Origin of the sequence: Corynebacterium phocae (assembly GCF_008693075.1) — a bacterium.
GTDB lineage: Bacteria > Actinomycetota > Actinomycetes > Mycobacteriales > Mycobacteriaceae > Corynebacterium > Corynebacterium phocae.
In genome coordinates this window covers 230497-288167 of the sequence record NZ_VXKJ01000037.1, presented here as the reverse complement: position 1 = coordinate 288167, position 57671 = coordinate 230497, and the positions used below count along the sequence as shown (strand labels likewise).

Below are 57671 nucleotides of genomic sequence, written 5' to 3'. Positions count from 1 at the left end.
AGCTGCAGGGGCACGGTGAGTGTGAGGTCGCGGCTCACCCGCTTGATATCACCGACCGGGTCAGCGAGCTTCAGGTCACTGAAGTCCACGCCTTCCTCGATAGCGTCCATGACTAGGGAGGTCATACCCAACTTGAGCAAGTTGGAGGTTTGTGAAAGATTGGCGTCACCAACAATGACGTGGAGGCGTCCAAAGCGGGAGGATTCCGCGTGCGGCTCATCCCGGGTATTAATAATGCCCCGGTTGAGGGTGGTTTCCAGAGAAATCTCCTGCTCAATGTAGTCCGCCCGCTGGGAGATCTGGAAACCCGGCTCATCGCCATCAGGTCCCAGTCCCACCCTGCCGGCACCGGTTACTACCTGGCGGGTCACAAAGAAGGGAATAAGGGACTGTGCAAGCAGGTCAAAGTCCGTGTCCCGGGAGTAAAGGTAATTTTCGTGGCTGCCGTAGGACGCACCTTTGCCGTCCACGTTGTTTTTATAAAAGCTCAGGGGCGGGCAGGGCTCATGCCCGGAAAGCACGCTGGTTTCCTGTTCATAAAGCTGCGCCACGGCGTCCATTGCCTGCCGGGAGATGACGGTCCCCGCGGCGTCGTAGACCATGGCCTCCCATGCGGTGGCGCACTCCGGAGAGGAATATTCCGGGTGGGCGTGGTCCACGTAAAAGCGTGCGCCGTTAGGAGTTACTACATTGGCTACCCCCATGGCGTTGGGGTCTACCACCGGGACGGTGGAATAGCGTTTGAGATCGAAACCGCGGGAGTCCCGCAAGGGGTGTTCCTCAGCGAAATCCCAGCGCGCGCGGGCGGAGGTATGCATGGCGGCGTACCCCACCACGGCGTGAGTGGAGGTGACTATCGGTGATAGGGATTTGTCCTGGGGGCACACGATCCCGTACTCGGTTTCGGTGCCAATAAAACGGGGTTTTATGCGTGCCACGAGCTGCTCCTAAAACCTAACTGGTTGACTGCCGCCACCTTGCGGTTTCCGCCGGAGCCACCCTGGATTTTTGCCCACTCCTCCGGGTTAGTGGAGGTAGGGATGTGCTCGCTTTCGGCCTGTTCGGCCGCTATGGCCTGGCTCAGGTGAGTGGATTTCAGGCTGGCGCTAGAACCGCTGCTGATGGATTCTTTGATGGCTAATTTCTTGGCGCGGGAGATGATGTTGGCAATCATGGCCCCGGAGACAAAGTCGCGGTAATGCAGGACCCGGGTGCTGCCGTCTTCGAAAACCAGCTCCACGAATGGGCGGTCCGCGTAGAGTTCCTCCACGGCGCCGTCAATGAGGCTGTCCAAGGGGCCGGCGTGGGGGACGGATACGTCGAAATGCCGGGCGAAGATGTCCCGGGCGTCGCGTTTATTGGGGCGGTTGACGCGGATCTTGATGTCCAAGCGGCCGGGACGCATGATGGCCGGGTCGATGAGTTCTTCACGGTTAGTGGCACCAATGACAATGACGTTGTGCATGTCCTCCACGCCGTCTAGCTCGGTGAGAAGCTGCGGGACCACGGTGGTTTCCATATCGGAACTCACGCCTGAACCCCTGGTGCGGAAGATGGATTCCATCTCATCGAAGAACACCACCACGGGGCGGTTTCCCGGCTGGCTGGCCAGGTTTCGCGCGCGTTCAAAGATAAGGCGGATCCGCCTTTCGGTCTCCCCCACAAACTTATTCAGCAGCTCCGGGCCCTTGACATTAATGAAGTAACTGGGCTCATCCGCGCCCAAGGACTGGGACAAGGAGTTAGCCACGGCTTTAGCGATGAGAGTCTTGCCGCAGCCGGGAGGCCCGTATAGCAGGACGCCCTTGGGAGGTTCTAGGTCAAATTTCCGGTAGAGCTCCGGATGGGTAAACGGCAGTTCCACCGCGTCGCGGATCTGGGAGATCTGGGCGTCCAAACCGCCGATGTCCGCAAAGTCAACGTCCGGGACTTCCTCCAGCGAAAGCTGGGCGACTTCCGTTTTGTCGATTATTTCAAAAGCGAGACCGGCCTTGACATCCACCAGGAGGGTATCTCCCGCGCTAACGCTGCCCCGCAAAGGCTGCGCGAGCAGTACCACGTGCTCCTCCCCCGAGGCGGTGGTGACTATGACGCGGTCGCAGGAAACCAGTTCCACTGCAGAGGCTAGCGCGCCCGTGTTTTCCCGGCCACAGCCTTCCACTACCACCAGGCCATCACCCAGCCGGAGTAGCTGGCCCGGCTGCAAGGAGTCCGGCTCAACCTGCGGAGAGATCTTCAAGCGCATGCGGCGTCCATTGGCAAAGACCTCAGCGTCCCGGCTCACGCCGTCACCGCTGCGGGTAGGCGCGTAGGACAGGAACACACCGTAGGTAGAGGCGGGCTCAGCAAGTTCGTTGAGCTCACTAGCTAGTTCTCCGAGCTTGGCCCGTGACTGCTGCAAAAGCCCAGCGAGCTTGGTGTTGCGGGCTGATAGCTGCTCTACTTGCCGTTTGAGTTGGGGAACTTCGCTCATGCCTACACTCTAGCTTAGAAGTTAGGACACGCTTAATCTGGCGGAGGTTACTTCTCCGCAGCCGGACTCTCCCCGCCGACCACCGGCATTCAAGCCCTACTTGCGGGCGCGGCGCTGCGGGCGCGGCGGGGTGACACCGTCCGCGAGCCGCCTGGTCCAGATGAGAAAAGCCGTATGCGCGTTCATACGGTGCTCAGGGCGGGTAGCAAGGCCCTCCACTTTCCACTCGCGCACCAGGGACTCCCACGCCTTAGGCTCGGTGAAGGACTTGGTTTCACGAATACCTTCCATCACCTTCATCAGCTGCGGGACGGTGGCCACGTAGGTCATAAAGACGCCACCAGGAATCAAGATATCGCGGACCTGGTCCAGGTACTCCCAGGGGTCCAACATGTCCAAGATGACGCGGTCTACAGGCCCGCCCAGATCCTCCGTGGTGACCTCGCCCAAGTCTCCCAGGCGGGGGCTCCACCACGCGGGCTGCTCGCCGAAGTATTCCTTGACGTTGTTGACCGCGTACTCCAGGTGATCCTCACGGATTTCATAGGAAAATACCTGGCCTTCCGGCCCCACCGCGCGCAGCAAGGACATAGAAAGGGCACCAGATCCGGCACCGGCCTCAAAGACCCTAGCTCCCATAAAGATATCGCCTTCCACCAGGATTTGGGCGGCGTCTTTGGGGTAGATGACCTGCGCCCCACGCGGCATGGATAGAACGTGGTCTACCAGCAGGTGGCGGAAAAGCAGGAAAGAAGACCCCATGGTGGAGTCAATAACTGATCCCTCGTCTTTGCCCACGATGTCATCGTGATTGATGATCCCCTTGTGCGAGTGAAACTGACCGCCTTCTTCCAGGACCAGGGTGTAGTGACGGCGTTTGGCATCGGTGAGCTGAACTCGGTCACCATAGTGGAAAGGGCCGGAATAGGCCATGGGAGGGTTCCCTTCTTCTATAAAACTTGCGGGGTCTTTCCCCCTTTCCCCGCCCCGCAGTGACTATGCACCGGCAGCGGGAAGGCAGAAAAAAGGGGTTTCTAGCTAGTCCAGTATTGCGCAATAGCCTGGGTTAACCAAAGTTGGTCCCGCGCGCCCACCATCTCCCGGGCAGAATGCATGGACAACATGGGCACCCCGACATCCACGGTGTCTATGCCCAGCCGGGTGGCCGTGATGGGGCCAATGGTTGACCCGCACGGGACATCGTTATTAGCTACAAAGCGCTGCACGGGCACATTGGCCTTAGCACAGGCTTTTTCCCAAAGTGCCACGGTGGTGGCGTCAGAGGCGTAGCGCAAGTTGTTGTTGACCTTGGTGACCGGCCCCTGACCCATGACAGGGTGGTGGGAAGGGTCGTGCTTGCCGGCGTAGTTGGGGTGGACCGAATGGGCGGCATCGGCAGAAACACAGCTTGACCGCGCGTACATCTGGTGCCGTTGCTCCTCATTGGCGCCCAAAGCACGGCCCGTGCGTGCCAGCACGTCCGCCAGAATGGGCCCGCCAGCACCAAAGCGCGAGCTTGACCCCACCTCTTCATGGTCGAATGCCGCCATGACCAGCACATCCTCATGCTGCACCTGGCTAGCCTGCTTCATAGCCTGCAAGGAGGCGTGGACGGAAGTGAGGTTGTCCATGCGGCCCGCAGCGACGAAAGGTTCACCGGTGCCAAAAACCTCACCTCGTGCGGCATCCGCAGTAATCAAGTTGAACGCTGAGATATCCCCAGGTTCCACGCCCAGCTGCTGGCCAATCACCGAAAGCACACTGGCTTCGGGCTGGCCCACGGTGAGCACCGGCTGCATGTGGGCCTGGCGTTCCGGCTTAAACTCATCCTTCCGGTATAAGTGAATGGCCAGCGAAGGCAACCGGAGGATAGGGCCGGTAGAGACCAAATGCTGCCGCCCGTCAGTGGTGATGACTTGACCCGCCACCGTGAGCTCGCGGTCAAACCAGGTATGCAGCAGCGCACCACCGTAGACCTCCACCGCCACCTGCTGCCAACCATGGGACTGAAAATCCGGGTTGGGCTTGAGTGCCAGACCCGGGGAGTCCGTGTGGGAGCCCACAATCCGGAAACCGGACCCAGCAGAAGCCCCCTCGGGCACATACCAGGCAACCACCGCGCCCCCACGGATAAGGTAATGGCCACCAGGGGTAGCTGACCACTCTTGATCCTCATACTGGCGGGAAAACCCCAGCTCATCCAGCTGCCGGCCCACCTCACGGGCAGCGTGATAGCTAGAGGGTGAGGCGGCGATAAAGTCGATTAAGTCCTTGGCATTGGCTATGGCATCAGAATTGAAATCAGTCATATATCCAGCTTGCCATGTTTTCCAACGCTTGGCGAAGATACCGGTGATTTGCTTGGCGCGATAGGCTTAAAGCCACCATGACTTCTGCTCAGATTCCTACCACCCGTCCCCTGGCACTGTCCCCCTCCCGGGCCAGTGACTATCAGCAATGCCCGCTACGCTACCGGTTGCGGGCCATAGACCGCATCCCGGAACCCAAGAGCGTGGCCCAAGTGAAAGGTACCCTAGTCCACGCGGTACTGGAGGAAACTCATAAACTAGCCCGCGAGCAACGCACCTTTGCCACCGCCGTGTCCTTCATCAAGCCAGAGTGGGACAAGATGCTGGCAGCCGATGATGAGCTACACCAGCTAGTCCCGCCGCCAGACACCCCAGAATTCCTCAACGACGCCTGGCGCTTAGTGCGCGGGTACTTTGAGATGGAAAATCCGCAAGGCTTTGACGCCCATGAGTGTGAGATGGCCCTTGAGGCCGTGCTGCCCAATGGGGTTCCCGTCCGGGGTTTCATAGACCGCGTAGACATAGCCCCCACCGGTGAGGTACGGGTAGTTGACTACAAGACGGGCAAGAAACCACCGCCCCGGTTTTCCGCAGAGGCGCAGTTCCAGATGCGTTTTTACGCGCTGGTCTACTGGCGGTTGTTTGGGGTTATCCCCGCCCAACTGCGCCTGATGTATCTGAAGGTTCTTGACTCAATGTTTCTTCACACCACCCGGGAGGAGCTGGAATACTTTGAGAGGGACCTGGGACAGCTATGGCAAAAGATAGAAAGCGACGGCAAGGCCGGTGACTTCCGCCCCAAGAAGAACAACCTATGTAACTGGTGTTCCTTCCAACACCTATGCCCGGCTTTTGGTGGCACCCCACCCGACTACCCCGGGTGGCCGGGATCTGTAGCTGACTCTGCAGCTCTAAGCTAAATCAGCTGGACATCAAAGCACCCGCGCCCGGCCCGGGCGGGAGTGCCCTCCCACCAGCCGCCGCCCACCACACGCCCCTTCCGCCACCGGTGAAAAGGGCGCGCGTGGCGGAATGGGCCCTAGAACAACCCGGAAATAACCCCGTCTTTGTCCACGTCAATGTTGTTGGCTGAAGGGACCTTGGGCAAGCCCGGCATGGTCATCACGTCACCAGTGAGCACCACGACAAAGCCGGCACCGGTGCGGGTCTGCAATTCACGGACATGCAGCACATGCCCCTCTGGCGCCCCCAGCTGGGCAGGGTCATCGCTGAACGAATACTGGGTCTTGGAGATGACCACCGGGAAGTTATCCCAGCCGTTGTCCTTAATGTACTTAAGATCCTTGAGTGCCTTGGAGCTATACTCCACCCGCTCGGCGCGGTAAATCTCTGTGGCAATAGTCTCAATGGAAGCCTCCACGCCCTGGGCTGGGTCGTAGAGCTGCTTGGAGGTGCCTTCGCTCAAGTTCTCTAGCAGCGCCTTGGCCAGGTCCGTGGCGCCTGCCCCACCCTTGGCCCAGACGTCGGAGAATTCCAGCGCCACGCCAAAGTCCTTGGCCCAATCGCGCATGAACTCCCGTTCTGCGTCTGTGTCCGACCAGAAATTGTTGAGCGCTACCACCGGCTGTACGCCAAACTTACGCAGGTTTTCCACGTGGCGCTCCAGGTTGACAACGCCCTTTCTCAGCGCCTTCAGGTTCTCCGTAGTTAGGTCCTCCCGCGCCTGGCCACCGTTGTACTTCTGGGAACGGATAGTGGCCACCACTACCGCGCCGGCCACGTCCAGGTCACCAAAGCGGGCCTTGATATCCATAAACTTCTCCCCGCCTAGGTCCGCGCCAAAGCCGGCCTCCGTGAGCACAATGTCACCGAATAGCTGCGCGGTCTTGGTGGCCAGCAAGGTGTTACAGCCGTGGGCGATGTTGGCAAAGGGACCACCGTGAACAAACGCGGGCGTACCGCCCAAGGTCTGCACCAGGTTGGGGTGTAGGGCGTCACGCATGAGCGCGGTCAGCGCGCCCTCCGCGTTAAGCTCCCGGGCAGTCACTGGCTTTTGGTCATAGGTATAGCCCACCGTGATATCACCCAAACGCTTGCGCAGATCCTCCAGGTCAGTTGCCAGGCCCAGGATGGCCATGATCTCCGAAGCCGCCGTAATGGTAAAGCCAGTTTGCGCCGGCACGCCGTGGGCGGGCCCGCCCAGTCCAGTAACCACGGTGCGCAACGCGCGGTCATTGACGTCCAGGCAGCGGTGCCAGGTCACACGACGCGGATCAATGCCCAGCTGGTTGCCCTGGTGGATGTGGTTATCAATCATGGCGGCCAGGGTGTTATTGGCGGCGGTGATGGCATGGAAGTCACCAGTAAAGTGCAGGTTGATGTCCTCCATGGGCACAATCTGGGAGTAGCCGCCACCGGCCGCGCCCCCCTTAATGCCCATAACCGGGCCCAGTGAGGGCTCGCGCAAAGCCACAATGGCGTTGTGGCCCAAATTAGCCAGCGCATCCGTCAACCCAATGAGCGTGGTGGATTTGCCCTCCCCGGCCGGCGTGGGTGAAACGCCGGTGACCAGGACCACCTTGCCCTTGGCTTGGGAAAGGTCACCTATCTTGGTGATGTCTACTTTGGCCTTATTGGTGCCATAAGGCATGAGGGCTGCTTCGGGGATACCGGCTTTGGCGGCAATGTCCGCAATCGGCTCAAGAGTGTGAGCTTGGGCAATTTCTACATCTGAAGGCTGTTTAGTCATACCCCTAGCCTAGCGCGGGACCGGACGAACTCGCCAGGGTTTTTCTGCGGCCGCGCCTATCCGGCCGGGGGCGGTCACCCCCTGGCCAGGACCGACTAGACAGCTTTAGTCCCCGGGATTAGATCAACACAGCCCCTAGGACGTAGCCCAGCATCACCGAGGTGGCAATTGACACTACGCCCGGAACCAGGAATGGGTGGTTAAACACGGCCTTGCCAATCCGGGTAGACCCGGTGTCATCCATCTCCACAGCTGCCAGCAGCGTGGGGTAAGTAGGAAGCACAAATAGCGCGGACACTGCCGGGAAAGCCGCAACGGCGGTAAGTGGTGATACCCCCAGTGCCAAAGCTGCCGGCATGAGTGCCTTGGCGGTGGCCGCCTGGGAGTAAAGCAAAGCAGCTGCGAAGAAAAGGACAACGGCTAGCAACCACGGTGAGGTTTCCAGCACGCTGCCGGCTATGGCATCAATACTGTCCAGGTAGTGATTAATCAAAGTGGTGCCCAACCAGGCAACGCCCAGCACGCACATGGACGCCGACATGCCGGACTTAAAGACCTGGGTGTTGAGCAGATCAGCCGCCGGTATTTTGGTCAGAAGCACAATCAACGTTGCGGCGGAAAGCATGATCGTCATAATGGCCTCATTGCGCGGCAACATAGGTTCAGCAACTAAGCCCACCTGATCGGAAATCAGCGTTGCCCAGGCCATCACCACGACGATGGCTACGCCGAAGATCCCCACAGAGGCCTTTGCCCCCGGCTGCGGGGAGTAGCCCTGCGTGTTAGGTTCCTTGACCAGGCCGCGGCGATGGCGGTCTTGATACACGGGGTCGTCGCTAAGCTCCACCCCAGACCGGTTGGCCACCCAGGCAGCAGGGAATATAGACAGGAACGTGGCCGGAATCAACACCGCCAAAAGCTGCAAGTAGCCCACGCCCAAGGGTTCCAGGGCGGAGGCCATAAAGACCACCGCAGCGGATATTGGGGAGGCCACAATAGCCATCTGAGAGGCTACAACAGCTACCGAGAGCGGGCGCGAGGGCCGCACCTTGCCCTCTTTGGCAACCTCAACGATGACCGGCAGTGTGGAAAAGGCGGTGTGCCCCGTACCCGCCAGGACTGTCATCAGCCAAGTAACCACGGGCGCGTAGAAGGTTACGCGCCGGGGATTTTTCCGCAGAAACTTCTCCGCCAGGTACACCAGGTAGTCCATTCCCCCGGCCCGCTGCATAGCGGCGATGGCGGCGATGACGGTCATGATGATGGCAATGACATCAAAGGGAATGTCCTCGCGGTTGACTGGGACACCGGTGGCACCAAGCGCTAGAACGCCCAGGCCACCAGCTAGCCCGATGCCAATGGCCCCTAGCCTGGCTCCCAGGTAGATGGCTAGTAAAACGATGGCTATATGGAGAAAAACCATAGGAAACTCACTTTCTCACCAACAACGTGGACGGACTTCTCTCACCGTCCTTCGCCTCCAATTTTCCCACTTTCCCAGCCAAACAAATAATTCGGACACGGGTTTTGCACCCGTTTGTGTGGTATTACACCTTCTTTCCCCCGGGGGATCCCCTTAAGTTCGGTTCCACCCCGCCTGGCCCACCCCGGAACTTGGGGCCGCAGGGGCGGCAAGGCAAGCGAAAAGGGCCTGGCCACTGCAGTGGCTCAGGCCCTTAACGAGGAAACGATTCCCGGCGGCAGCCCCAAAGGCAGCGACACCAGAGGCGGCGGCCCCGGAGGCAGCCTCACCGGGAGGCGGAGGCTATTCGTCGATGAACAGCTGGCCGCGGAACTCCGGGTGCATGAGGTTTTCCACGCTCAACACCTTGTTGAGCGTCTCCTCATCAAGCAAGCCCTTCTCCAGCACCAGCTCGCGGACGCCCTTGCCCGTCTCCAGGGACTCTTTGGCAATCAGGTCACCGTTGTGGTGGCCGATGAACGGGTTGAGGTAGGTCACAATTCCGATGGAGTTGTCCACGTAAGCGCGGCACACATCAGCATTAGCGGTAATGCCCACTACGCACTTTTCACGCAGCGTGTCCACGGCGTTGCCCATGATGCGGATGGACTGGAAAAGTGCCTCACCGATGACCGGCTCCATCACATTGAGTTGCAGCTGCCCGGCCTCAGAAGCCATGGTGACCACGTGGTCATTGCCAAAGATCTTAAAGCAGGTCTGGTTGACTACCTCCGGGATAACCGGGTTGACCTTACCCGGCATGATGGAGGAACCAGCCTGGCGGGCTGGCAGGTTGATTTCATTAAGGCCGGCGCGGGGGCCAGAAGACAGCAGACGCAGGTCATTGGAAATCTTGGACAGCTTCATGGCCGCACGCTTGATGACCGAGTGCAGCAGCACGTATGCGCCGCAGTCAGAGGTGGCCTCAATCAAGTCGCTGGCGGAGCGGATGTCTAGCCCGGTGACCTCAGCCAGGGCTGCGGTGACCTGATGGCGGTACCCAGCCGGGGTGTTGACGCCGGTACCAATGGCGGTGGCGCCCAGGTTGATCTCTAACAAGCGCTGTTGCGCGTCCCGCAGAATGGCTTGCTCTTCTTGGAGGTTGTGGGCAAAGGCTTTGAACTCATCTCCGAGCGTCATGGGGACGGCGTCTTGCAACTGCGTGCGGCCCATCTTCAAGATGTCCTGGAATTCGTTGCCTTTGGTGTTAAAGGCGGACTGCAGCTCATCAATGCGCTCGATGAGGGAGTCGATTGAGGAATACAGGCCCAGGCGGAAGCCAGTGGGGTAGGCGTCATTGGTGGACTGGGACATATTGACGTCATCGTTGGGGTTGATGACGTCATACGTGCCCTTCTCCTCCCCCAGGTACTCAAGCGCCAGGTTGGCTACGACCTCGTTGGTGTTCATGTTTAGGGATGTTCCGGCGCCACCTTGGAAGACATCCAGCGGGAACTGGTCCATGCAACGGCCTTCCTCGAGGATTTGGTCGCAGGCCCAGATGATGGCTTCCGCCTTCTTCTTTGGCAAGACGTGCAGGCGGCGGTTGGCCATTGCACAGGCTTTCTTCACCTGCACCATGCCGCGGATGAAGTCAGGGATGGTGTTGATGGTGACATAGGAGATCTTAAAGTTATCCATGGCGCGTACCGTGTGTACGCCGTAGTAGGCGTCCGCAGGAACGTCCAGGTCCCCCAACAGGTCAGTTTCCGTGCGGGTCTTGCCCGAGGCTACGGGTTTGCCTTCCCCGCCGGCCACGTTGGCGCGTGCGGAGTTGCCGCGCTTTTCGATGGCCTCGGTGATGGAGGCCGCGTCAATGTCCTGGGGCTTGCCGTTTTCGTCCTTCTTCGCGGCGGAGCCGCCCTTCGTGGTCTTGCTGGAACCAGTGGTGGACTTCTTGGAGGTCTTTGCCATGGTGTGTGACTCCTTATCTACAATGCGTTGAGAAATATTCTTCACGCCCAGCCTCGGGCAGGCGTCACCACCATGGTAACGGCTTGTACTACACCCATGCAGATTTCTTTGGAAATACCCCTGAAACGGGGATTTTCTATAGGTTCTTAGTTAAAAACCGGAGATGCTAGATGCGGGCTATGCGCAACTCAGAAGCCAGGATGGCTTCCGCACCCAAAGCAAAAAGTTCGTCCATCACCTGATTGGCTTGTTTGCGCGGAACCATCGCCCGTACCGCCACCCAGCCCTTACGAGCCAGCGGGGAGACGGTGGGACCGGACATGCCGGGGGCAATTGCGGAGGCTTCGTCTAATTGCTCCTGCGCTACGTTGAAGTCCAACATGAGGTAGTGGCGCGCGTTAAGGATTCCCCGGATGCGCCCTAGGATGACTTCCTCCCGAGGGGAAGGCTTTACGTTTGCCCGCTTAATCACCACCGCTTCAGAGCCAATGATGGGCTCGCCGAAGGGCTCAAGGCCCTGGTGACGCAGCGTTGCGCCGGTGGAAACCACGTCAGCGATGGCGTCAGCTACGCCCAGGCGGATGGAGATCTCTACCGCCCCGTCAAGCCTTATGACCTTGGCCGCAATCCCCCTTCGCGCTAAATCATCGCGGACCAGGTTGGGATAGGACGTGGCGATGGTTTTTCCGGCGAGCTTTTCCACTGACCATTCCTGCCCCGCCACCGAGGCGTAGCGGAAGGTGGAACCGCCAAACCCGAGGGTCAAAACCTCGTCTACCTCGGCCCGGGAATCGGCTGCCAAGTCCCTTCCGGTGATCCCCATATCCAACACGCCCGAGGAAACGTAGATGGCTATGTCTTTGGGCCGAAGGAAGAAAAACTCAATCCCATTGGCCTTGTCAATAGTGTTGAGGGACTTGCTGGCACCGCGTCCCTTATAACCGGCCTCAGATAAAATCTCTACCGCCGCTTCGGAGAGCGACCCCTTGTTGGGAACCGCGATTTTTATCAAGCTTGCTTCATTTTCCATGCTGCTGTTGTACTCGATTCCTTGGGTTTAAAGGTACTTGTAGAGGTCTTCGGGTTTGAGCCCGCGCTTTACCATCATGGCTTGTAGCCAGTAGATAAGCTGCGACATCTCTTCCGCGAGTTCAGCATCTGACTGATACTCAGCGGCAATCCAGACCTCACCGGCTTCTTCAATGATTTTCTTGCCTAGGAAATGCACGCCCTTGTCTAGCGCTGCAACGGTGCCGGACCCGGCCGGGCGGGTTTCGGCTTTGGCCGATAACTCCTGGAATAGTTCTTCAAAGTTCTTCACAACTGCTCATTATTGCACTACACCCTATGGGTCGCGCGACTACACACCAATTGAATTCGTTGCCTCGCGCAACCACACCATCCCTGCCGGGTTGTTTCAGCGGCACCTGAGAGCAGAAAACCACTGGTAGAGGTCTTCTTTGTCCACTCCCGCTAGGTGAACCTTTCCGGAACCCGCCTGGTCAGTAAACCGGCTAATTGCTACAGCACCAACCGGAAGCGGTGCGGTGGGATCCGCCGGCAGCCCAATGGTCACACAGCCGGCACTGACGGCTGCTTGCATCCCATTAAAGGAATCCTCGAATACCAGGCAGTCACCTGGGTGGTGGCCAACCCGCCGCGCGGCCTCTAAATACATGTCCGGGGCGGGCTTTCCCACCGGGACCTCATCCCCGCAGATGGTGTCAATAAAGAAGTCACTGCCTATATCTTCGATGACGGGCTGGGCCACAGCGCGCTGGGTATTGGTGGTAATCAACATGGGGATTCCATCACTGCGCAGCTGGTTAAGCAGCTCCTTTACTCCCGGGAACACCGCAGAGTTCCGCGCGAAAGACTGTTTGACGTGGTCAAACATTTTTTCCCGGTAGAATTCGCGGTCCCCCGGTTTCGGGATGTAACCGGCGTATTCGGCCAAAATTGCGAAGGTGGTGTCAAAGGTCGCGCCAACAGTCCGTTCCCGGACTTCCGGGGTCAGCTCCCGCCCAAGCAAAGATGAGAGGTAGTACGTTGCCTTCTCCCACAGTGGCTCTGAGTCGGTAAGCGTTCCGTCCATGTCCCAGAAGATGGCTGCGGGGTGCCTGCATTCCTTGGACCCGGAACCGGTTACGCACGGGCCTGTAGCGCCAGAGCCGTGCTGCCCACTCGAGCCATGACTGCCAGAGCCGCGTTGCTCACTCGGTCTAAGACTGCCAGAGTCGTGCTTCGAATCCAGACTCATGGGCTGGTTACTCAAATTCGGGGAGACTATTGAGCGCTTCTTCGTCGGCACCGGTGGCAGCGGCAGCGTCGTGAATAAGCAGATTGAGTTCTTCTTTTTCCTCCGGCTCAATCACGGCGTCGGCGTTCTTGGCGTTGAACTTCTCGAGCTCGTTGATGTGGCGCTGGACGGCTTTTGCCAGGGTTTCACCATCCGGGTCAGCTGGGACCTGGTCAAACCCGTCGAGCATGCGCTCAAGTATCTTGCGCAGCTCGGGAAGAACCTTAGGATCAAAGGGTTGGTCCCAGAATTCCTTTTCCTCGGGCTTAAGGTAGTCCCCGGTGGAGAAGCTTTCTAGGTTGGAGATGAATTCATCTACAGTGGGCTGGAAATCGGCGCGAATGCTCATGCCCCCTATTGTTCCCTAAACCGCGAAAGTACGCACACCCAAAAGCGAATATAGCGCCTTTGCCACCAGATCCGCTGCCTCTGGACTGTCCTTGCCCCGGGGATTTTCTACCCACTGGTCAATGGCCGCTAGTACCGCCGGGGTATCCAAATCATTAGCTAGGTGCCGGCGTATCTGCGCCACTAGCTCTTGCGCTGCAGCAACGCCGCCCGGGTTCCGTAGGGCCTGCTCAATGCCCTGCAAGCGTTGTTGCCCGCGCGCTAGCACGGCATCCGACCACTCGCGGTCCGCCCGGTAGTGGCCCTCGTACAGGGCCAGGCGGATAGCTGCGGGGCGGACCCCTTGCTCCACTAGCTTATGAACAAAAACCAGGTTGCCCAAAGACTTGGACATCTTGGTCCCATCTAGCCCGATCATCCCAGTGTGAACGTAAAAGTCCGCCATCCGGGGCTGGCCATAGGCCGCCTCCACGTGGGCGGCGGAGAACTCGTGGTGGGGGAACTTCAAATCGGACCCGCCGCCCTGAATGCAGAAATTTGGGCCCAACCTATTGGCAGCGATGGCGGCGCACTCCACGTGCCAACCGGGCCTGCCCGGGCCAAAAGGCGAATCCCACGCGGGTTCGCCTTCGCGGTGAGCGCGCCAGATGAGGGCGTCTAGGGCATCGCGCTTACCGGCACGCTCCGGGTCACCACCGCGCTCGCGGAAGAACTCCTCCATCTGGGCGCGGTCGTAGTTGGATTCGTAGCCAAACTGGGCCGTTGCAGACACGGAGGCGTAGATGTCCGGGTATTGAGGGTCATCGACGACGTAGGCGGAACCATTTTCTAAGAGCTTGCCCACCAGATCTACTACCTCATCTACGGACTCGATGGCCCCCACGTAGTCCTGCGGTGGGAAGGCCTCCAGCAGCTCCATATCGGAGCGGAAGAGGTCTATCTGGGAATCCCCCAGCTCCCGCCAGTCCACGCCGTCGCGTTGCGCGCGTTCGAACAAGGGATCATCGACATCAGTGACGTTTTGGACGTAGTGGACGTCAAAGCCGTTGTCCAAGAGTATGCGGTAGATGAGGTCAAAGGTGAGGTAGGTCGCGGCATGGCCCAAGTGGGTCGAGTCGTAGGGAGTGATCCCGCAGACGTACATGCCGGCGGTCTGCCCCTCCGGGCGGACCTGGGCCACCTTCTTATCGGCGCCGTCGTAGAGGCGCAACGTCACGGGTTCCCCAGCAACGGGCAGGTACTGCGGGACGGGCCAGGAGTGCATGTAGTCTTTCCACCTTATGTCTTAACAGATGTTTCGGGTCAGTGGCCGCAGCGGCGTTGCCGGCACAGCCCAAGTAGGGTGCTTAGGGCATTAATCCTACAGCGGCTGCAGGACCCCGGTTGCCAGCAAAATCATGACGATGACGCCGACCGGGATCCGGTAGGCAGCAAACCATTCGAAGGAGTGGTTGCCCACGAACTTCAACAACCAGGCAATAGAGGCGTAGCCAATCACAAAGGCGATGGCGGTTCCGCCCAGCAGCTGCAGGCCCGTGGCTGCCTGCCCAGCGGTGGGCGAAAAGGCATCGGGAAGCGAAAATAGCCCCGAAGCCAGGACCGCCGGGATGGCCAGCAGGAAGCTAAAGCGCGTGGCAACCTCACGGTCAAGCCCTAAGAAAAGGCCACCGGAAATGGTCCCTCCGGAGCGGGAGACACCGGGGATGAGGGCCAGGCACTGGCATAGGCCCATGATGATGGCGTCTTTCATGGTCAGCTCTTCAAAGCTGCGGGTCTTCTTTCCAGTGCGTTCAGCGATGATAAACACCAGCGAAAACAGAATCAGCATGGACGCGGTTATCCAGAGGTTGCGCAGGCCGTCCCGGATTGCGTCTTTGAACAACAGTCCAATGACGCCGATGGGCAGAGAGCCGGCAATAACCATCCACCCCATCCGGTAGTCCTGGCCCCGGTGCTGCTTGTTGACAACACCCCGGAACCAACCGGTGAGGATCTGCCAGATCATGGGGGCAAAATACACCAGTACGGCTAGCTCAGTGCCCAGCTGGATGACGGCGGTAAAAGACGCCCCGGCATCATTGTCCCAAAACATTTCTGAGACAATCCGGAGGTGTCCTGAGGAGCTTACGGGGAGAAACTCAGTTAGTCCTTGGACTACCGATAACACGATGACCTGAAGCCAGGTCATGTCCGTGGTCAATTCTGCTGCACTATTCACGCCTTGCCACACTACTAGCTGCCGGGGCGCGGGGTTAAACGCGGCACGACACGCTGCTAGACTAAACAGCCGTGAACTCTTTGAGAAGCAGCCTTATCCTAACCGCTAGCCTGGTATCTGCAGGACTTACCCTCAGCGCTTGCGGGACTAATCCTTTGCTCCACGGCCAGGAAATCGAGTCCATGGGCAACGCCCAGCCGGTACAGTCTCCTGCCTCCGACTCCCCTGCGGGCCAGGTTGTGGACTTCCCCGCCGTAATCGACGTGGAGGCTGCTGGTGACACCGTTGCCGTGCGAACTGCGGACGCGTTAGTTGTGGGAACCCCCAGCCAGTTGCAGTCCGGTCAAGCCCGGGAGTTTGATATTGACCCCAACTGCGGTGACCTGACCTCCTCCGGTGACAAGTTCTGGCTGGCCTGCGTGGAGAAGCTGCTCAGCTTTCCCACCACCGGCAGCACCGGCCCGGCAACGCTGGAGGTTGATGAGGACTTCCCCGTCACCGCCGTGGCGCAGCTTTCCACGGGGGAAATCTTTGTTGGCTCCAACCAGGAAGCCACGGTGTCGGTTTACCTCAACGGGGAGAAGACGGACACCTTCTCCGTTGCGGCACCCACTGATCAATTAGTGGCGGTCCACAACACGGACGGGGTTGATAACGTGGTGCGCACCTGGGGAGAAGACACCACCATCCAGAGCCTGGATTGGCGCAACTCCCGGGAGGGTGGCCGCCTGCGGGTGGGCAAAGGTGTGGGGCAGATTTCCGCTGGCAACCATGGCGTGGTTGTGGCTTCCGACGCCCTCGGCGAAAGGGTGGCCATCTATACCGCCCAGGACGTAGTTCGCTTGCACCAGTTTGGTAATGCCCCGGGCCAGCCGTGGGCTGCCGCCTGGGATTCCTCCCGGCAGCTCGCGTGGGTGTCTGACTTGAAGAACAATCAAGCCCAGGCTTTTGAAATTTCCACCGGCGTCCCGGTGGATAAAGGCCGTATAGCCACTGTTGCCGATGCCCGGACTATGGCCGTCACAGACAAAGGCACTGTTGTCTTAGGCTCGGCCACCGGCGACGGCCTGCAGCTAGTCACTGATCCGCAGCTGGATTAGGGCTTTCCGCTTGGCCACTTCCCGTCTTTCCCGCTTTATACATTTTCCGATATCCCGAAAGAACCTCACATGAATTTCCACGACCTGCGTATCAAGGGCTACCAGCTGGCACTAAAAGCCATGTTCACCCTAGAACCAGAGCAAATCCACACCCTCATCGCGGGCGGCCTCAAGGGCCTGCAGATTGCCGGCCCGGTTACCCGCGCCCTGGAGAAGGTCAACGCGGTCCACGACCCGGTCCTGGCTCAAGAGGTTTTTGGAGTCCACTTCCCTCGCCCGCTGGGCCTTGCCGCCGGTTTTGATAAAAACGGCTCGGCACCAGATGCGTGGGCTGCCATTGGTTTTGGCTACGCGGAGCTAGGAACGGTCACGGCCATGCCGCAATCAGGTAACCCAGCGCCCCGCTTGTTCCGCCTGCCGGCCGACAAGGCCATCCTCAACCGCATGGGCTTTAACAACGCGGGTGCACACGAGGTAGCAAAGAACCTTAAAAACCGCCGCTACCAGGACGTTATCGGTATCAATATTGGGAAGAACAAGGTGGTTGCGCCCGAGGACGCGGTGGAAAACTACAAGGCCTCCGCGACCTTGCTGGGCAACCTCGCGGACTATCTGGTGGTCAACGTCTCCTCCCCAAATACTCCCGGTCTGCGCGATCTGCAGGCTGTGGAGTCCCTTCGCCCCATTCTCCAGGCCGTGCAGGAATCAACCTCGGTTCCGGTGTTGGTCAAGATTGCCCCGGATCTCTCCGATGAGGACGTGGACGCCGTGGCGGACCTAGCCTTGGAGCTGGGGCTAGCCGGCATTGTGGCCACCAACACCACCATCTCCCGGGAAGGGTTAGCTACCCCGGCGGAGGAAGTGGCGGAAATGGGTGCTGGCGGAATCTCTGGGGCTCCCGTAGCCCAGCGCTCCTTGGAGGTGCTCCGGCGCCTCCACGGCCGCGTAGGGACACGGCTGGTATTGATTGCGGTGGGGGGAATTTCCACCCCACAGCAAGCCTGGGAGAGGATTACCTCCGGCGCTTCCCTTCTACAGGGCTACACCCCGCTCATCTACGGCGGTCCGGACTGGATCCGCGACATCCACACCGGAATCGCTTCCCAAATCCGCGCCCACGGCCTCAGCAACATCTCCGAGGCGGTTGGTTCGCAACTGGAGTGGAAGGACTAGCCGGGCACTGCCCGCGCCCTACCACCGCAACACCAATAGAGGCTCCGCCCGTGCCAAGCGGCACCGGCGGAGCCCTTTTTCTGTCCTGTTTGCCCCGGGCGCAGTAGCATCAACAATTGCCCAACGTGGGGGTTTAGTTCCCCCGGTCCCAGGGCTGTGGTGGCCTATGCTTTTGGCATAAGCGAGCGCCTGAGAACCAGCGCGCAGAGGATAGCAGCCACGGCGTACATGAAGATCCAGTACTGTTCGGTAATCACCAGCGGGTCAGCGCTAACAAAACGGCTGCCTACCAATAGCACCAGCGCAACAGCCAGACCTATTACCTGCGAACGCGAGCCACGCTGCTCCGTACTGGTGGTAACAAACGCGCCAACTAGAGCGGCCGCACAGACAATCAGCACAAAGCGCGGGGTGACATCAAACCCGCCCATCCAACCGTTTTCCAAAATTGACAGGACGCCAAAGATGATTAAAACCAAGGCAAGGGCCATGAAACCACCACCGACCCTTAGCGCCAAAGGAACGGGCGCGGGAGCGGGGGCGGGGGTTTTAGAACGTTGTGCCATGCGGTTTCAACCTACCTTGGGAAGCTAGACGGTGGGAGCTTGGAAGAAACACAGCTTAATTGTTTTCGTACCAGCCCCACAGCACGGCGCGCCCAAGTGCGTGGAAATGGAGGTTAAAGCCCAGCACAGTTGCGGAGGAATCTGGGTCAATGTCTAGGGTTTCGGTATCCACGGCGTGGACAACGTAGAGGTAGCGGTGCGGTGCGTGCTCCGCCGGCGGGTTGGCACCGTAGTGGGTCTTTTGCCCGGAATCATTGCGTAGGCTGATAACCCCATCAATGCCAAGGTCTTCCTTGGCACCGGCTCCCGTGGGCAGCTCCGTGACGGAAACCGGGATATTGAAGGCTGCCCAGTGCCAGAAACCGGAGGCGGTTGGTGCATCGGGGTCAAAGCAGTAGACGGCCAGGGACTTGGTGCCCTCTGGTAGGTCGCTCCACGCCAGGTGCGGGGAGACGCTTTCCGGTGCGCGGAACTTCTCCGGTATTTCTTCACCGTTGCGGAGATCATCCGAGTTCAACGTGAAGCTGGGCAGGTCCCGGAGGGCCGCGAAGGGATCAGGGCCAGGGAAACGAGGATCTTGTGCGTAATCAGTCATATCTATATTCATACCGGAAAAATCGCGGCCCGTGTCCAACTTTCTCTTAATATCTGCGCTATCCCGCGCCGCTAGGCTACCCATTCCCCAAACTACGCCCGGCAAACTTGCCGCGTCAGCAACCGCTTAAAGGCCTTCTACGTGGGGATTTGTGGCGCTTGGGGTCCGCGCGCTATTGTAGTCAAGTGCCCAGCCGCAAGGCTGAACAAAACCCTGCCCGGGTGGCGGAATGGCAGACGCGCTAGCTTGAGGTGCTAGTGTCCTACTAACGGACGTGGGGGTTCAAGTCCCCCCTCGGGCACCAAATGAATTCGGAACACTGTCAAGGCAGCGTTCCGAATTTTGCATTTCTCCACCCCCAGTCCGTAGTTGGAGCCAAGGGCGCGGAGTTGGAGCCAAGGTCGGAGTTGAAAGGGGGCTCTTCGGGAATTCGTGGGCCCAATTTTCCCAAAGCTCCCGGTGAACGCCCCCTTGAACACGCCAGCCCCTTGAACACCCGGTGAGCGCCCCTGCACCAGCCCCGGCGGGCCCAACATGGCGTTTAATGTTATCCAGCCAAGGTTTTGAGAGCTAAGCGCCGGGTTCCGCCCATCACGCCAACCCTTTGCCCCGAAATATCCGAAGTGCCTATTTAATGCCGGACTTCCTGGATTAAAGATTCCAGGAGGTCATGATCGAGGCTTTCCACAGCGCGGACAACCTCGCCTAAGTCCTCAAACCGGCAGTACCCAGTGTAGGTCTGGTCCCCGGCACCCACGTTTCTCAAGAAAAGCTGGGTTCCCCAAAATATGGAACGGTCGTCTTCCCAGCTAGCCCCGGACAGATCCGCCCTTCCAAGCGCTTCTTCGCAAACGCTGGCTCTGGTGTTTACCAGGGCGTGGTAGTTAATCATCTCAGCGCGTTTCAACGGCGGAGAAACATAGGTTTCGCCGGATGTAGACCAGACAACGTACTCGTCTTTGTCTGGATTGGGCTTGAATACACACCGAGGCATGTTGGGAATCCTCCACTCTCGAAAACGTGCCACACCATCGCAGCACAGCTTGTTTCTATCTTTCCACATTCACGGTGAAATATAGACAAGGAGCGTGGGTGTCGTTGACCCACTCCAGTCGAAGTCCTGAAACTCGCGATTTTCCAACATCCCGGCTACCTTGCGCGCCGGAATCCTTATACCTAAGCGCTGGAAGTAGAATCAATAAAATGACCGAACAACCAGCGACCCCGGCCCACCCTCCGGAGGTCGCAGGCAGAGCTGGCACCACCCCAGTAGTCTCCCCCAGAGCAGTCTCCCCCGGAGCAAGGTGGCGCAATCTCCTCAGTGTCCTGTTCCTGGCGGGCTTAGCGGTGGCGTTCTTACTACTGGTGGATATCCCCAGCCTAGCTCAGCTGCGGTCCTATGCTGAGTCGCTGGGACCGTGGTTTCCGCTCGCTTTTTGGGCAGGCTACGTGGTCTTTACGCTATTCCCGGTTCCACGGACTTTCTGGACTTTGGCGGCGGGCATCCTTTTCGGACCGTGGTGGGGCCTGGTACTTTCACTGACCGCCCTTTCCGCGTCGGCAGGACTCACGGTGTACACCCTGCGCCGACTCACTGGCGGTACCGTACTCTCGAGGCTCCGTGAACCGCGTGTGGCGAATCTAAACCAGTATCTCAGCAAGCGGGGTTGGATGGCTGTGTTCGGCCTCCGCATGGTGGCCGGCGTCCCGTTTTCGGTAGTCAATTATGCGGTAGCCCTTACCCCTATCCCGCTGGCACAATTCGTGGCCGCTACCGCGATTGGCTCGATCCCCACAACGGTGTTGGGAGTATTTTTTGGCAACGCCCTTACCGGGGACAGTAACCCAGCTCTGCTTGTGGCCACGGCGATCATAGCTTTGTGCGGCGTGTCCATCGTGGTGTGGGACGCTAGGCGCGCCTCGCATCTAATCAAGCCCATAGGCTAGACTTAACCACACGCTTAACCCACTTCAAGAAGGAGTCAAGTCTTTATGCTTGCCGTACACGCCAGGTACCGTGGCCAATCTTTGCGCCGCGCGGCCCTGGTTCAGCGTTCAGCCCAGGCTCTTTCCACCTTAGACGGGGTGGATGAATTCAAGCTGCTCGGAGTGGAAGATATCTGCTCTACCGTGAGTTCATCCACCGCCGTGTGTGAGGTGGTCTTGGCGTTGCTCGCGGATGGTGATTGGGCCGTTGGAATAGGGGTTACCCCTGCTTTGGGAGCGGGAGAAGACACTTCCGCAGAGTCAGCCACAAGGACTAGGTCTATTGCCACTGCGGCGTGCAAAAACTCTGCCCGCGCGGGTCAGGTGTACGCCAAGATTGATGCCTCGGGGCGCAGCTCAGAGGCTGCGGACATAGCTGCCGCCTTCACCCTACTGGGATTTGTCCTCAATAAACGCACCATTGAAGGCCGTGAAGCCACGGCGCTGGTGCGCTCCGGGTTGAACCAAAACGAGGCCGCTCGGGAGCTGGGGATTAGCAAGCAGGCTATGTCCCAGCGCCTGCACGCAGCTGGGTGGAACGCGGAGCAGGTGGGGTGGCAGCTGGTGGTCAACGTCCTCGAAAGAGCCAACCATCAGGCTAAGTCCTAGGAGGTTGGTGCCAGGCGTAGACCCCGGAGATTTCCCCGGACTACTGAGCCTTTCACTTACAAGCCTTAGCTCAAGTCTGCTTTGCTAAGCTCCGGGTTGGTAACAAAGTCCACCAACCGTTCCACCGCGCCGATGAGCGTTGAATCCAGGTCCCGGAACGTAGACACCGCCCCGTAGACGCGACTCCACCCTTCTTTAGGATCAGACCACCCCACGCGGCGGCAGATGCCTTTTTTCCAATCCTCTCCGTAAGGAACGTCGGGCCAGGCGCGCAGTCCTACGCGCTCTGGTTTTACGGCCGCCCAGATATCAATGAACGGGTGGCCGGTAACCAATACGTTCGGTCCAACTGTTTGGGTTAGACGGGATTCCTTGGATCCTTTGACCAGGTGGTCGGCTAAGACACCTACCCGGCGTCCGGGTCCGGGCCGGAACTGTTTCAACCTGGACTCAAGATTGTCCAGGCCCTCCAGGTATTCCACCACTACGCCTTCTACTCTAAGGTCGTGTCCCCACACTTTCTCTACGATGGCGGCGTCGTGGATTCCTTCCACCCAAATGCGCGACGGTGCCGCTACTTTGGCCTCAACATTGGCTACTTTCCTAGACCCGGAGTTGGATTTCACAGGGCCACTGGTGGCCACGTAACGGGTGAGGGTAACTTGCTGGCCTTCGTAGAGGAATCCTCCCGGAACCAAATTAAACACGCGCTGTTTCCCGTAGCGGTCCTCCAGCCTTATTACCTGCCCGTAAGCGGTTTTATCGATGCCCATGACGGCTCCCACGAAGTCATCACCAACTACCTCCACCACCATGCCCGGTTCTGCCGGAATCGAGGGGTATTGACGGGGCGCGCTGCGGGAATGGCCGCTTAAGATATCGCCTGCATACGGATCGCGGGAAGAAAAGCTCATAGCGCCCCATATTATCTACTAAACTGCCCTGCGATATGGATATGCGCGCTGAAGTCTGGTCTCCGTTACAAAACGCCTCTATTTGGTTGGGGGCGTGGTTGTTTGGCCTGGAGTCGACCGATGAATTAATTGATGCCCTCACTGATTTGGGGGGCTATCAAACGCTGGAGGACGGCCGGCCTCTCATTGATCTCTTGAGTTCCATCCGCTCCGAAGTTGGGCACCTTCCCGGAAATTCGGCGGGTGAACCGCTGCTCCGCCTGGTGCTCTCGGGCCCCGGCGAGCCGCCGGCTTTGCCTGCATCCTCGCCTGCTTTCCAGGCCGCAGCTAAGAGCCTGGCCGGGGCAATCATTGTCAAAACTGCCCAAGCAGACCGCCACCTGGTCCTGGTACCAACGGCGCTGTCTGGCGAAGGCGGCCACGCAGGAACCGGCTGGCAGCTGTTTGTGGAAACCGGCCCCCTGCCCGCGCCCGCTTGGCTTAGTCCCGGTGATGCGGATTTTCTTCTGGCCAGGGCCACTGAGGAATCGGCAGCGTGGATAGAAAAGATGGATTATGTCAAAAAAGATACTCCATCGCCTCGCCTGCAGGTAGGCTCCCTGGCGGACTTCTACGAAAATCCGGGCCTTCCTGCCGCTACGCCGGTGCGTAGCGAAAAGCTCTTTTCCCGCGCTGACCGAGTGGCCGCTATCATCGAAACCGTTACTGACAGGCTCGATGACCACTACCTGGATCCGCAGCTACTGCGTTTATGGCGGCACATCCGTCAAGCCCGTATGGCTGGTGTTGCATACGCACTAACCGAATTCGCCCGCTAGCCTGCCTGGGATTTTAAGGCGCAGGGGTGGGGGAAATGTCGCAGCAGCCGGCAGCACAGGGCTGGCCATTGCGGGTACAGCCCTGAACTGGTAACTGGCTCAGTCTAGCTACTGCTTCCTGGCGGCCCACGGGGGCAGCCACGCCCTGCTGGAGCTCCTCAACCAAATCCACCACCATGGACTGGAAACGTTTGCTGGGCCCTGCGGTACGGGTGCGCTCTAGGTGCATTCCTAGATCCTTCATTTCCGCGGCCAGCTCGGTGTCCAGGTCCCAGATAACCTCCATGTGGTCGGAGATAAAACCTATTGGGGACACCACCAGGGCTTTTATCCCCTCTTCGGCTAGCTGGGCGGCATGGTCAGCGACATCCGGCTCCAGCCACGGGGTAGCCGGATTGCCGGACCTGGAATTCCACACTAAGTCGAACTCCTCTACGCCCGCCTCCCGGGCGACCAAGCGCGAGGCTTCTTCCACCTGGCGCGAGTAGAGGTTCTTCTCCCCCTCTGGCCCCGAGACGTCGTCGTGTGCGGTGGGCACCGAGTGCGCTGTAAATACCAAGCGGGAGCTATCGCGCAACTCCTCCGGAATTTCGGCGAAGGACTCTGTGACCGCCTCCGCCATTTCGGCGATGAATTTGGGGTGGTCGAAGAACTGGCGGATCTTGGTGAATTGGATATCGCCCAGCCCCTGTTCCTGGACATAATCGACAAGGTGTTGAATATCCTCATGGTATTGGCGGCAGGCGGAGTATCCGGCCCAGGCTGAGGTGGCAAAAACCAAAATGTTGCGCTTGCCATCGGCTGCCATTTTGTCCACGGCGTCTGTGCCAAACGGCTTCCAGTTCCGGTTGCCAAAATAGACGGGCAAGTCGATCCCCCGTTCTGCCAGTTCTTGTTCAATATTGGCAATCAGCTCGCGGTTAAGGCGGTTTATGGGGCTTACCCCATCGAAGTGGAAGTAGTGCTTTCCTACTACCTTTAGGCGCTCTTTGGGGATCCCCCGGCCCCGGGTGACGTTTTCTAAAAACGGGACAACCTCCTCGTTTCCTTCCGGGCCACCGAAAGAAAGAACGAGGAGGGCGTCGTAGTTGTCTAAAGCAGGGACAGTTTCATGTGCGTGGGTCATAACCGATGACCCTACCAACTAAGCGGTGCCAGACAGGGAAAACAGGGATTCGTGTGATCGAAATTCCAGGAACAAGCAGCGGACCGACTGCGAATGTCCCCTTAGCCAATGAGCCGGACGACATCAGAAGTCATTCCCGCATAGCGAACGGGCGCTATTCGGACATGCCCGCCAGACTCTGGTGCCTCGATCATTGTTCCGTCACCCAAATAAATAGCAACATGCTGGTTGCCACCTGGGCCGTAGAACAGTAGGTCGCCACGCTTCATCTGGGAGGCGGGCACGCGACGCCCGTGGTTGTACTGGTATCCCGAGTAGTGCGGCAAGGCAATTCCTGCCCCAGCGAAAGCGTAGAGAATGAGCCCGGAGCAGTCGAAACCCACCTTGTCAAAGTCACCGTAGGAGTCAGCCACGCCACCGTCCCGGATGCCGCGGGTAGGTCCGTTGGCGTCGCCACCGCCCCATGCGTAGTTCACACCCACCTGGGATTGAGCGCGAGCAATAACGGCCTCAATGAGGGCGTCCTCACCTTGATCCGCCACAATTTCAGTAGCTTCTTCCGTTACAGTCAACGTATTGTCCAATGCCTCGAGTACCGAGTTGAGGTCATCCGTCAAACCCCCCGTACGTGCCTGCGCACCAGCCTGTCCCGTGCTGTTTTCTACGGTCGTGTGAGAAGCTTGAGGCGCCGTGGTCGAGGGAGAATTGGTGTACCGGGAGTCTGTGGCCTTTAGCACTTGACTGGTGGCTGAGAGAACTCCTTGCAGGGCTTTAAGGTTACCGCGTGAAGAACCCATCTCTGAGCTTAGAGCGGCGTGTTCGGGCTGGGAAGCCGCCACGATGGCCGCCGCAGCGCCGAATACCGCAACTCCTGCTACTGCCATTTCCTCATTGCTCAGTGAGGAGCCTGCCGCATCTGGAGCAATTGAACCAGCGTCTGCCGTCAATCCTTCAAAGGGGGCTTTATCCCCACCCACGCCGGCTGTAACCCCCCGGACCGCTTCAATTGCGGCCCGGCTGGAACCGGCAAGATCATTGTCTTGGGGGGTGCCAGCATTACCTGCTCCATCCGTGGAGTTATCTCCTCCGGCGGCTGGACTAGTGGCAGCGGGGGTAGCGTCGGCCGCTGGTGCCGGAGCCCGGTGTGCAGCCGCAATGGGGGCTGCGGGCTGTGGCGCTGCTACAGCGTCATTGCCGGAAGGGTCTACGCTATTTTCTCCCGCCTTGTTGCTGCCTTGGTCCTTTTCATCCGGCATCTCTCCGCGGAAGGAGCTCAGCGCGGCCTCGGCCTGCTGCTGCTTAGCTAGCAAAGTTTCACGTTGTCCCATAACTTCCTGGACCCGTGCGGAGGCCTCGGAGAGGAGATTTCTGGCTTCCTGCTCGCTTTCTGCGGCCTGCTGCTCGCGGTCTTGGGCAAGCTGTTCTACCTTTCGGAGTTGGGACTCCTTGTTTGCCTTCTCGGTTCTAACCCGCTCAAGCTCCTTAACTACCTCACGCTGCTTCGAGGTCTGGACCTTGAGGAAGCTCTGGCGCTCCAACATCTTTTGCCGGCTATCTTGTCCCGCAGCTCGGGAAACCGATTCACTGGTGTTGGCGCGCCGGAAAGCAGAACGTGCAAGCTCGTCCAATTTTCGCTGCGCCAAAGCTACGGCGTCTTCGGCGATTTGCAGCTCCGACTTTGCGGTGCTGGTCCCTTTCTGGGCTTGCAACAGCTCAGTGCGGGCGTCCTGCAAGTCCACCAAGGCACGGTTGACGGCTTCGCGGTGAGCGCCGATGGTGGAATCAAGCCTGGAGATTTCACTCTGGATGTCTGCGAGTGCCCCGGCAAGCTCGGGGATGGACCCTGCTCCATCGCGAATGGCTTTATCAATATCGCGCAGCAATTGCTGCTCGATAGTCTGTGCCTGCACGGGGGCAGGGGTCACGGAGGTTACCAGGGAGACGATTGCCGTGCAGGATGCAGCGGCAAGGAAGGAACGAAGCCTAAAGGTTGGTTTAGGCTTCCGGTTTCTATACGCATTTCTATAAGTGGTGGCCACGGAAGTTTTTCTCCTCAGCGCCGTGCTCGTGGCACACAGCTCACCCCACAACTGTGGCGAACGTGGCCAAGCAAGTTCACGGGTGCCCTACGCCGGTGTCCAGCATGAGGCTGGGCGGTGGTGATCTCCTGCTAGATCCTCAGACCTTGGGCATACCGCAACGGCAGTTCCTACATGCTCCGCCCAGCAGAGCTAGGCCAAGAGCGGTGAACTTTTCCGTCTAGACGGTATGACAAGGTCTAAAAAGCTAGCGTTCAATCAGCCCTTCAGGAAACGTATGTTTCTTTGGGGCCGGTTGGCGCTCGCAAACTTTTCAGCAGACCTTTGCCCTGGCCGTGGTGGGTACGGGCCTTCTGATTGAGGGCCCCTTTTGCCATGGCAGGAACTAGGGTCAGCTGTCCCTATCAAGCACAACGCGTTCATCGATATTTTGAACACTTTGTTACCAACACATGGGACGCAACCGATCCCGAATACCTGGCATTTCCACCAAAATTTCTCTTTTATTGCTCACAGCCTGCTTCCCCACATGCTCGTGCAAAGAAAAACCTCAAGGAGGATAAATGACCCGGAGAGAAAGATTTCAACTCATGTGTCGATTTCTAAAGCGTAAACCACTTAGCTAGTCAAGTACACCGATTTAACCATTGGTCACTTTGGTCAAGTAGAGAAACATGACCATCTTTGGCCCCTACCTGCACGGTTTGTAACAAAACTATTACAAGTGATTTGCGCCACACTTCGCGACGGGTGCCAAGCTACACCAATAAAGACCTCTCCCCCATAGTTGGCCTACCGAGCCCACCGCCATGGTGTCAAGCGCCAGGGCTTGACACCCACTCCCCCAGGGTCCCCGCCCTGGGCTTAAAGGTGTTAAAGATTCGGCTTAAAACTGTCAGAGATTTAAGGTCTATCCAACCCCGCACTGGCACTACGCCAGGCGACCGATGCCGCCACGGCGGCCAACGCTACAAACGCGACTAACGCCAACGTCCAGGACTCCCCGGAGCCCCCGCCCATCTCGTGGAGCTGTTCCACCACCACAGTATGCTCGGTCCCCGGGGCGATCTGGGCTTGAACGGACTCGATTTCCGCGCGGGAGTAACGGGAGCTGACAACAGAGACGTCCGTGGGTGACTGCACTATGACCGTTTCTAGCCCAGTGGCATCAGCGAGCTCTTGCGCGACATCTCGCAAATCAGCAGCCTTCGCTGGAATAACGTCAACAACGGCAATGCCCTCACCCGGACGCAACACCTCCTGGATGCCCCTTTGCGCCGGCCCATCGAACCCCTCAGTGTGGGTGGAAGCCGAAAAAGCTACCCGATCTTCGGCCAACTGGGCCGCTAGGTCACTTACATCTACACCAGCTGGAATCACGGAGTTGTCCTTTGCAAAGTTTTAATCAACGAGAGGCTGCAAGCCCTTCCCGTCCGGGGTTTGCCGTCTATATAAGTCTTACCGGCAGCGTGGCAGAGGAGGCTCTGGCGCGCCGGGAAACCCCCACAATATTCAAACAGAACGTCCGTACTGTTATACTCCAAAACAGACGACCATGGAACCCTCTATTATGGAGGGGTGAACCATTGCGTTCTCCTTGGCAGATTTAGCCATCGGCGGTCTTAGATTCTAAGCCCCATGCTAGGCACCTTTAATCGCCCGACTGCGGTCCGTCAAGAGAATAAAGGAACACCTAAGTTCAACATACAACAAGGAATGGAGCCCCCTGTGACTGAAAGCCTGAACTCCTTCGGCGCCAAGAAGACTCTTGATGTCAAAGGAAAATCATACGAATACTTCGACATCAACGTTGTCGAGGGAATGGAAAAACTACCCTATTCCCTCAAAGTACTGGCAGAAAACCAGCTGCGCTACGAAGACGGTAAGAACGTAACCAAAGACCACATCAATGCGCTAGCAAACTGGGATCCGTCTGCTGAACCAGACACTGAAATTCAGTTCACCCCCGCCCGTGTGCTCATGCAGGACTTCACCGGAGTACCTTGCGTTGTTGACCTTGCCACCATGCGTGAGGCCGTAGAGGCCCTGGGCGGCAAGCCTGAGCAGGTAAACCCCCTCAACCCCGCAGAAATGGTCATTGACCACTCCGTTATCGTGGAGGCCTTTGGTTCCAAAGAAGCTCTCGAGAAAAACGTTGAGATTGAATACGAGCGCAACGAAGAGCGCTACCAGTTCCTCCGCTGGGGTGCAGAGAACTTCTCCAACTTCAAGGTTGTTCCTCCCGGAACCGGCATTGTCCACCAGGTCAACATTGAGTACCTCTCCCGTGTTGTCTTCGACAACGAAGGCGTAGCGTACCCAGATACCTGTATTGGCACCGACTCCCACACCACCATGGAAAACGGCCTAGGCATCCTGGGCTGGGGCGTGGGCGGTATTGAGGCAGAGGCCGCAATGCTTGGCCAGCCAGTATCCATGCTTATCCCCAAGGTCGTGGGCTTCAAACTGACCGGTGAAATCCCGGTAGGCGTGACCGCCACCGACGTCGTACTTACCATCACCGAAATGTTGCGCCAGCACGGCGTGGTCCAAAAGTTCGTCGAGTTCTACGGCAACGGCGTCAAGTCCATCCCGCTGGCAAACCGCGCCACCATTGGCAACATGTCCCCAGAGTTCGGTTCCACCGCGGCCATCTTCCCCATCGATGAAGAAACCGTGAAGTACCTCGAACTCACCGGCCGCCCGCAGGAACAGATTGACCGCGTAGAGGCCTACGCCAAGGCACAGGGTATGTGGCTGGAAAAGGACGCACCGGAAGCCAAGTACTCCGAGTACCTTGAGCTAGACCTGGGCACCGTCAAGCCTTCCATCGCCGGACCAAAGCGCCCACAGGACCGCATCGTCCTATCCGAGGCAAAGGAACAGTTCCGCAAGGATCTGCCCACCTACGCCGACGGTGAGCCTGTAGGCGACGAAGCATCGCTACAGGCAAAGCGCATGGACGCTGAAGGCGCAGTGATGGAAGATAACGAGGACGTTACCGGGGGCCTGAACAAGTCCCGCGAAGGCGAAGGCGAGTCCGCAGCCAAGGGCGCTGCCGGCCGCCAGTCCAACCCAGTGGTAGTCTCCTCCCCCAACGGCGGGGAGTACACCCTGGACCACGGCATGGTAGCCATCGCCTCCATCACCTCCTGTACCAACACCTCCAACCCCTCCGTCATGGTCGGCGCCGGCCTGATTGCCCGCAAGGCAGCAGCCAAGGGCTTGAAATCCAAGCCCTGGGTCAAGACCATCTGCGCGCCCGGTTCCCAGGTTGTGGACGGCTACTACCAGCGCGCCGATCTCTGGAAGGACCTGGAAGCCATGGGCTTCTACCTCTCCGGCTTCGGCTGCACCACCTGTATTGGTAACTCCGGCCCACTGCCGGAAGAAATTTCCCAGGCCATCAACGAGCACGATCTGGCTGCCACCGCAGTCCTATCCGGCAACCGCAACTTCGAGGGCCGTATTTCCCCAGACGTCAAGATGAACTACCTGGCGTCCCCAATCATGGTTATCGCTTACGCCATTGCCGGCACCATGGACTTCGACTTCGAAACCCAGCCGCTGGGCCAGGACCAGGATGGCAACGACGTCTTCTTGAAGGACATCTGGCCTTCCACCGAGGAAATTGAGTCCACCATCGCCGACGCAATTTCCCGCGAGCTCTACGAAGCTGACTACGCCGACGTCTACAAGGGCGACGAGCAGTGGCGTGCGCTGGACGTTCCGGAGGGTGAGACCTTCGAATGGGATGAGGCTTCCACCTACATCCGCAAGGCTCCTTACTTCGACGACATGAAGCCAGAGCCAGAGCCAGTGAAAGACATCAAGGGCGCCCGCGTCCTTGCCAAGCTGGGCGACTCCGTGACCACGGACCACATCTCCCCCGCTTCTTCCATCAAGCCCGGCACCCCAGCTGCGCAGTACCTGGATGAAAACGGCGTGGACCGCAACGACTACAACTCCCTGGGTTCCCGTCGTGGCAACCACGAGGTGATGATGCGCGGCACGTTTGCCAACATCCGCCTGGCCAACCAGCTAGTTGACATCACCGGCGGCTACACCCGTGACTTCACCCAGGAGGGTGGCCCACAGGCATTCATCTTCGACGCTTGCCAGAACTACAAGGAGCAAGATATTCCTCTCGTGGTTATCGCGGGCAAGGAGTACGGTACCGGTTCTTCCCGTGACTGGGCAGCTAAGGGCACCGTCCTGCTGGGTGTTAAGGCCGTTATCACCGAGTCCTTCGAGCGTATCCACCGCTCCAACCTCATTGGCATGGGCGTGATTCCGCTGCAGTTCCCTGATGGTGAATCTCACGAGTCCTTGGGCCTAGACGGCACCGAGACCTTCGACATCGAAGGCATCACGGAGCTTAACAACGGCACCATCCCGAAGACCGTTAAGGTCACGGCTACCAAGGTCTCCGGTGAGAAGGTTGAGTTCGACGCCATCGTGCGAATCGACACCCCGGGTGAGGCTGACTACTTCCGCCACGGCGGTATCCTCCAGTACGTTCTGCGCCAAATGGTAAAGAGCTAGTACGGACCCGCAGAGCCGCCTAGGAATGTGGGGCTTTCTCCACCGCCCTGCCTAGAAACTGACAGCTCTCGAAGCAAGAAGGGGTAGCGCCCGCCTCTCTGGGAACCCAGAGGACAGCGCTACCCCTTTCGTCATAAGTTCCTATTCGCTTAACAAAGAGGACTAGCACAATGCCTATCATTAGTGACGACGAGCTGAGCCGCAGGCGTCACGAAATCCTTGTAGGTGCCAGGCGCTGCTTCGCGCAGTTTGGTTACGAAGGCGCGACCGTGCGGCGCCTAGAGGAGGAAACTGGGAAGTCGCGAGGCGCTATCTTCCACCACTTTGGTGACAAAGAGTCCCTGTTCCTAGCGTTGGCAAGGCAGGACGCCGCGCGCCAAGCCGAAGTAGTAGCAAACAACGGCCTTGTCGAGGTGATGCGGGAGATACTCTCTTCCCCCGAGCGCCATGAGTGGCTGGCTACCCGGCTGGAAATCGCGTCCTTGCTGCGCACCGACCCCAACTTCCGCAGCCGGTGGAAGGACCAGCAGTCCATCCTCAACCAAGCGGTCCGCGACCGCCTGCGCTCCAAAGCAGAAACAGGACGGATCCGCGATGACGTAGACATTGAAGTCTTAGGAACATTCCTGGAGACTTTCATGGACGGCTTTATCTCCCGGCTCGCGCGCGGGGACTCCGAAGGGTTAGAACACGTTCTACAGCTGGTCGAACAGGCTATAAGGACAAAGGCCGTATAGGGGTTACACCGTCACCTGCTTCCCTGGGGGCACCCGGCTACCACCCGCCGGGCCGCCGCCGGGGCTTTCACCGTGTGCAAAGGCCTTTCGCGTTTTCTACTTCCGGAGTGCTGCCGGAACCCCAGAAAGATTCCGCGGCAAGGCCTAAGCGTTATGCTTTCCGCGTGCCGGGCCTGAGCCGGTAACAGCGGCATGGTGCTAGGCCAAGGCGAACTCCGGTCCGGGGTTCACCCCGGTAGCCCAGTTGCGCCCCTCCGACCCCGGGTTGCCCCGGAACGGGGTATAGAATCTAGGCATGTTTGCCATTATGACTGTTACCGGTAAAGACCGGACCGGAATCATTGCCCAAGTCTCCACTAAGCTCGCGGAACAAGACGTGAACATCGTTGATGTTTCCCAGACTCTCATGTCCGGCTACTTCACCATGATCATGCGCCTGGAATTCGACGAAACCACCACCTCAGTCTCTGACCTGAAGAAGGCCATGAGCCCAGTGGCGGACAGTACCGGGCAGAGCATCAGGGTACAGTCCGAGTCCCTGTTCACCGCCATGCACGAGGTTTAGGAGCAGACCATGGTTAGTAGATTTAACACCACGGGGATTCTTGACACCATCGAGATGATCGAGTCTTACCGCTTGGACATCCGCACGGTGACCATGGGAATCTCCCTACTAGGCTGTACCCGCCCCACTATGGAGGCTACGGCCACTGCCGTCTACGACCACGTCGCGGCTCAAGCCAAACACTTGGTTGAGGTCTGCGAAGGTATTGAAGACGAACTGGGAATCCCCATCGTCAACAAACGGGTTTCCGTCACGCCGGTGGCGCTGGTCACCGCCGGCGCGCAGGGGGATCCCGTCCTGGTAGCCAAAGCCCTGGACCGCGCCGCTAAGGAAGTGGGCGTGAACTTTGTGGGCGGTTATTCCGCCCTGGTGGAAAAGGGAGCTTCGAGCGCGGATACGCGCCTGATTCGCTCAATCCCGGAGGCGCTGGCCACCACTGATTTCGTGTGCTCCTCGGTAAACATTGCCAGCTCACGCGCCGGAATCAATATGGACGCGGTCAAGACCATGGGCCAGGTAATCAAAGAAGCGGCTCAGCTTACCAAAGATAATTCCGCTATCGCCTGCGCGAAATTGGTGGTTTTTGCCAATTCCGTCGGGGACAACCCTTTCATGGCCGGCGCATTCCACGGCATTGAAGAACCCGACTGCGTCATTTCGGTGGGTGTTTCCGGCCCGGGCGTCGTGGACCGCGCCTTGGGGTCTTTGAAAGGTGCCTCGCTGGATCAAGTGGCTGAAGAAATTAAGAAGGCTGCGTTCAAGATTACGCGCGCCGGCCAGTTGGTAGGTGACATGGCTTCCCAGCGGCTAGGCGTCCCCTTTGGCATCATCGACCTGTCCTTAGCCCCTACCGCCGAACAGGGGGACTCAGTAGCCCATATTCTCGAACACATGGGCCTTGACCAAGTGGGCACCCACGGCACAACCGCAGCTCTCGCGCTGCTCAACGACGCGGTGAAAAAGGGCGGAATGATGGCGTGCTCCCGCGTGGGCGGCCTGTCAGGTTCCTTTATCCCCGTCTCTGAAGACAAGGGCATGATAGACGCCGTGCGCTCCGGAGCCATCTCTATGGACAAGCTGGAGGCCATGACCGCTATTTGCTCAGTGGGCTTTGACATGGTGGCCATCCCCGGTGACACCTCGGCCAACACGATTGCCGGGATGATTGCCGACGAAGCCGCTATCGGTGTGATGAACCATAAAACCACCGCCGTGCGCGTCATCCCGGTGCCGGGCAAAGATGTAGGCGACGAGGTCAACTTTGGCGGCCTGTTGGGCTACGCCCCCGTGATCGACGTCAACCACGTAGGCAATTCAACCTTCATCGACCGCGGTGGGTTTATCCCCGCCCCGCTACACGGGTTGCGCAACTAGGCCCAGGGGCGCTGCACCCCTGCCCCGGGGGCCTAGCAGTCCAGTTCCGGCCCCGGGGCTAAGCCGGAGGTTGCCTCTTTTAGTCGGTGAGCATATCTGCAGCCCGCAGGAACTCCTTGTGCGCCGAGGATATGCTCGCGGCGGTGACCAGGCGCGTGTTGGGGGCCTTGCCCCAGTGGTTTCGCAGGTCCGCAACGGAGGTACCCCGGAGTAGTTCGGACTCAGCTTCCACCGTCACGTAGGTGTCTTGTTTGTCGCAGGGCACCTTGCCAAAGGCAATCATGCAGGTAAGTAGGTCATGGATGTGGGCTTTGTAGCCCTCCCCCTGCGCCTCGTGGAACTCGAAATAAAAGCGCATGAGCTCAGGGATGTACTTGGCAATCGAATGCGCACCCAGTTCTTTTATTAGTTTGTCCATTTTTACCGGGCCAATGGAAAATTGCTCCGTAACTCCCAGCGAGCACAGGGTGGCCTTGAGTTCATGCGCGCTTAGGTGCGCGAAGAAATCCCTGGCGGCATGGGGGTCTACCCAGAAGTTCCACTCCGCTGTTGGGGTGGTGTTTCCTTGGTAATTCACCGAACCGCCCATGACCGTGATGTCCCGGAACGCCGCCAAGGAGTCCGTGGCGGCGTACAGGGCCGCATTGGTCAGCGGACCGGTGATAAGCAGATGCGCTTGCCTTTCAGCAGCGGCTTTCCACACCGCCTGCCAGTCCGTGGAATACGGCCGGTCGGGGGCCGGAAGGTAGCCCAGGCCGTGTTCGCCGTGGGTTTCCGGGGTGGTTACAAGTTCAGCTTCCAGCGGAGCCGGCGCACCAGCGGCGACCGGGATGTGTTCAAGCCCGCACATGTACAGCACCCAGGCGGCGTTGCGCGCGGTGGCGTCTATGGACACGTTCCCGGCGGTGGTGGTCACGCCCACGATCTCAATTTCGCGGTTGCGGTGCAGCGCCGCCAGGTAGATGAGCGCCAGGGCGTCATCAATGCCTGGGTCGCAGTCAATGATTACAGGTACTCGTGCCATTGTTGTCTCCTACCTTTTGATCCCGAAGCTGAGAAACACCAGCGGGCCCACCACGTCTACCAAAGAGACCAGGAACCACAGTTTCTTGCTCCCGCGAATCTTCCTCCTGGGAAGATGATAGAGGAAGTGCCACGCCGCCGCGGTGAGGCTAATGTCAGCCGCCGCAGCGCCTATGACGGCCGTCTTGCCCTTGGGGCTTAGTTTTTCCCATTTAGCTTGCAATGTCATGGTCTCAGTGTAGGCCAATTAGCGGACAAAGGGCCAAGGTGTTTTTGCCTAAGCCAATTCGACTATCTCCATGTAGTCATCGGACCACATATCCTCATCTCCATCTGGCATGATGATGACGCGCTCGGGTTTGAGGGCTTTGACGGCGCCCGGATCGTGAGTCACCAGGACCACGGCGCCGGTGTAGGTAGCTAGGGCGTCAAGTACCTGTTCACGCGACTGCGGGTCCAGGTTGTTGGTGGGCTCATCAAGCAAGAGGACGTTGGCCCGCGAGGAAACCAGCGTTGCCAAAGACAAACGGGTTTTCTCACCGCCGGACAGCGTGCCGGCGGGTTGTTCCAGCTTGTCGCCGGAGAACATGAACGCGCCTAGCAGCCCGCGCAAATCCTGCTGGCCTGCGTCCGGGCAGGCGTCGAGCGTGTTTTCCCACACCGTCTTTTCCACATCGATGTTGTCGTGTTCCTGCGCGAAGTATCCAATGCGCAGGCCATGTCCACTGACGATCCCGCCTTCCCCGTCCGTTCGCTCCACACCCGCAAGAAGTTTCAGCAGCGTGGTCTTACCTGCGCCGTTGTAGCCCAGGACCACCACGCGGGAGCCCTTGTCGATGGCTAGATCGACTCCGGCGAACACTTCCAGCGACCCGTACATCTTGGTCAGCCCCTGGGCGTTCATAGGGGTCTTGCCGCACGGTGCGGGCTCGGGGAACTTGATAGAGGCCACCCTGTCGCCAACGCGGACCTCATCCAACTCGTTAATCATCCGGTCTGCGCGCGCCAGCATCTGCTTCGCGGCGGCGGCCTTAGTGGCCTTTGCCCCCAGCTTGGCTGCCTGTTTCTTGAGCGCGGAGGCTTTCTTTTCTGCGTTCGCGCGCTCCCGGCGGCGCCGGGCCTCATCGGTAGCGCGGGCATCAAGATACTTCTTAAAGCCCATGTTGTAGATATCAACCTCCGCACGCACGGCGTCCAAGAACCACACCTTGTTTACAACTGACTCAAGGAGCTCGACGTCGTGGGAGATCATTACTAGGCCGCCCTCGTGCTTGGCCAGAAAGCCCCGCAACCAAGTGATGGAATCGGCGTCAAGGTGGTTGGTGGGCTCGTCTAGGAGCAAGGTTGTCTGGGATTTTCCGGACCCTGCGGAAGCAGCAAACAGGATTTGTGCCAGTTCCACGCGCCGGCGCTGCCCGCCGGACAGGGTCTTTAACTGCTGATCCAGCACCCGGTGTGGCAGCCCCAGGTTGTCGCAGATCTGGGCGCACTGTGAATCAGCCTCGTAGCCGCCCAGGGCCTGGTACTCCTCTTCCAGCCGGGAATACTTCCGGATGGCCTTATCACGGTGTTTTTCATTATCCGTGGACTCCATGATTTCCTGCTGTTTGAGCATGCGCTTTTTCATCTCATCGAGTCCGCGCGCAGATAAGACACGGTCGCGGGCAGTTTGTTCAATATTGCCTTCGCGGGAGTCCTGGGGGAGATAACCAATGGGGCCGGAGCTGGTTATAGACCCGCCGTACGGCTGGGTTTCCCCTGCCAGGATGCGCATGGTGGTGGTTTTTCCGGCACCGTTTCTGCCCACCAGTCCAATTCGGTCACCGGGTTGAACGCGCAACATCTGCCCGGGGGCCTCAAGCAGCGTTCGGGCGCCTACACGTACCTCAAAATCATTGGTCACAATCACGAGGAGTCAGTGTATCAACTTAGCCCGTCTTTAGTGATTCCGCAGACGTGTACCCGGCCTGATTTGCCGTTTTCATCTAGCTTGCTGCTTTCAGCTACGGCGTGGCGCCCCGGTAGCTAGCTGGCTGGGGCGGCAGGCTATACGGCAAAACCTAGGGCTTGGAGCATTTCGCGGCCTTCCTCGGAAATCATGTTTGGCCCCCACGGTGGCATCCATACCCAGTTCAGTCGTACTTCGTCGGCCTGTTTGTTGCCCACCACAGCGTCGTCGATCTGCTCGCCAATGACATCGGTCAACGGACAGGCCGGAGAGGTCAAGGTCATGTTGATATTGCAGATTTCTTTGCCGTCTTCTTCGGTCAGCCAGATATCATAGACTAGCCCCAGGTCAACGACGTTGATCCCCAGCTCGGGGTCAATGACGTCGCGCATGTATTCCTCGATGTCATAGACTTTGGCAATCTGCGCCTCGGTTTGCTCGGGGCGCTCGCCGGCGCCGTCAAAGCTGGCGTTGCTGTCTTGGTATGGCTCAATTAGTTCATCGCTCATGGTAACTATTTCTCCGTTTTCTGGGGGTTATCTAGGGCTTGGGCGGTTGCCGCTTGAAAGGCTTTCCATCCCAGCAGCGCACATTTGACGCGGGCGGGGTATTTTGACACACCGGCAAAGGCAACGCCGTCACCGATGACCTCAATATCGCCTTCTTCTTTGCCGCGCGAGGTAATCATCTTCTCGAAGGCGTTGAGTTTCTCAAAGGCTTCGTCGATTGGGAGGCCAACGATTTCATCAGCCATCACAGACGTTGAGGCCTGGGATATGGAGCAGCCCTCCGCCTCGTAGGAAACGTCTGCTACTTTCTCACCACCTGGGGACAGGTGGACGCGCAGCGTTAGCTCATCCCCGCAGGCGGGGTTCACGTGGTGGACCTCCGCCTGGTGTCCTTCCCGCAGGCCCGCGTGGGTGGGGTTTTTGTAGTGGTCCAGGATTACCTCCTGGTACATGGAGTCTAGGTTCAATTTAATCCACCTTGAAAAATTCGCGTGCATAACGGATGGCTTCGACCAAGCGGTCGACTTCTTCCATCGTATTGTAAAGGTAAAAACTGGCTCGGGCGGTCGATTGGGCGTGAAGAGCCCGGTGCGCTGGCCACGCACAGTGGTGTCCTACTCGGATACACACCCCTTGGTCATCCAAGACCTGTCCTAAGTCGTGGGGGTGGATTCCAGCTACGGCAAACGCGATAGCGCCCCCGCGGTCTGCGGCGGTTTGCGGACCGTAGATGGCCACGCCGGGGATCTTCTGTAGCTCGTGGAGGGCGTAAGCGGTAAGCGCTTTCTCGTGGGAGTGGATAGCGTCCATTCCCACTTCCTGGAGGAATTTCACGGCGGCACCCAAACCCACCACTTGGGAGGTCATCTGAGTACCTGCCTCAAACCGCTGTGGCGGCGCAGCGAAGGTGGTTCCCTCCATTTTCACCACTTCAATCATCGAACCGCCCGTGAGAAACGGGGGCAGCTGAGCCAGGAGTTCAGCTTTGCCGTACAGGACGCCTACGCCCGCAGGTCCGCACATCTTATGCCCGGAAAAGGCCGCGAAGTCCACGTCGAGGGAGTGAAAATCCACCGGCATGTGCGGAACTGATTGGCAGGCGTCCAAAACCACTAGGGCTCCTACGGCGCGTGCGCGGCGGACCATCTCCGGGACATCGGCAATAGCGCCGGTGACATTCGACTGGTGGGTAAAGGCAACGACCTTGACTGTGTCATCAAGCTCCAGAGAGTCCAGATCAATCCGGCCGTCCGGGGTGGACTTGTACCACTTGAGGGTGGCACCGCTGCGCCGCGCTAGCTCCTGCCAAGGCACCAGGTTGGCGTGGTGTTCGAGTTCGGTGACCACAATGGTGTCACCGGCGGTTACGGCTAAATCCCCCGCGCGGTCGTCGCCCAGGGTAAAAGCCACCGCGTTAAGGGCCTCGGTGGCGTTTTTGGTAAAAGCGATTTCATCTACACCCGCGCCAACAAATTCCGCGATGGCCTCACGGGCATCCTCGTAGGCGTCGGTGGCTTCTTCTGCCAGCTGATAAGCGCCCCTGTGTACCGGCGCGTTGGTGCCCAGAACGAACGCCTCTTCGGCCTTCCACACCGGCAGCGGCCGCTGCGAGGTGGCCCCGGAGTCTAAGTATGTCAAGGGTTTATCCCCACGCACTGTGCGCGAAAGGATGGGAAACTGTGCTCTTATGGCGTCCACGTCAAAATCTGGCATGGCTCTCCTTTCATAGGCGTGGGCATAGCGTTAAACCCTGACGCCCCAAGACCGTTCGGGAACGTGGCACCGGACCCCCAGGGGCCGGTACCACGTCAAAATTGCCCGCCCGCGCTGGGTGGCTGCCAAGGGAACAGCCGAGACGGCTAAACCAGCCACGGCTGCAGCCGCAGTGAGAGCCACAGCAAAGCACGGGACGGGCACGGGTTGTACTACTTGATGAACTGATCGTAGCCGTCGGCTTCTAGCTTGTCCGCGAGCTCCGCACCACCGGTGGTGACAATCTTTCCGGCGGCGAACACGTGAACGAAGTCGGGCTTGACGTAGTTGAGGATTCGCTTGTAGTGCGTAATCAGCAGGATTCCACCATTGGTGTCCTCCTGGTAGCGGTTGATACCGGCGGAAACCACGCGTAGGGCGTCCACGTCCAGGCCGGAGTCGGTCTCATCCATAATCGCCATCTTAGGCTTGAGGATGGACAGCTGCATGACCTCGTGGCGCTTCTTCTCACCACCGGAGAAACCCTCATTGACGTTACGGGCAATGAAAGACTTGTCAATGGACAGGTCCTCACGCGCTGAGTTGAGTTCCTGGTTCCATTCGCGCAGCTTAGGTGCCTCACCGCGAACGGCGGTTACGGCAGAGCGCAGGAACTGGGAGACTTTTACGCCGGGGATCTCGGTTGGGTACTGCATGGCCAAAAACAGGCCGGCGCGGGCGCGCTCGTCTACTTCCATCTCCAGCACGTTTTCGCCGTCCAGAAGGATTTCGCCGGAGGTGACCTCGTAACGCGGGTGGCCAGCAATAACATAGGAAAGCGTGGACTTGCCGGAGCCGTTGGGGCCCATCACGGCGTGGATCTCACCGGAGTTGATGGTGAGGTTGACGCCTTTGAGGATCTCTTTGGGCTCGGAGTTGTCATCGGAGGGAAGGACCTGTGCGTGCAAGTCCTTGATTTCTAGAGTTGACATGGGGTTTTACCTTTTCTGCTTTTCTAAAGGGTGTTGGACTTGTTGAGTTCTTCGAGCACGCGGGATTCCAGATCCTCGCGCAGGCTCTCAACGCGGATTCGGCCGATGACCTCGGAGAAGAAACCGCGGATGATAAGGCGGCGGGCTTCTTCTTCGGGGATGCCGCGGGATTTGAGGTAGAAGACCTCTAGGTCATCAAAACGCCCCACGGTGGCGGCGTGGCCGGCACCGGCAATTTCGCCAGTCTCAATCTCCAGGTTGGGGATGGCGTCGGCGCGCGCCCCCTCGGTCAAGATGAGGTTGTTGTTGGTTTCATAGGTGTCCGTACCCTGGGCACCTGCGCGGATGAGGACGTCTCCTACCCAACAGGTGCGGGCCTCGGCCTTGCGGTCTTTAACGTCTTTGGTGTTTTGCAGCGCGCCTTTATACATCACGTTCGAACGGCAGCTCGGGATGGAGTGATCCACCAGCAGGCGGTTTTCGAAGTACTGTCCGGAGTCGGCGAAGTAAATGCCCAGCATCTCTGCGTCCGCGCCCGGTGCCGTGAAGTTTACGCGCGGAACCATGCGTACTACCTGGCCGCCAAAGATGGCGGCGGTGTGGCGCAGTACCGCGTCGCGCCCCATGAGCGCCACGTGCTGCGAAAGGTGGACGGCGTCGTCGTTCCAGTCCACGTCCACTACCACGTTCAGGTGAGCGCCATCGCCGACCAGGAAGTGGATGTTATCCGCGTGCGTGCCAGAACCGACGTATTTAAGCACCACGGTGGCCTCACTGTGGCGGCCGGCGTCAATGACGGTGGCACCAAAGGAGGTGACGTCTTCACCCTTGCCGGTGATGGTTACGGTGACGGGCTTATCCAGCTTGGTGTCCGCCGCTATGGTCACCACCTGAGCCTCCGGCATGGAGGTAAAGGCCTGGGCGGCCACGCGGTCGTTGGGTGCGGCTGCGCGCTTTAAGCGTTCGTCGCCTGGACCAACGGTCTCCGAGGTCACGCCCTCGGCTTCCGTGACGGCGATGTCCTGGGCAACAGCGGTGGCAAATTTACCGTTGTGCAGACCGCGCAAGGAGCGCAGGCTGATAAAGCGCCACACTTCATCGCGACCAGTGGGGATCTTGAAGTCCTCCACATTGTGGGAAGACAGCTGGTCACCCTTGGTGACTTTGTTCAAGTTAAATTCGTTGGAGGCTACCATTTCCTAGCCCACCGATCCTTCCATTTGCAGCTCAATCAGGCGGTTGAGCTCAAGCGCGTACTCCATGGGCAGCTCTTTGGCGATGGGCTCTACGAACCCGCGCACGATCATGGCCATGGCCTCTTCTTCGGACAATCCGCGAGACATGAGGTAGAACAGCTGGTCTTCGGAGACCTGCGAAACGGTGGCCTCATGGCCTAGGGTCACGTGGTCATTGCGGATATCGTTATAGGGGTAGGTGTCCGACCGGGAGATGTTGTCAACCAGCAGGGCGTCGCACTCCACGTTGGAGGTGGAGTGGTGCGCGTTCTGGTTGATCTGCACCAGGCCGCGGTAGGCGGAGCGCCCGCCCGCGCGGGCCACGGACTTAGACACGATGTTGGAAGACGTGTACGGAGCCATGTGCGTCATCTTCGCGCCGGTGTCCTGGAACTGGCCTTCGCCGGCAAAGGCCAGGGACAGCACCTCACCCTTGGCGTGCGGGCCGGTCATCCATACGGCGGGGTACTTCATGGTTACCTTGGAGCCAATGTTGCCGTCCACCCATTCCATGGTGGCGCCTTCTTCGCACTTGGTGCGCTTGGTCACCAGGTTGTAGACGTTGTTAGACCAGTTCTGGATGGTCGTGTAGCGGCAACGCCCGCCCTTCTTGACGATGATCTCTACAACAGCGGAGTGCAGCGAGTCAGACTTGTAGATAGGTGCGGTACAGCCCTCCACGTAGTGGACGTAGGCGTCCTCATCAACGATGATGAGCGTGCGCTCGAACTGGCCCATGTTCTCGGTGTTGATACGGAAATAGGCCTGCAGCGGGATGTCCACGTGTACGCCCTTGGGCACGTAGATAAACGAGCCGCCGGACCATACTGCGGAGTTGAGCGAGGAGAACTTGTTATCGCCCGCCGGGATGACGGTGCCAAAGTATTCTTTGAACAGTTCTTCGTACTCACGTAGGCCGGTGTCCGTGTCAACGAAGATAACGCCTTGCTCCTCCAGGTCCTCGCGGATCTGGTGGTAGACCACCTCGGACTCATACTGCGCGGCCACGCCTGCTACCAGACGCTGCTTTTCGGCCTCTGGGATCCCCAGCTTGTCATAAGTTTCTTTGATGTCAGCGGGGAGGTCTTCCCAGGACTGCGCCTGTTTTTCGGTGGACTTCACAAAGTACTTAATGTTGTCAAAGTCGATGCCGGTAAGGTCCGCGCCCCACGTGGGCATGGGCTGTTTTCCGAAGATGTTCAGGGCCTTGAGCCGCTGGTTGAGCATCCACTCGGGCTCATTCTTCTGCCGGGAGATGTCGCGGACTACGTCCTCGCTCAGGCCACGGCGAGCCGCCGCACCTGCTACATCCGGGTCGTGCCAGCCGTACTCGTACGCACCGATTGAGTCGATGATTTCATCATCGGTCATCTGAGGCTTTACCTGTGGTTGTGCCTTTGTCACGACGCGCTCCTTTCGTTGTGCCTATCAGTTTTGGGCTGATTGTCTTTGCTACCGTTCCCGGTAGCTATTGTCAGGGGGATATTGGTGGTGCATATTCCGTGACCATCCGCCAGGGAGGCCAGGGGTTGCACGTGTCTATGTAAAAGGTCGCTAAAGACTTCTTGCTCTGCCTCGCACAGCTCCGGATGGGCAGCCGCCACATGCGCTACTGGGCAATGGTGCTGGCAAATCTGCACGCCAGCCCCCGCCGTAGTCACTGTGGCAGCGTAACCCAATTCATCCAAGGCTTCCGCGAGTTTTCGGGCTGCTTCTTCGACCTCTTGCTCCGACTCTTGCTCCGAGTCACCGTCGAATGAAACGACGGTACGTACGTCCGCAAGCATCTTTTCAAAGCGGGCCTTGGCAAATTTCTTTACGGCGTCCGTTCCACCGGCGGCTCGCAAAGCCTCCAGCGCGTCAACCGCTAACTGATCGTAAGCATGCCCAAAGTGGGCGCGCCCTTCATCCGTTAACCGGAAGTGTTTAGCCGGCCGGCCGCGCCCTCCGGTAGCACCCGCAGGCCTGCGGCTAACTACCTCGGTGAGCCCGTCTTCGACCAAGTTGTCTAAATGCCGGCGCACGCCTGCGGCCGAAAGCCCCAGGTGCTTGCCCAGATGAGATGCTGAAATCGGGCCGTCTTTGAGGAGCAGCAACATAATCTGACGGCGCGTATCACCTTCAATGGTGCGTGACTCCCGCAGCGGACTAGAAAGGGTGGTTCCCTTCCCGGCTGCCTTGCTGGGTTCCGTGGAATCCCCACCCGCGTTAGTCACTTTGAATCGCTTTGCCATATTGTGCACACCTCCTGTCCGGAACTCGTTTCTCTGTTTTAGACAACACTAGTGTTCCCTAAATAGTGCCATAATGCCACCTATGCAGGTCACGGGGCTAAGTAACGTGCGACCAAGGTGAATTTCGGGACCGTTGAGAAAATTACGCCAGTGTAATTTTGGGCCCTGATTTGAACCCGGGCGCGCGGGAACATCGATTACCCCACGCCGGATGTGTGGGAAGTTAATGCTGCAAACAAGGTTAAAACTCCCTCATCGCGCTGATCCGTGACTAAGGTAAGTCCCGTGGGAAAGCATAAAGACGCAAATCTCCCGGAATCAACGGAAACCGCTCGTACGCCGCGCCGTCGCGCGTTGATGAAAGTTCCGCGTACCTTTGCCTCTCAATTGCGGGCGATCTCACCCCGGGTAGGCCATGCGGGAACGCGAGCCTCCCGCCTGCACGCCTCCGGAGCTGATGACGCAGAGCTTTTTAATGTCCCCGATCCCCGCTTTGACGCTCCCGTTGAAAAAACCACCCGGTTCAAGTACGAATCTGTGGACCAGCTGCGCGCCATGTTCGTCCTCCGGTGGCTTGGTACCGTAGGCGCTTTACTAGTGTCCTTTGGCGGCTTGGGTGCGGGCGCCCTACCGGTGGTTGGTGACCCTTACGACAACATCCGGATTTTCGCTCTGCCCTTGGGCTCAATCTTGGCCCAGCTGCTGCAAACGTCCTCCGCCATAGTGTTCCTCGGTGTGGGGCTGATGGCCCTGGCCTGGCTGGGAATGGCTAAATTCGTGGGAACACCGCTTCCCCAGCTGAATCCTCCCGCCGCAGTACCAAGACCACAGTTGCGGAAAAGAGCGATAAAAAAGGCCCACAGTCCCAAGGCCGTGCCAGTCAAGCCCCGGCGGGTGGTGAGCGTGGATCAGATATGGCGCACATGGTTTAGCTGGGTCATACCCCTCATCCCCACCGCTCCACTTTTCACCCAAGACATCTATTCTTACCTGGCCAACGGTTCAATAGTCCGCCAGGGTCTTGACCCGTATTCGGCCGGGCCGGTCCAGCTACTGGGAATTGACAACCAACTGGCCAGATCCGTGCCGTTTATCTGGGCCAACTCCCCTTCACCGTACGGACCGGTTTCCCTCCAGATTGCGGAAACAATCAGCCTGATTACCGGAGACACCATTATCTCCGGGGTAATTCTTCACCGCTTAGTGTCCATCCTCGGTGTCATCGCCGCCGGGTGGGCTATCACCAAACTCGCCGGCCGGTGCCGGATCTCCGCGCCTGCCGCCCTTTGGCTGGGTCTGCTCAACCCCCTGGCCATCTTGCATCTAATTGCAGGCATCCACAACGAGTCCATCATGCTGGGGTTTCTCCTCGTGGGCATGGAACTTGCGCTCCAAGGCGTGGACAAACTCACTGCGCGCCAAGGAGTTAGCTGGATCCCGGCGTTTCTAGGCTCCGGCGTGATCATCAGCTGCGCAGGAATGGTAAAAGTGACTGGCTTTATCGGTCTGGGGTTTGCCGGGATGGCTCTTGCCAGGGCGCTGTGGGTACATCGCGGGGTTGGCCCCGTCAGCGCAGTTATACGAGCCGCCGCTTGGCAGTCGGTGGTTCTCGTGTCTACGGTTGCGGCAGTGACCGTTGCTACCGGGATATCCCTGGGCTGGGTGACTGGGCAAGGAGGGGCGGCCAGCATTCGCTCCTGGCTATCAATATCCACGGACATTGGCGTCATTTTCGGCTACATAGGTATGGCCCTCGGCCTCGGTGATCACACTGAGTCAATGCTGACTATCACCCGCGCGGCCGGGCTCCTGGTCGCCGCCGCCTTCATCGTGCGCATGCTCCTAGCTACTTTCCGTGGTTCCATCCATCCGGTGGGAGGGCTAGGCGTGGCTACACTAATCATGGTTATGTTCTTCCCCGTGGTCCACCCCTGGTACATCTTGTGGGCCGTGTTCCCCCTGGCTGCCTGGGCCAACCGCTTTGTGTTCCGTGCTTGTGTGGTGGCCTATTCCGTACCCATGAGCGTGGCGGTTCTGCCCCGCGGCCTGGGTTTGCCACCGGATACCGTACTGGTTATCTACCTGGCTGCTGCCCTGACGTTTTTACCGGTAGCCGGCGTTTGGTGGGTTGCTTTGCGCCGCCAAGGCATCTCTGCCCTAGACTGGTAAGCCGTGAACACCTCTTTTGATGGAAGCCGGGACGTGCGCGCAAACGCAAGCTCCAGCCTCCCCGGGTCCGGCCCCAGCCCGCTCCGGGCCAAGTCCTCTGTGCTGGACGTTGCTGGTCTGCGAAAGACCTTTGGGACCAAGGTAGCCGTGGATGACTTATCCTTCCACGTCAACCGCGGTGAGACGCTATGCCTGCTGGGCCCCAATGGTGCTGGCAAGACCACCACCATTGAGATCTGCGAAGGTTTTATGGCCCCCGATAGTGGCCAGATCACCGTCCTGGGCCTAGATCCCACCCGCCAACCGGACGCAGTGCGTGAAAGGATTGGCATCATGCTGCAAGGCGGCGGCTCTTACTCCGGTATAAGGGTGCGTGAGATGATGGCCTTGTCTGCCGCCTACCGCAAAAACCCGCTCGACCCGCAGTGGTTGCTGGAGATCCTGGGGCTTGAAGGCGCAGCCAACAACACCTACCGCAGGCTTTCGGGTGGCCAGAAGCAGCGGCTGTCACTGGCTCTTGCTCTCATCGGAAGACCCGAGTTGGTTTTCCTGGATGAACCCACCGCCGGTATGGACTCTCAATCCAAGCTAGTGGTCTGGGACCTCGTGGCCGCCCTCAAGAGAGACGGCGTCACCGTTGTCCTCACCACCCACCTCATGGACGAAGCCGAGGCCTTAGCGGACCGCGTAGCCATAATTGACAACGGTGCCAAGGTAGCCGAAGGGTCGGTCGCGGAGTTAGCGCGAACCCTTCCCGCCGGAATTATCAGCTTTGAAACAAGCGCCGCCGTTGACACCGCACGCATGGAAGCCGCCGGACTTCATGTTCGGGCCAAGCGCCCACTGAGCTACGAACTGATCCCCATAAACGTCTCCGCGGGGACCAACGCCTCCCTTACCGGTGCTCTCGGTGACGGCGGGGTGCCCACCCCAGAAACGGTGGCCGCCCTAACGGCAGAACTTGCCCGGCAAAACATCATGGTGCGCCGTATCGACACCGCCAGCGCCACGCTAGAAGACGTCTTTTTGCAGCTAACCGGACGGGAGCTGCGCGCATGAACAAAACCAAAAGGACCCCGGCAATGACTCAGTTTCCCCCCGGTACCTTCAGCCCCTCACCCCAGCGGGCCAGTGTGGCATCGATTCTCAAAGTCCAAGGCGCTATAGAGTCCAGGCTGATGCTGCGCCACGGAGAACAGCTACTTTTAAGCCTGATCATCCCCGTTGCACTACTGCTGGCGGGCAGCCGGTTGCCCCTAAAATCCGCGATGGGTGATATCCAACAGCTGTACCCGATGATACTGGCTGTAGCGGTGACTTCAGCAGGGTTTACCGGCCAAGCCATTGCCTTAGCCTTTGACCGGCGCTACGGCGCGCTCAAGCGAACAGGAGCCTCCGGGGTACCATCCTGGGCAATCATCGCCGGGAAGGTCTTAGGGGTGCTCACCATGGTCCTTGTCCAGGTCCTGGTACTATCCGCCACGGCCTTCGCAGTGGGTTTTAGGACGGATGTGCAAGGAGTCTTGCTAGGTGGCCTCACGCTCATCGCGGGCGTAGCGACGTTTACCTCCCTGGGGCTAATCCTGGGCGGAACGCTGAGCTCGGAAATAGTCCTCGCAGTTGCCAATCTCTTCTGGTTCGCACTGTTGGGGGTTGCCGGCTGGACCCTCTACGCCCAGGGTCTCGGAGACAACGGCTTGCTCAATATTGTTCCCACCGTGGCGCTAGCCGCGGGGCTAAGTGAGGCCTTTACTGGCTCCCTACCGGTCCTACCCCTGCTGTCCCTAGCCGCCTGGGCGGTTGCCTCCTCCGTGTTGGCAGCTAAGTGGTTCCGTTTTGAGGGCTAAAAAACACCACTAGCTGTCTTTTATGTGACATTCCTTTCGGCTACGCCGGCATAGCCCAGCTAATTCCCGGTTTCAGGCCGCTGGTGGGTAGAGTCGAAGTCGTGAATATCTTTGACCGGGTTCTTCGATTCTTCCGTGAAACTGCCCCTGACATCAGGCAACAGCGCAAGGTGGCTTTCATCCTGCTGCTGTGCCAGGGTGGTATCACCGTTTCCGGCGCTATCGTGCGCGTGACCGGCTCCGGATTGGGGTGCGTGACCTGGCCCAACTGCCACCCTGGGTCCTTGGTTCCACTCAAGGGCGCGGCCCCGTTTGTCCATCAGATGATTGAGTGGGGTAACCGGTTGCTCACCTTCGTGGTCATGGCCGCCGCAATCGCCGCAGTAATAGCCATGTACCAGGCGCGCCGGCGTACAGAGCTCAAGGTGTATGCCTGGCTAGGGGTTGCCGGCGTGGTAGTCCAAGCGCTCATCGGCGCTATGTCCGTGTTCTTGAAGCTCAATTGGTGGGCGGTTGCGCTCCACTTCTTGCCCTCCATGGTCCTGGTGTGGATAGCCGCCATGCTCTTCGTGCGAATCTCCGAGCCCGACCACGGCCACCCCACCAGACTCATCCCCCAGTCCCTTCGCACCCTAGGTGTCATAGCCACGGTGGCGTTGGCAGTGGTCTTGATGACAGGCACCATGGTCACGGGCTCCGGTGTGCACTCCGGTGACGCTGGAGCGGGAATGGAAGGCCGGCTAGACGTTGACACCCAGGCCATGGCAGTGGCGCACGCCGTCTGCATGTACATCTATCTGCTTGCCACCGTAATCTTGGTCATCATGCTCTACCGCACCAAGGCTCCGCAGCCCGCCAAGACCGCCGGGCTGTGGCTCATAGCGGTCATTGTTATCCAGTGGGCTATTGGGGTGTTCCAGTTCTACCAGCACATCCCGCGCTGGACGGTGCCCATCCATATTGGATTTGCCTCCATAGTCACCGCGTGGACCGCCATCCTATGGGCCCACGGATACCGCCGTGTGGCCAAAAACGCCGCTCTTGTCACCGGTTCCCAGGCTGGTGACCGCAAGCGGGAAAAATCCTCCCAACGGGTGAACGACCACTAAGAGCTCTCGCATACCAAGAAACTTTCTTGCCCCGACCCCATCGCTAAACCGGTAGGCTCGGGGCATGTTTGCTATCAAGATTGACACCACCGGAGGACATGAGGTTCTCAACTACTGCCAGGTTGAAGACCCCGTTGCTAGTGCGGACCAAGCCCTTGTGGCTGTCGACTACGCGGGGGTCAACTACATAGATACCTACCTGCGCGACGGCTCCTACCCTGCAGAGTTGCCCTTCATCCCCGGCTTCGAGGGCTGCGGACGAGTGCTAGATGATCCCAGCGGTAAGTTCTCTCCAGGCCAGCGCGTGGCATGGGACAACGCCCTGGGGTCCTACGCAGAAAAAGTCTACGTGGACCCGCAGCGAATGGTCAGCATTCCGGACACCATTGACGGCCCCACGGCCGCGTCTATGCTGCTGCAAGGAATGACAGCCCACTACCTGATTGACGGCGTCTACCCTGTCAAGGCTGGGACTACCATCCTCATTACCGCTGGAGCGGGTGGCGTAGGCCGCCTGGCTACCCAGATGGCCAAGCGTTCCGGGGCCACGGTGGCTACGGTGGTTTCCACCGACGCCAAAGAAAAGATTTCCCTAGCTGCGGGCGCGGATAAGGTATTCCGCTATTCCGAGAACCTCCACCAGGAGGTTGTGGAGTGGACCGACGGGGTCGGTGTGGACGTGGCCTACGACGGCGTGGGCAAAGCTACATTCCCGCAGTCCCTGCGCATGGTTCGCCGGCGCGGAATGGTGTGTCTGTTCGGGGCGGCGTCGGGGCCCGTTGAGCCCTTCAACCCGCAAGAGCTCAATAAACACGGCTCACTATTTCTCACCCGCCCCACCCTGGCTGACTGGACGGCTACACCGGCGGAGTTCCGGTACCGTTCACAATCGGTCATCGAGGGCCTTACCCAGGGCTGGCTGAAGCTAGACGTCCCGCACACCTACCCGCTTGCACAAGCCAGCAGAGCGCATCAGGATTTACAGGACCGCCGTACCACCGGGTCCGTTGTCCTGGAAGTAGCCGGATAGACCGGAGCAATTACGCCCTTAGAACAGGACGTGGGACCAGCCCAACATCCGGCCAATAGGCTCCCAGCCCAGTACCGCGTCCACGGACAGGCCAATGAACAACACCGATAAGTAGTTGTTGGAGTAGATAAACAGACGCATGGGTTTGACCTTGCGGCCCTGGAGCACGCCCTGGTGCAAGCGAATGGCCATCCACAAAAAGACCGCCCCTGAGCCCACGGCCGCAACCAAGTAGATCCAGCTAGCAGCGGGGATAATCAAGAAAGTTACTAGTACTGTGCCGATGGTGTACCAAATGATCTGCTTGGTTACCTCGTGTTCTGGTGCCACCACGGGGAGCATGGGGACGCCGGCCTTCTTGTAGTCCTCGCGGTACTTCATGGCCAACGCCCAGGTGTGCGGTGGCGTCCAGAAGAAGATGATGAGGAAGAGCACTATGGCCTGCCACCACCGGTCAGGCTCGCCCGCCGGGGCGTTATCCCGAATGACGGCCCAACCGACCATGGCTGGCATGCAGCCCGCTAAACCGCCCCAGACGATGTTTTGGGCATTGCGCATTTTCAGGAACTTGGTGTAGACCACCGCGTAGAAAAAGTTAGTCAGGACTACAAAGAAGGCGGCTAACCAGGAATGCGCCAACACGCCCAACCAAAACACTGACAGTGCCAACATGAGCCAGGCGAACAAGGCCGCGTTACGGCGCGAAATAGTATCCCTTACCAGAGGGCGCGCCCTAGTACGCTGCATCTTCTTGTCCAACTCAAACTCCAGGACGTTATTGAAGGTGTGCGCTGCGGCAGCACCCATCCAACCACCAAAGATGGTGGACACAATCAGCCAGATATTGTCTGATACCGCCTCTACTCCGCGCTGCGCTTGAAGCATTGCAGGGATGGCTGCGATGAGGAGAAGTTCAATAATCCGCGGTTTCGTCAGCGCAAAATAGGCCTTTAAGGTCTCCAAGGAATATTTCCTCCAACTCGCACTTTGGCAGTTCTTCTAAGGGGAGGCTATTTACCTCACCCGTGGGGTGGTTGGGCTGGTGTCAGTGGCTGCTATCTAGCCGGGGGACACTTTTCACCCTTGTCTAGTTGTCGAATACGGGCGCAGGAAAGTTCCAACAAATTTCAACGGCTAGCGCATTAAACCCAGCTGGTATTTTAAATTGCCGCGCCCAGTAACCCTATCAACATACCGGCTTAGCGCCGTGCGGGCGTAATCCGAGGGGTGTTTTCTGCAGCGGAGTTGGCAATATATTCAGAATCATCCGCAATTCCTATCCTTGCCCTCCGCACCATCACCACTAGGGTAAAAACGCCCAGGCCGCTGCGTATTACCAGCAAAACCGACACCAACGGCCTACTCCAACAGGCCAAACCGTCTACACTGGGTGAGGCTAGTACGTACCAAAATTAAGGTGCGTAAGAGATTTAACAGATGTCCACAAGATTTTAAGTGAGGGTAAATATTCCAATGCCAAACTCCCAGCTATCTCCCGAGTTGCAGTCCATGACGGTACGCCGTTATCCCGAGGATTGGTCAGAACTAGACACCAAGGCCGTTGATACCGTGCGCGTTCTGGCAGCTGAGGCTGTTGAACACTGCGGCTCCGGGCACCCCGGTACGGCTATGTCCCTGGCTCCCCTTGCTTACACTCTTTTCCAGCGCGTCCTCAACCACGACCCCCAGGACACCGACTGGGCCGGCCGCGACCGCTTTGTACTTTCCGTGGGCCACTCCTCCCTCACGCTCTACATACAGCTGTTCCTGGGTGGGTTTGGGCTCGAAATGCAAGACCTCAAGGACCTACGCACCTGGGAATCCAAGACCCCAGGCCACCCCGAATACCACCACACCCGCGGCGTAGAAATCACCACCGGCCCGCTGGGCCAGGGTCTGGCGTCTTCCGTGGGCATGGCCATGGCAGCGCGCCGTGAGCGCGGCATGTTTGACGCGGAAGCCCCCGCCGGCCAGTCCCCGTTTGACCACTACGTCTACACCATCTGCTCTGACGGAGACATCCAGGAAGGCGTTACTTCTGAGGCCTGCTCGCTCGCGGGAACCCAAAAACTGGGGAACCTGATTGTCTTCTGGGATGACAACCGAATCTCCATTGAAGATGACACAGATATTGCCTTTAATGAGGACGTAGTAGCCCGCTACGAGGCCTACGGCTGGCACGTACAGACCGTGGAGTCAGGCGAGGACGTAGTGGCCATCGAGGAAGCCGCCGCGAAGGCCCGCGAGGTCACTGACCGCCCATCATTTATCCGAGTGAAGACCGTTATCGCCTACCCCGCGCCAACCAAGATGAATACCGGCGCTGCCCACGGCGCTGCCTTGGGTGCAGATGAGATTGCGGCTACCAAAGAGATCCTGGGCTTCGACCCGGAAAAGAAATTCCACATCGACCAGGAAGTCCTAGACCACACCCGGAAACTGGTGGATCGTGGCGCAAGCAAGCACGCCGAGTGGGAAAAGGAGCTAGACGCCTGGGCGGAAAAGAACCCAGATGCTAAGAAACTGTACGACCGCCTGGCTGAGCGCAAGCTGCCGGAGAACTTCGACGCAGACCTTCCCACATGGGAAGCTGGGGAGTCCCTGGCCACCCGAAAGGCATCGGAATCCGCCATTCAGGCGCTGGCGGCCACCATCCCCGAACTGTGGGGCGGCTCCGCTGACCTGGCAGGGTCCAATAACACCGTCATTAAAGACGCTGACTCCTTTGGCCCGGTAGAAATCACCACGGATACCTGGACCGCGCACCCCTACGGGCGCAACCTGCACTTTGGTATCCGTGAGCACGCCATGTCCGCCATCATGAACGGTATCGCCCTGCACGGCAACACCCGCGTCTACGGTGGCACCTTCCTCATTTTCTCCGAGTACATGTACCCGGCCGTTCGCCTGGGCGCACTGATGTCAGCGGATACCTACTACGTCTGGACCCATGACTCCATCGGCCTAGGCGAAGACGGCCCCACCCACCAGCCGGTAGAGACCCTGGCCGCGCTACGTGCCATCCCCAACCTGGCGGTAATCCGCCCGGCTGACGCCAATGAGACCGCGCAGGCGTGGGCTGCGGCGCTGGAAGCTGAGGCTGCCCCCAAGGGCCTGGTTTTGACTCGTCAAAACGTGCCGGTTCTGGAGGGCACTAAGGAAAAGGCCCACGACGGCGTTCGCCGCGGTGCCTACGTGCTAGTGGAGTCTTCCAAGGAAACTCCGGACGTTATCATCATGGCGTCCGGCTCTGAGGTGCAACTGGCGGTTGAAGCCGCCAAAGCCCTGGAGGCTGAGGGCACCGCTACGCGCGTGGTTTCCGCGCCCTGCCTGGAATGGTTCGATGAGCAAGACGCCGCCTACAAGCAGCAGGTGCTACCCGATGGCGTCCGCGCCCGCGTCTCCGTTGAGGCCGCCGTGGCCATGTCCTGGCACAAGTACACCGGAACCTTCGGTCGCAATGTCTCTTTGGAGCACTACGGTGCCTCCGCCCCGGCCGAAGAACTATTCGAGCGTTTCGGGTTCACCACCGACAACGTGGTCAAGGCAGCCAAGGACTCGTTGGAAGCCGTATCCTCACTCTAGTTTCACACCACATTGTGGCGGGGCTGGTCTAACGGCCTAGGCCCCGCCCAATCCAACAGATTGTTTACTCAAAAGGATGTATCACCTATGACAAAAAACAACATTGACAAGCTAGCCGAACTTGGCACCTCCGCGTGGTTAGATGACCTGTCCCGCGACCGCCTGGTATCCGGCAACCTCAAAGAAGTTATTGACACCAAGTCGGTAGTGGGCGTGACCACCAACCCCTCCATCTTTAGCTCCGCGATGTCCACCGGCACCGCGTACGACGCCGATATTGCCAAGCTCAAAGAAAAAGGCGTAGACGCTGCCGAGGCCGTGTACTCCCTAGCCATGGATGACGTGCGTGACGCCTGTGACGTCTTCACCGAAATCTTTGAGAAATCCGAGGGCAAAGACGGGCGCGTGTCCATCGAGGTTGACCCACGCATCTCCGACGACCGGGAGGCCACCCTGGCTCAGGCTCGGGAATTGTGGGAAAAGATTGACCGCCCCAACCTGATGATCAAGATTCCGGCAACCGACGGATCCCTGCCCGCTATTGCGGACGCGTTAGCTGAGGGCATCAGTGTCAATGTCACCCTCCTGTTCTCTGTTGACCGCTACAAAGAGGTCATCAAAGCATTCAAAGACGGCATCAACCGCGCACACGCGGCAGGCAAGGACGTCTCCACAATCCATTCCGTGGCATCGTTTTTCATCTCCCGAGTGGATACCGAGGTAGACAAGCGCCTCGAAGAGATTGGATCCGAGCTAGCCCTCGCGCTGCGCGGCAAGGCAGGCATTGCCAACGCTCAACTGGCCTACGCGTTGTTCAAGGAGGAGTTTGCAGGCGCAGATCTCCCCGAGGGCACGAATGTACAGCGCCCACTGTGGGCCTCGACCGGCGTGAAGAACCCGGAGTACCCCGCATGGATTTACGTCACCGAGCTGGCTGGTCCGGACACGGTCAACACCATCCCGGAAGACACCATTGACGCCGTGCTTGAAAACGCGGAGTTTAACGGTGACACCCTCACCAATTCCAAGCAAGAGGCCCAGGCCATCTTCGAGCAACTCAAAGAGGTAGGCATCAACTTCGATGAGGTATTTTCCGTCCTCGAGCGCGAGGGCGTAGAGAAGTTCGTGGATGCTTGGCAGGAGCTACTAGATTCCATGTCCAAGCGCCTGTAAATCCCGAGGGAACTGGGGGTTATACCCAGCACCATGGAAATTCTCACCGACAAACGCCAGCACGAATGCATGTGCTGGCGCTTTTCGCGTTAAACTGACTACTGCTTGATCTACCTTATTGAAAGGACGTCGCACACGGTGACCGCCTCACAAACTTGGACCAACCCCCTCCGGGATCCCGCCGACAAACGCCTACCACGCATTGCCGGACCTTCGGGAATGGTGATCTTTGGTGTCACCGGTGACCTGGCCTATAAAAAGCTCCTCCCGGCCATCTACGATTTGGCCAACCGGGGTCTGCTACCCGCCGGATTTACGCTAGTGGGGTACGGACGCCGCGATTGGAGCAAGGAAGAGTTCGCAGCCTACGTAGAAAAGGCTTGCGCGGCCGGCGCGCGGACTGATTTTGACGCCAACGTCTGGAAGCATCTGTCGCAAGGCTTTGAGTTTGTCAACGGCTCCTTTGACGATGACGGGTTTGACCAACTAGCCAAGACCCTGACAAAGCTCGACGAAAGCCGCGGTACTGGCGGCAACTGGGCTTACTACCTTTCAGTTCCACCCGAGTATTTCTCTGAAATATGTCACCAGATGCAACGCGTGGGATTAGCTGAGAGCAAAGAGGACTCCTGGCGCCGGGTCATCATTGAAAAGCCCTTTGGCCACGACCAAAAATCTGCTCAAGAGCTCAATGAGATTGTCAACGCGGTCTTTCCGGAATCCTCGGTCTTCCGCATCGACCACTATTTGGGTAAAGAAACCGTCCAAAATATTTTGGCCCTGCGTTTTGCTAACCAAATCTTCGAGCCGATGTGGAATGCCCACTACATTGACCACGTGCAGATCACTATGGCAGAAGATATTGGGCTGGGCGGGCGCGCTGGTTATTACGACGGTATTGGTGCCGCACGCGACGTTATCCAAAACCACCTGCTGCAGCTTCTAGCCTTGGTAGCGATGGAAGAACCATCTTCCTTCGAGCCCCAGGCGCTACAGGCGGAAAAAATCAAAGTCTTGCAGGCAACCAAACCTGTCCACCCATTGAACAAGACCACCGCGCGCGGCCAGTACACCGCCGGCTGGCAGGGCTCGGAATACGTGGTGGGGCTGCGCGAGGAGGAAGGGTTTGACCCTGATTCAGACACGGAAACCTACGCGGCTTGCACCCTGGAGGTAAACTCGCGGCGCTGGGGAGGCGTGCCCTTCTACCTGCGTACCGGCAAGCGGCTTGGCCGTCGCGTCACTGAAATCGCCCTGGTATTCAAGCACGCTCCCTACCAGCCTTTTGATACCGGACAAACGGAGGCCCTGGGCCAGAACGCAGTGGTCATCCGCGTGCAGCCAGATGAGGGTGTCACCATGCGCTTTGGTTCCAAGGTGCCGGGGACCACGATGGAAGTCCGGGACGTGAATATGGACTTCGCCTACGCGGAGGCTTTTACCGAGGAATCACCGGAGGCCTACGAGCGGCTCATCCTTGATGCCTTGCTCGATGAGTCCTCCTTGTTCCCCACCAATGAAGAAGTGGAGTTGTCCTGGTCAATCCTGGATCCCATTTTGGAATTCTGGGCGGAAACCGGGGCACCGCAAGAATACGTCTCCGGGACGTGGGGGCCCGCCTCTGCGGACAAGATGCTCTACCGCAACGGACACGAATGGCGCAGGCCATAGGTCAAGTGTGCGTACCAAAGATTGTGAATTCACCAACGAGCAGGCTTGCCAACCCGTGCACCTGGAAGGACACCTAAGCCCATGATTACCCCATTGCCGGACACTACCACCAGTGAAATCGCCACCAAACTCATGGAGGCGCAAGAACATTACACTTTGACCACCAGCCGCGTACTTACCCTCATTGTGGTCGCGGATGCCAACGACAACATCGATGAGATTTTGGACTCGGTCAGGGACGCCTCCCACGAACACCCCTCCCGGGTTCTGGTGGTGGTCTCAGGCGACCCGGACGCGGAGACTTCCCTAGACGGAGAGCTCCGCGTGGGCGGAGAAGCCGGTGCCTCGGAGATGGTCATCATGCATCTGAAAGGAGCGCTGGCCAGCCAAACCAAGGCGGTTGTCACTCCCCTGCTGCTCCCAGACACCCCCATCGTGGCCTGGTGGCCGGGCTCCTGCCCACCCGTGCCTTCCGAGCACCCCATTGGTAGCCTGGCCCAGCGCCGAATTACCAACATCGGTGTGGACAACTCCGCGGGGGACGTCACCGCGGAGACGTGCTACCGCCGTTTGCAGACCTTGTCCAACGGCTACGCGCCTGGTGACACAGATATGACCTGGGCCAGCCTGACCCTCTGGCGCGCTATCGTGGCTTCTGCTTTTGACCGCCAGCCCGAAAGCGCGGTGGAGGCAGTAGAAATCCAAGGCCCCGCCGGCGACCCCGCCGTAGACCTGGCAGCGGCTTGGCTAGTAGCGCGCCTTGCTGTTCCCGTGCGCCGGACGGTAAGTTCACCGGATGCCAAGGGCACATTTTCGGTCCGCAAGCTAGCCATCTTCTTGAGAAACTCCGATATCACGGTGGAAACCGTCAGCGACACCGCAGTGCGCGTTGACTTCCCCGGGGCACCTGAATCCCAGGTGGCGCTAAGCGTGCGCTCACAGGCAGAAATTCTCTCCGAGGGCCTGCGCTACATCCAACCCGATAGGGTATTCGCCCAAGCTCTACGTGCCCTAGACCGCGTCTCCTACGCTTAAAATCCACCACCTCCACCACTCTGACAGGAAAGGCCCACCCCTCATGGTTACCGTAACCCGCGTGCGCGACGTGGAACAGCTTTGCACACTAGCGGCCCTCGACATGATCGAGCTTATCGCCACACTTCAAGGGCCCGGCGGCGGCCTTCACGGTGACGGGATAGCCCGGGTGGTACTCACCGGGGGCGGCGCCGGCATTGGGACTCTTGAGCAGCTGGCCCACTTTGACCGCTGTGCTGCGGCCCAGGAGGACTCTTTTCCAGCACTAAGAATTGACTGGTCCCGCGTCCACGTCTTTTTCGGTGATGAGCGCAATGTTCCCACGGACCACCCGGAGTCCAACGAGGGCCAGGCCCGGGAGGCCTTGCTGGAACATGTCAATATTCCAGAGGGCCACATTCACGGCTTCGGTCTGGGACACGGTATCTCCATGGATGAGGCCGCAGAATCTTACGCCGCTGCCCTTGACCGCTGGGCGCCAAAGGGCTTTGACCTTCACTTGTTGGGTATGGGCGGGGAGGGCCACATCAACTCCTTAT

General features: G+C 59.1%; 51 protein-coding genes, 1 tRNA gene and 1 pseudogene (2 of these 53 only partly in view). 22 read left to right on the top strand and 31 right to left on the bottom strand.

Annotation, left to right across the window (positions count from 1 at the left end; translation table 11 throughout):
• The 4 genes from dop to F4V58_RS05610 all read right to left on the bottom strand — a co-directional run.
• Positions 1-938, bottom strand: partial view of a depupylase/deamidase Dop gene (dop, locus tag F4V58_RS05625; RefSeq protein WP_245803038.1) — the 5' portion only. Its footprint begins 592 nt before the window's first position; 938 of the gene's 1530 nt are visible here — the first part of the coding sequence; the start codon lies at positions 936-938; the stop codon falls past the left edge of the window.
• The gene (gene arc, locus F4V58_RS05620) at positions 926-2473 is read right to left on the bottom strand and encodes a proteasome ATPase (RefSeq protein WP_075734092.1); all 1548 of its coding nucleotides are present in this window, start codon (positions 2471-2473) and stop codon (positions 926-928) included. The genes dop and arc overlap by 13 nt, the downstream gene beginning before the upstream one ends.
• Positions 2474-2569: 96 nt before the next feature.
• Positions 2570-3406 (bottom strand): tRNA (adenine-N1)-methyltransferase, encoded by an 837-nt coding sequence (locus F4V58_RS05615; protein ID WP_075734090.1) that lies wholly within the window; start codon positions 3404-3406, stop codon positions 2570-2572.
• 101 nt (positions 3407-3507) lie between these two features.
• On the bottom strand, positions 3508-4782 hold the full coding sequence (locus tag F4V58_RS05610) for a M18 family aminopeptidase (protein ID WP_169833306.1): 1275 nt from the start codon (positions 4780-4782) through the stop codon (positions 3508-3510).
• A gap of 77 nt (positions 4783-4859) precedes the next feature.
• Here F4V58_RS05610 and F4V58_RS05605 point away from each other — a divergent pair, with 77 nt between their 5' ends.
• Positions 4860-5702, top strand: a complete 843-nt coding sequence (locus F4V58_RS05605) for a RecB family exonuclease (protein WP_075734088.1) — start codon at positions 4860-4862, stop codon at positions 5700-5702.
• A gap of 119 nt (positions 5703-5821) precedes the next feature.
• On the opposite strand, the gene F4V58_RS05600 is transcribed toward F4V58_RS05605, so the two are convergent.
• The 9 genes from F4V58_RS05600 to F4V58_RS05560 all read right to left on the bottom strand — a co-directional run bounded on the left by F4V58_RS05600 (position 5822) and on the right by F4V58_RS05560 (position 15703).
• Positions 5822-7492 carry a formate--tetrahydrofolate ligase gene (locus F4V58_RS05600; RefSeq protein ID WP_075734086.1) on the bottom strand — a complete coding sequence of 557 codons (1671 nt, stop codon included), beginning with the start codon at positions 7490-7492 and terminating at the stop codon, positions 5822-5824.
• 118 nt (positions 7493-7610) lie between these two features.
• Positions 7611-8915 (bottom strand): anaerobic C4-dicarboxylate transporter, encoded by a 1305-nt coding sequence (locus tag F4V58_RS05595; RefSeq protein ID WP_075734084.1) that lies wholly within the window; start codon positions 8913-8915, stop codon positions 7611-7613.
• Positions 8916-9257: 342 nt separating this feature from the next.
• On the bottom strand, positions 9258-10868 hold the full coding sequence (aspA, locus tag F4V58_RS05590; RefSeq protein ID WP_075734082.1) for an aspartate ammonia-lyase: 1611 nt from the start codon (positions 10866-10868) through the stop codon (positions 9258-9260).
• Positions 10869-11034: 166 nt separating this feature from the next.
• Positions 11035-11880 carry an ATP phosphoribosyltransferase gene (gene hisG, locus F4V58_RS05585; protein ID WP_075736544.1) on the bottom strand — a complete coding sequence of 282 codons (846 nt, stop codon included), beginning with the start codon at positions 11878-11880 and terminating at the stop codon, positions 11035-11037.
• Positions 11881-11925: 45 nt separating this feature from the next.
• Positions 11926-12189 carry a phosphoribosyl-ATP diphosphatase gene (locus tag F4V58_RS05580; RefSeq protein WP_075734080.1) on the bottom strand — a complete coding sequence of 88 codons (264 nt, stop codon included), beginning with the start codon at positions 12187-12189 and terminating at the stop codon, positions 11926-11928.
• Positions 12190-12285: 96 nt separating this feature from the next.
• Positions 12286-13128 (bottom strand): HAD family hydrolase, encoded by an 843-nt coding sequence (locus F4V58_RS05575; RefSeq protein ID WP_084559700.1) that lies wholly within the window; start codon positions 13126-13128, stop codon positions 12286-12288.
• A gap of 7 nt (positions 13129-13135) precedes the next feature.
• Entirely contained in the window at positions 13136-13516 is a 381-nt protein-coding gene (locus F4V58_RS05570; RefSeq protein WP_075734076.1) for a hypothetical protein, read from the bottom strand.
• 15 nt (positions 13517-13531) lie between these two features.
• Entirely contained in the window at positions 13532-14779 is a 1248-nt protein-coding gene (gene mshC / locus F4V58_RS05565; RefSeq protein WP_075734074.1) for a cysteine--1-D-myo-inosityl 2-amino-2-deoxy-alpha-D-glucopyranoside ligase, read from the bottom strand.
• A 96-nt stretch (positions 14780-14875) separates the two neighbouring features.
• Positions 14876-15703, bottom strand: a complete 828-nt coding sequence (locus F4V58_RS05560) for an undecaprenyl-diphosphate phosphatase (RefSeq protein WP_075734072.1) — start codon at positions 15701-15703, stop codon at positions 14876-14878.
• A 101-nt stretch (positions 15704-15804) separates the two neighbouring features.
• On the opposite strand from F4V58_RS05560, the gene F4V58_RS05555 reads away from it, so the two are divergent.
• Together F4V58_RS05555 and F4V58_RS05550 are read left to right on the top strand one after the other, a co-directional pair.
• The gene (locus F4V58_RS05555; RefSeq protein WP_075734070.1) at positions 15805-16833 is read left to right on the top strand and encodes a hypothetical protein; all 1029 of its coding nucleotides are present in this window, start codon (positions 15805-15807) and stop codon (positions 16831-16833) included.
• A 69-nt stretch (positions 16834-16902) separates the two neighbouring features.
• Entirely contained in the window at positions 16903-18006 is a 1104-nt protein-coding gene (locus tag F4V58_RS05550; RefSeq protein ID WP_075734068.1) for a quinone-dependent dihydroorotate dehydrogenase, read from the top strand.
• A gap of 164 nt (positions 18007-18170) precedes the next feature.
• On the opposite strand, the gene F4V58_RS05545 is transcribed toward F4V58_RS05550, so the two are convergent.
• Complete coding sequence (locus F4V58_RS05545; protein ID WP_075734066.1) at positions 18171-18572, bottom strand: hypothetical protein; 402 nt, start codon at positions 18570-18572, stop codon at positions 18171-18173.
• A gap of 55 nt (positions 18573-18627) precedes the next feature.
• Entirely contained in the window at positions 18628-19167 is a 540-nt protein-coding gene (locus F4V58_RS05540; protein ID WP_075736542.1) for a YbhB/YbcL family Raf kinase inhibitor-like protein, read from the bottom strand.
• A 215-nt stretch (positions 19168-19382) separates the two neighbouring features.
• Between F4V58_RS05540 and F4V58_RS05535 the strand changes: the two genes are divergently transcribed.
• Positions 19383-19471, top strand: a tRNA-Leu gene (locus F4V58_RS05535).
• A gap of 327 nt (positions 19472-19798) precedes the next feature.
• On the opposite strand, the gene F4V58_RS05530 is transcribed toward F4V58_RS05535, so the two are convergent.
• Positions 19799-20161 (bottom strand): hypothetical protein, encoded by a 363-nt coding sequence (locus F4V58_RS05530; RefSeq protein ID WP_075734064.1) that lies wholly within the window; start codon positions 20159-20161, stop codon positions 19799-19801.
• A gap of 209 nt (positions 20162-20370) precedes the next feature.
• On the opposite strand from F4V58_RS05530, the gene F4V58_RS05525 reads away from it, so the two are divergent.
• From F4V58_RS05525 to F4V58_RS13055, 3 genes are read left to right on the top strand one after another with little or no spacing between them, the layout of a single operon-like run.
• Positions 20371-21114 carry a TVP38/TMEM64 family protein gene (locus F4V58_RS05525; RefSeq protein ID WP_084559698.1) on the top strand — a complete coding sequence of 248 codons (744 nt, stop codon included), beginning with the start codon at positions 20371-20373 and terminating at the stop codon, positions 21112-21114.
• A gap of 45 nt (positions 21115-21159) precedes the next feature.
• Entirely contained in the window at positions 21160-21762 is a 603-nt protein-coding gene (locus F4V58_RS12855; RefSeq protein WP_075734062.1) for a MarR family transcriptional regulator, read from the top strand.
• A complete protein-coding gene (locus tag F4V58_RS13055; RefSeq protein WP_425429758.1) occupies positions 21683-21850 on the top strand; it encodes a hypothetical protein in 168 nt (55 codons plus the stop codon). The genes F4V58_RS12855 and F4V58_RS13055 overlap by 80 nt, the downstream gene beginning before the upstream one ends.
• Here the strand turns inward: F4V58_RS13055 and F4V58_RS05515 are convergent.
• Positions 21828-22676, bottom strand: coding sequence for a DUF3097 domain-containing protein (locus tag F4V58_RS05515; protein WP_075734060.1), 849 nt, complete (start codon positions 22674-22676; stop codon positions 21828-21830). The two genes, F4V58_RS13055 and F4V58_RS05515, sit on opposite strands and share 23 nt — an antisense overlap.
• 35 nt (positions 22677-22711) lie before the next feature.
• On the opposite strand from F4V58_RS05515, the gene F4V58_RS05510 reads away from it, so the two are divergent.
• Positions 22712-23494 carry a hypothetical protein gene (locus tag F4V58_RS05510; RefSeq protein WP_075734059.1) on the top strand — a complete coding sequence of 261 codons (783 nt, stop codon included), beginning with the start codon at positions 22712-22714 and terminating at the stop codon, positions 23492-23494.
• A gap of 13 nt (positions 23495-23507) precedes the next feature.
• Here F4V58_RS05510 and F4V58_RS05505 read toward each other — a convergent pair whose 3' ends face one another.
• From F4V58_RS05505 to F4V58_RS05495, 3 genes are all read right to left on the bottom strand, one after another.
• Positions 23508-24620: a ferrochelatase gene (locus F4V58_RS05505; protein ID WP_075734057.1), complete on the bottom strand. Its 1113-nt coding sequence runs from the start codon at positions 24618-24620 to the stop codon at positions 23508-23510.
• A gap of 101 nt (positions 24621-24721) precedes the next feature.
• A complete protein-coding gene (locus F4V58_RS05500) occupies positions 24722-26659 on the bottom strand; it encodes a DIP1281 family NlpC/P60 protein (RefSeq protein ID WP_075734056.1) in 1938 nt (645 codons plus the stop codon).
• 903 nt (positions 26660-27562) lie between these two features.
• Complete coding sequence (locus F4V58_RS05495) at positions 27563-28039, bottom strand: Rv1476 family membrane protein (RefSeq protein WP_075734054.1); 477 nt, start codon at positions 28037-28039, stop codon at positions 27563-27565.
• A 348-nt stretch (positions 28040-28387) separates the two neighbouring features.
• Between F4V58_RS05495 and can the strand changes: the two genes are divergently transcribed.
• The 4 genes from can to F4V58_RS05475 all read left to right on the top strand — a co-directional run bounded on the left by can (position 28388) and on the right by F4V58_RS05475 (position 33880).
• Positions 28388-31204 carry an aconitate hydratase gene (can, locus tag F4V58_RS05490; RefSeq protein ID WP_211272776.1) on the top strand — a complete coding sequence of 939 codons (2817 nt, stop codon included), beginning with the start codon at positions 28388-28390 and terminating at the stop codon, positions 31202-31204.
• 170 nt (positions 31205-31374) lie between these two features.
• The gene (locus F4V58_RS05485; protein WP_075734050.1) at positions 31375-31941 is read left to right on the top strand and encodes a TetR/AcrR family transcriptional regulator; all 567 of its coding nucleotides are present in this window, start codon (positions 31375-31377) and stop codon (positions 31939-31941) included.
• Positions 31942-32236: 295 nt separating this feature from the next.
• Positions 32237-32506, top strand: a complete 270-nt coding sequence (locus F4V58_RS05480) for an ACT domain-containing protein (RefSeq protein WP_075734048.1) — start codon at positions 32237-32239, stop codon at positions 32504-32506.
• A 9-nt stretch (positions 32507-32515) separates the two neighbouring features.
• Positions 32516-33880 carry a PFL family protein gene (locus F4V58_RS05475; RefSeq protein ID WP_075734046.1) on the top strand — a complete coding sequence of 455 codons (1365 nt, stop codon included), beginning with the start codon at positions 32516-32518 and terminating at the stop codon, positions 33878-33880.
• 79 nt (positions 33881-33959) lie between these two features.
• Here F4V58_RS05475 and F4V58_RS05470 read toward each other — a convergent pair whose 3' ends face one another.
• From F4V58_RS05470 to F4V58_RS05425, 10 genes are all read right to left on the bottom strand, one after another.
• Positions 33960-34904, bottom strand: coding sequence for a nucleoside hydrolase (locus F4V58_RS05470; RefSeq protein WP_075734044.1), 945 nt, complete (start codon positions 34902-34904; stop codon positions 33960-33962).
• 9 nt (positions 34905-34913) lie between these two features.
• Positions 34914-35132 (bottom strand): hypothetical protein, encoded by a 219-nt coding sequence (locus F4V58_RS05465; protein WP_075736538.1) that lies wholly within the window; start codon positions 35130-35132, stop codon positions 34914-34916.
• Positions 35133-35180: 48 nt separating this feature from the next.
• Positions 35181-36812 (bottom strand): ABC-F family ATP-binding cassette domain-containing protein, encoded by a 1632-nt coding sequence (locus F4V58_RS05460; RefSeq protein WP_075734042.1) that lies wholly within the window; start codon positions 36810-36812, stop codon positions 35181-35183.
• A 137-nt stretch (positions 36813-36949) separates the two neighbouring features.
• Positions 36950-37360 (bottom strand): metal-sulfur cluster assembly factor, encoded by a 411-nt coding sequence (locus F4V58_RS05455; RefSeq protein ID WP_075734040.1) that lies wholly within the window; start codon positions 37358-37360, stop codon positions 36950-36952.
• A 5-nt stretch (positions 37361-37365) separates the two neighbouring features.
• The gene (gene sufU, locus F4V58_RS05450) at positions 37366-37827 is read right to left on the bottom strand and encodes a Fe-S cluster assembly sulfur transfer protein SufU (RefSeq protein WP_075734038.1); all 462 of its coding nucleotides are present in this window, start codon (positions 37825-37827) and stop codon (positions 37366-37368) included.
• Position 37828: 1 nt separating this feature from the next.
• Positions 37829-39073, bottom strand: coding sequence for a cysteine desulfurase (locus F4V58_RS05445; RefSeq protein WP_075734036.1), 1245 nt, complete (start codon positions 39071-39073; stop codon positions 37829-37831).
• A gap of 212 nt (positions 39074-39285) precedes the next feature.
• Positions 39286-40044 (bottom strand): Fe-S cluster assembly ATPase SufC, encoded by a 759-nt coding sequence (gene sufC / locus F4V58_RS05440; protein WP_075734034.1) that lies wholly within the window; start codon positions 40042-40044, stop codon positions 39286-39288.
• 23 nt (positions 40045-40067) lie between these two features.
• Complete coding sequence (gene sufD / locus F4V58_RS05435; protein WP_075734032.1) at positions 40068-41240, bottom strand: Fe-S cluster assembly protein SufD; 1173 nt, start codon at positions 41238-41240, stop codon at positions 40068-40070.
• Between the two features lie 3 nt (positions 41241-41243).
• A complete protein-coding gene (gene sufB / locus F4V58_RS05430) occupies positions 41244-42650 on the bottom strand; it encodes a Fe-S cluster assembly protein SufB (RefSeq protein ID WP_211272789.1) in 1407 nt (468 codons plus the stop codon).
• Between the two features lie 29 nt (positions 42651-42679).
• Positions 42680-43378: a helix-turn-helix transcriptional regulator gene (locus tag F4V58_RS05425; RefSeq protein ID WP_245803050.1), complete on the bottom strand. Its 699-nt coding sequence runs from the start codon at positions 43376-43378 to the stop codon at positions 42680-42682.
• A gap of 492 nt (positions 43379-43870) precedes the next feature.
• Here F4V58_RS05425 and mptB point away from each other — a divergent pair, with 492 nt between their 5' ends.
• The 5 genes from mptB to F4V58_RS05400 all read left to right on the top strand — a co-directional run bounded on the left by mptB (position 43871) and on the right by F4V58_RS05400 (position 49668).
• The gene (gene mptB / locus F4V58_RS05420; protein WP_075734030.1) at positions 43871-45682 is read left to right on the top strand and encodes a polyprenol phosphomannose-dependent alpha 1,6 mannosyltransferase MptB; all 1812 of its coding nucleotides are present in this window, start codon (positions 43871-43873) and stop codon (positions 45680-45682) included.
• A 3-nt stretch (positions 45683-45685) separates the two neighbouring features.
• Entirely contained in the window at positions 45686-46741 is a 1056-nt protein-coding gene (locus tag F4V58_RS05415) for an ABC transporter ATP-binding protein (RefSeq protein ID WP_425429754.1), read from the top strand.
• Between the two features lie 23 nt (positions 46742-46764).
• On the top strand, positions 46765-47529 hold the full coding sequence (locus tag F4V58_RS05410; protein WP_075734028.1) for an ABC transporter permease: 765 nt from the start codon (positions 46765-46767) through the stop codon (positions 47527-47529).
• Between the two features lie 101 nt (positions 47530-47630).
• Positions 47631-48638 (top strand): COX15/CtaA family protein, encoded by a 1008-nt coding sequence (locus F4V58_RS05405; RefSeq protein ID WP_084559695.1) that lies wholly within the window; start codon positions 47631-47633, stop codon positions 48636-48638.
• A gap of 64 nt (positions 48639-48702) precedes the next feature.
• Positions 48703-49668 carry a quinone oxidoreductase family protein gene (locus F4V58_RS05400; protein ID WP_075734024.1) on the top strand — a complete coding sequence of 322 codons (966 nt, stop codon included), beginning with the start codon at positions 48703-48705 and terminating at the stop codon, positions 49666-49668.
• An 18-nt stretch (positions 49669-49686) separates the two neighbouring features.
• Here the strand turns inward: F4V58_RS05400 and F4V58_RS05395 are convergent.
• Positions 49687-50634 (bottom strand): annotated as a pseudogene (locus F4V58_RS05395) (heme o synthase); the annotation flags it as partial.
• Between the two features lie 507 nt (positions 50635-51141).
• On the opposite strand from F4V58_RS05395, the gene tkt reads away from it, so the two are divergent.
• The 5 genes from tkt to pgl all read left to right on the top strand — a co-directional run.
• Positions 51142-53253: a transketolase gene (gene tkt / locus F4V58_RS05390; RefSeq protein WP_075734020.1), complete on the top strand. Its 2112-nt coding sequence runs from the start codon at positions 51142-51144 to the stop codon at positions 53251-53253.
• An 87-nt stretch (positions 53254-53340) separates the two neighbouring features.
• Positions 53341-54426: a transaldolase gene (tal, locus tag F4V58_RS05385; protein WP_075734018.1), complete on the top strand. Its 1086-nt coding sequence runs from the start codon at positions 53341-53343 to the stop codon at positions 54424-54426.
• A 138-nt stretch (positions 54427-54564) separates the two neighbouring features.
• The gene (gene zwf / locus F4V58_RS05380; protein WP_075734016.1) at positions 54565-56097 is read left to right on the top strand and encodes a glucose-6-phosphate dehydrogenase; all 1533 of its coding nucleotides are present in this window, start codon (positions 54565-54567) and stop codon (positions 56095-56097) included.
• A gap of 81 nt (positions 56098-56178) precedes the next feature.
• On the top strand, positions 56179-57132 hold the full coding sequence (locus tag F4V58_RS05375; RefSeq protein ID WP_075734014.1) for a glucose-6-phosphate dehydrogenase assembly protein OpcA: 954 nt from the start codon (positions 56179-56181) through the stop codon (positions 57130-57132).
• Positions 57133-57175: 43 nt separating this feature from the next.
• Positions 57176-57671, top strand: partial view of a 6-phosphogluconolactonase gene (pgl, locus tag F4V58_RS05370; protein WP_075734012.1) — the 5' portion only. Its footprint extends 293 nt past the window's final position; the window shows 496 of its 789 coding nt (coding positions 1-496); the start codon lies at positions 57176-57178; its stop codon lies off the right edge, out of view.

Bases quoted from the DNA above. Each gene is read 5' to 3' on its own strand.
- arc (WP_075734092.1), bottom strand. From the start codon at position 2,473: ATGAGCGAAGTTCCCCAACTCAAACGGCAAGTAGAGCAGCTATCAGCC.
- F4V58_RS05615 (WP_075734090.1), bottom strand. From the start codon at position 3,406: ATGGCCTATTCCGGCCCTTTCCACTATGGTGACCGAGTTCAGCTCACC.
- F4V58_RS05610 (WP_169833306.1), bottom strand. From the start codon at position 4,782: ATGACTGATTTCAATTCTGATGCCATAGCCAATGCCAAGGACTTAATC.
- F4V58_RS05605 (WP_075734088.1), top strand. From the start codon at position 4,860: ATGACTTCTGCTCAGATTCCTACCACCCGTCCCCTGGCACTGTCCCCC.
- F4V58_RS05600 (WP_075734086.1), bottom strand. From the start codon at position 7,492: ATGACTAAACAGCCTTCAGATGTAGAAATTGCCCAAGCTCACACTCTT.
- F4V58_RS05595 (WP_075734084.1), bottom strand. From the start codon at position 8,915: ATGGTTTTTCTCCATATAGCCATCGTTTTACTAGCCATCTACCTGGGA.
- aspA (WP_075734082.1), bottom strand. From the start codon at position 10,868: ATGGCAAAGACCTCCAAGAAGTCCACCACTGGTTCCAGCAAGACCACG.
- F4V58_RS05575 (WP_084559700.1), bottom strand. From the start codon at position 13,128: ATGAGTCTGGATTCGAAGCACGACTCTGGCAGTCTTAGACCGAGTGAG.
- F4V58_RS05570 (WP_075734076.1), bottom strand. From the start codon at position 13,516: ATGAGCATTCGCGCCGATTTCCAGCCCACTGTAGATGAATTCATCTCC.
- mshC (WP_075734074.1), bottom strand. From the start codon at position 14,779: ATGCACTCCTGGCCCGTCCCGCAGTACCTGCCCGTTGCTGGGGAACCC.
- F4V58_RS05560 (WP_075734072.1), bottom strand. From the start codon at position 15,703: ATGACCTGGCTTCAGGTCATCGTGTTATCGGTAGTCCAAGGACTAACT.
- F4V58_RS05550 (WP_075734068.1), top strand. From the start codon at position 16,903: ATGAATTTCCACGACCTGCGTATCAAGGGCTACCAGCTGGCACTAAAA.
- F4V58_RS05545 (WP_075734066.1), bottom strand. From the start codon at position 18,572: ATGGCACAACGTTCTAAAACCCCCGCCCCCGCTCCCGCGCCCGTTCCT.
- F4V58_RS05540 (WP_075736542.1), bottom strand. From the start codon at position 19,167: ATGACTGATTACGCACAAGATCCTCGTTTCCCTGGCCCTGATCCCTTC.
- F4V58_RS05530 (WP_075734064.1), bottom strand. From the start codon at position 20,161: ATGCCTCGGTGTGTATTCAAGCCCAATCCAGACAAAGACGAGTACGTT.
- F4V58_RS05525 (WP_084559698.1), top strand. From the start codon at position 20,371: ATGACCGAACAACCAGCGACCCCGGCCCACCCTCCGGAGGTCGCAGGC.
- F4V58_RS12855 (WP_075734062.1), top strand. From the start codon at position 21,160: ATGCTTGCCGTACACGCCAGGTACCGTGGCCAATCTTTGCGCCGCGCG.
- F4V58_RS05515 (WP_075734060.1), bottom strand. From the start codon at position 22,676: ATGAGCTTTTCTTCCCGCGATCCGTATGCAGGCGATATCTTAAGCGGC.
- F4V58_RS05510 (WP_075734059.1), top strand. From the start codon at position 22,712: ATGGATATGCGCGCTGAAGTCTGGTCTCCGTTACAAAACGCCTCTATT.
- F4V58_RS05505 (WP_075734057.1), bottom strand. From the start codon at position 24,620: ATGACCCACGCACATGAAACTGTCCCTGCTTTAGACAACTACGACGCC.
- F4V58_RS05485 (WP_075734050.1), top strand. From the start codon at position 31,375: ATGCCTATCATTAGTGACGACGAGCTGAGCCGCAGGCGTCACGAAATC.
- F4V58_RS05480 (WP_075734048.1), top strand. From the start codon at position 32,237: ATGTTTGCCATTATGACTGTTACCGGTAAAGACCGGACCGGAATCATT.
- F4V58_RS05475 (WP_075734046.1), top strand. From the start codon at position 32,516: ATGGTTAGTAGATTTAACACCACGGGGATTCTTGACACCATCGAGATG.
- F4V58_RS05470 (WP_075734044.1), bottom strand. From the start codon at position 34,904: ATGGCACGAGTACCTGTAATCATTGACTGCGACCCAGGCATTGATGAC.
- F4V58_RS05465 (WP_075736538.1), bottom strand. From the start codon at position 35,132: ATGACATTGCAAGCTAAATGGGAAAAACTAAGCCCCAAGGGCAAGACG.
- F4V58_RS05455 (WP_075734040.1), bottom strand. From the start codon at position 37,360: ATGAGCGATGAACTAATTGAGCCATACCAAGACAGCAACGCCAGCTTT.
- F4V58_RS05445 (WP_075734036.1), bottom strand. From the start codon at position 39,073: ATGCCAGATTTTGACGTGGACGCCATAAGAGCACAGTTTCCCATCCTT.
- sufC (WP_075734034.1), bottom strand. From the start codon at position 40,044: ATGTCAACTCTAGAAATCAAGGACTTGCACGCACAGGTCCTTCCCTCC.
- sufD (WP_075734032.1), bottom strand. From the start codon at position 41,240: ATGGTAGCCTCCAACGAATTTAACTTGAACAAAGTCACCAAGGGTGAC.
- sufB (WP_211272789.1), bottom strand. From the start codon at position 42,650: ATGACCGATGATGAAATCATCGACTCAATCGGTGCGTACGAGTACGGC.
- F4V58_RS05425 (WP_245803050.1), bottom strand. From the start codon at position 43,378: ATGTTGCTGCTCCTCAAAGACGGCCCGATTTCAGCATCTCATCTGGGC.
- mptB (WP_075734030.1), top strand. From the start codon at position 43,871: ATGAAAGTTCCGCGTACCTTTGCCTCTCAATTGCGGGCGATCTCACCC.
- F4V58_RS05410 (WP_075734028.1), top strand. From the start codon at position 46,765: ATGACTCAGTTTCCCCCCGGTACCTTCAGCCCCTCACCCCAGCGGGCC.
- F4V58_RS05400 (WP_075734024.1), top strand. From the start codon at position 48,703: ATGTTTGCTATCAAGATTGACACCACCGGAGGACATGAGGTTCTCAAC.
- tkt (WP_075734020.1), top strand. From the start codon at position 51,142: ATGCCAAACTCCCAGCTATCTCCCGAGTTGCAGTCCATGACGGTACGC.
- tal (WP_075734018.1), top strand. From the start codon at position 53,341: ATGACAAAAAACAACATTGACAAGCTAGCCGAACTTGGCACCTCCGCG.
- F4V58_RS05375 (WP_075734014.1), top strand. From the start codon at position 56,179: ATGATTACCCCATTGCCGGACACTACCACCAGTGAAATCGCCACCAAA.